Source organism: Amycolatopsis sp. NPDC003861 (assembly GCF_053605405.1).
This window is the reverse complement of record NZ_JBSGJD010000014.1, coordinates 1-54667: the sequence shown is the minus strand read 5'-3', so window position 1 is coordinate 54667 and position 54667 is coordinate 1. Positions and strand designations below refer to the sequence as shown.

59 protein-coding genes and 1 pseudogene (1 of these 60 cut by a window edge) are annotated in these 54667 nt (G+C 71.2%); 29 read left to right on the top strand and 31 right to left on the bottom strand.

The window, feature by feature from the left end; translation table 11 throughout:
- The 6 genes from ACWEVN_RS06315 to ACWEVN_RS06290 form a co-directional block, all read right to left on the bottom strand.
- Nucleotides 1-599, bottom strand: the 5' portion of a protein-coding gene (locus tag ACWEVN_RS06315; RefSeq protein ID WP_452050494.1) for an alpha/beta fold hydrolase. Its footprint begins 226 nt before the window's first position; 599 of the gene's 825 nt are visible here — the first part of the coding sequence; it begins with the start codon at nt 597-599; its stop codon lies off the left edge, out of view.
- A gap of 184 nt (nt 600-783) precedes the next feature.
- Complete coding sequence (locus ACWEVN_RS06310) at nt 784-1107, bottom strand: GNAT family N-acetyltransferase (protein WP_452050493.1); 324 nt, start codon at nt 1105-1107, stop codon at nt 784-786.
- 16 nt (nt 1108-1123) lie between these two features.
- Complete coding sequence (locus ACWEVN_RS06305; RefSeq protein ID WP_452050492.1) at nt 1124-2056, bottom strand: NADP-dependent oxidoreductase; 933 nt, start codon at nt 2054-2056, stop codon at nt 1124-1126.
- A gap of 38 nt (nt 2057-2094) precedes the next feature.
- Nucleotides 2095-2550 carry a nitroreductase family deazaflavin-dependent oxidoreductase gene (locus tag ACWEVN_RS06300; protein ID WP_452050491.1) on the bottom strand — a complete coding sequence of 152 codons (456 nt, stop codon included), beginning with the start codon at nt 2548-2550 and terminating at the stop codon, nt 2095-2097.
- Between the two features lie 13 nt (nt 2551-2563).
- A complete protein-coding gene (locus ACWEVN_RS06295) occupies nt 2564-2944 on the bottom strand; it encodes an ester cyclase (RefSeq protein WP_449684396.1) in 381 nt (126 codons plus the stop codon).
- Between the two features lie 34 nt (nt 2945-2978).
- Entirely contained in the window at nt 2979-3569 is a 591-nt protein-coding gene (locus ACWEVN_RS06290) for an NADPH-dependent FMN reductase (protein WP_449684395.1), read from the bottom strand.
- An 86-nt stretch (nt 3570-3655) separates the two neighbouring features.
- Between ACWEVN_RS06290 and ACWEVN_RS06285 the strand changes: the two genes are divergently transcribed.
- Nucleotides 3656-4165 (top strand): MarR family winged helix-turn-helix transcriptional regulator, encoded by a 510-nt coding sequence (locus ACWEVN_RS06285; protein ID WP_449678078.1) that lies wholly within the window; start codon nt 3656-3658, stop codon nt 4163-4165.
- A gap of 4 nt (nt 4166-4169) precedes the next feature.
- Here ACWEVN_RS06285 and ACWEVN_RS06280 read toward each other — a convergent pair whose 3' ends face one another.
- On the bottom strand, nt 4170-4880 hold the full coding sequence (locus tag ACWEVN_RS06280; RefSeq protein ID WP_452050490.1) for a CE1759 family FMN reductase: 711 nt from the start codon (nt 4878-4880) through the stop codon (nt 4170-4172).
- 3 nt (nt 4881-4883) lie between these two features.
- On the bottom strand, nt 4884-6071 hold the full coding sequence (locus ACWEVN_RS06275; RefSeq protein ID WP_452050489.1) for a CE1758 family FMN-dependent luciferase-like monooxygenase: 1188 nt from the start codon (nt 6069-6071) through the stop codon (nt 4884-4886).
- Nucleotides 6072-6646: 575 nt separating this feature from the next.
- On the opposite strand from ACWEVN_RS06275, the gene ACWEVN_RS06270 reads away from it, so the two are divergent.
- The 3 genes from ACWEVN_RS06270 (at nt 6647) to ACWEVN_RS06260 (ending at nt 9372) form a co-directional block, all read left to right on the top strand.
- On the top strand, nt 6647-7123 hold the full coding sequence (locus ACWEVN_RS06270) for a MarR family winged helix-turn-helix transcriptional regulator (RefSeq protein WP_449684392.1): 477 nt from the start codon (nt 6647-6649) through the stop codon (nt 7121-7123).
- Nucleotides 7124-7380: 257 nt separating this feature from the next.
- Nucleotides 7381-8313: an NADP-dependent oxidoreductase gene (locus ACWEVN_RS06265; protein ID WP_452050488.1), complete on the top strand. Its 933-nt coding sequence runs from the start codon at nt 7381-7383 to the stop codon at nt 8311-8313.
- Nucleotides 8314-8475: 162 nt separating this feature from the next.
- Nucleotides 8476-9372 carry an SDR family NAD(P)-dependent oxidoreductase gene (locus ACWEVN_RS06260; protein WP_452050487.1) on the top strand — a complete coding sequence of 299 codons (897 nt, stop codon included), beginning with the start codon at nt 8476-8478 and terminating at the stop codon, nt 9370-9372.
- A 271-nt stretch (nt 9373-9643) separates the two neighbouring features.
- On the opposite strand, the gene ACWEVN_RS06255 is transcribed toward ACWEVN_RS06260, so the two are convergent.
- Together ACWEVN_RS06255 and ACWEVN_RS06250 are read right to left on the bottom strand one after the other, a co-directional pair.
- Nucleotides 9644-9790, bottom strand: coding sequence for a hypothetical protein (locus ACWEVN_RS06255; protein ID WP_449684389.1), 147 nt, complete (start codon nt 9788-9790; stop codon nt 9644-9646).
- Between the two features lie 40 nt (nt 9791-9830).
- Nucleotides 9831-10220, bottom strand: coding sequence for a nuclear transport factor 2 family protein (locus ACWEVN_RS06250; RefSeq protein ID WP_452050486.1), 390 nt, complete (start codon nt 10218-10220; stop codon nt 9831-9833).
- A gap of 253 nt (nt 10221-10473) precedes the next feature.
- On the opposite strand from ACWEVN_RS06250, the gene ACWEVN_RS06245 reads away from it, so the two are divergent.
- The 6 genes from ACWEVN_RS06245 to ACWEVN_RS06220 all read left to right on the top strand — a co-directional run bounded on the left by ACWEVN_RS06245 (nt 10474) and on the right by ACWEVN_RS06220 (nt 14712).
- Entirely contained in the window at nt 10474-10836 is a 363-nt protein-coding gene (locus ACWEVN_RS06245; RefSeq protein WP_449684387.1) for a nuclear transport factor 2 family protein, read from the top strand.
- Nucleotides 10837-10886: 50 nt separating this feature from the next.
- Nucleotides 10887-11480: an NADPH-dependent F420 reductase gene (locus tag ACWEVN_RS06240; protein WP_452050485.1), complete on the top strand. Its 594-nt coding sequence runs from the start codon at nt 10887-10889 to the stop codon at nt 11478-11480.
- A 642-nt stretch (nt 11481-12122) separates the two neighbouring features.
- Nucleotides 12123-12497, top strand: coding sequence for a YciI family protein (locus ACWEVN_RS06235; RefSeq protein ID WP_452050484.1), 375 nt, complete (start codon nt 12123-12125; stop codon nt 12495-12497).
- Nucleotides 12494-13753, top strand: coding sequence for an RNA polymerase sigma factor (locus tag ACWEVN_RS06230; protein ID WP_452050483.1), 1260 nt, complete (start codon nt 12494-12496; stop codon nt 13751-13753). Before ACWEVN_RS06235 ends, ACWEVN_RS06230 begins: the two co-directional genes overlap by 4 nt.
- A gap of 52 nt (nt 13754-13805) precedes the next feature.
- Nucleotides 13806-14144: a hypothetical protein gene (locus tag ACWEVN_RS06225; protein ID WP_452050482.1), complete on the top strand. Its 339-nt coding sequence runs from the start codon at nt 13806-13808 to the stop codon at nt 14142-14144.
- Nucleotides 14131-14712 carry a carboxymuconolactone decarboxylase family protein gene (locus tag ACWEVN_RS06220; protein WP_452050481.1) on the top strand — a complete coding sequence of 194 codons (582 nt, stop codon included), beginning with the start codon at nt 14131-14133 and terminating at the stop codon, nt 14710-14712. The genes ACWEVN_RS06225 and ACWEVN_RS06220 overlap by 14 nt, the downstream gene beginning before the upstream one ends.
- 13 nt (nt 14713-14725) lie before the next feature.
- Here ACWEVN_RS06220 and ACWEVN_RS06215 read toward each other — a convergent pair whose 3' ends face one another.
- Together ACWEVN_RS06215 and ACWEVN_RS06210 are read right to left on the bottom strand one after the other, a co-directional pair.
- Entirely contained in the window at nt 14726-15571 is an 846-nt protein-coding gene (locus tag ACWEVN_RS06215; protein ID WP_449684382.1) for a hypothetical protein, read from the bottom strand.
- Nucleotides 15568-16415, bottom strand: a pseudogene (locus ACWEVN_RS06210) (AraC family transcriptional regulator). Before ACWEVN_RS06210 ends, ACWEVN_RS06215 begins: the two are co-directional and overlap by 4 nt.
- 87 nt (nt 16416-16502) lie before the next feature.
- Between ACWEVN_RS06210 and ACWEVN_RS06205 the strand changes: the two are divergent.
- Both ACWEVN_RS06205 and ACWEVN_RS06200 read left to right on the top strand, forming a co-directional pair.
- Nucleotides 16503-17408, top strand: a complete 906-nt coding sequence (locus tag ACWEVN_RS06205) for an MBL fold metallo-hydrolase (RefSeq protein ID WP_452050480.1) — start codon at nt 16503-16505, stop codon at nt 17406-17408.
- A gap of 90 nt (nt 17409-17498) precedes the next feature.
- Nucleotides 17499-18914: a M1 family metallopeptidase gene (locus tag ACWEVN_RS06200; RefSeq protein ID WP_452050479.1), complete on the top strand. Its 1416-nt coding sequence runs from the start codon at nt 17499-17501 to the stop codon at nt 18912-18914.
- 55 nt (nt 18915-18969) lie between these two features.
- On the opposite strand, the gene ACWEVN_RS06195 is transcribed toward ACWEVN_RS06200, so the two are convergent.
- Complete coding sequence (locus tag ACWEVN_RS06195; protein ID WP_452050478.1) at nt 18970-19863, bottom strand: TIGR03619 family F420-dependent LLM class oxidoreductase; 894 nt, start codon at nt 19861-19863, stop codon at nt 18970-18972.
- Nucleotides 19864-20114: 251 nt separating this feature from the next.
- Here ACWEVN_RS06195 and ACWEVN_RS06190 point away from each other — a divergent pair, with 251 nt between their 5' ends.
- The 9 genes from ACWEVN_RS06190 (at nt 20115) to ACWEVN_RS06150 (ending at nt 29232) form a co-directional block, all read left to right on the top strand.
- Nucleotides 20115-20489: an STAS domain-containing protein gene (locus ACWEVN_RS06190; protein WP_452050477.1), complete on the top strand. Its 375-nt coding sequence runs from the start codon at nt 20115-20117 to the stop codon at nt 20487-20489.
- A 425-nt stretch (nt 20490-20914) separates the two neighbouring features.
- The gene (locus ACWEVN_RS06185; RefSeq protein WP_449684376.1) at nt 20915-21514 is read left to right on the top strand and encodes a vWA domain-containing protein; all 600 of its coding nucleotides are present in this window, start codon (nt 20915-20917) and stop codon (nt 21512-21514) included.
- Nucleotides 21511-22491, top strand: coding sequence for a hypothetical protein (locus tag ACWEVN_RS06180; RefSeq protein WP_452050476.1), 981 nt, complete (start codon nt 21511-21513; stop codon nt 22489-22491). Before ACWEVN_RS06185 ends, ACWEVN_RS06180 begins: the two co-directional genes overlap by 4 nt.
- Nucleotides 22488-23129, top strand: a complete 642-nt coding sequence (locus ACWEVN_RS06175) for a hypothetical protein (protein WP_452050475.1) — start codon at nt 22488-22490, stop codon at nt 23127-23129. Before ACWEVN_RS06180 ends, ACWEVN_RS06175 begins: the two co-directional genes overlap by 4 nt.
- A gap of 174 nt (nt 23130-23303) precedes the next feature.
- Nucleotides 23304-23963: a lytic polysaccharide monooxygenase auxiliary activity family 9 protein gene (locus ACWEVN_RS06170; RefSeq protein ID WP_449684373.1), complete on the top strand. Its 660-nt coding sequence runs from the start codon at nt 23304-23306 to the stop codon at nt 23961-23963.
- A 167-nt stretch (nt 23964-24130) separates the two neighbouring features.
- A complete protein-coding gene (locus tag ACWEVN_RS06165; RefSeq protein ID WP_452050474.1) occupies nt 24131-25585 on the top strand; it encodes an RICIN domain-containing protein in 1455 nt (484 codons plus the stop codon).
- Between the two features lie 154 nt (nt 25586-25739).
- Complete coding sequence (locus ACWEVN_RS06160; RefSeq protein ID WP_452050473.1) at nt 25740-26786, top strand: glucose 1-dehydrogenase; 1047 nt, start codon at nt 25740-25742, stop codon at nt 26784-26786.
- Nucleotides 26787-26791: 5 nt separating this feature from the next.
- The gene (locus ACWEVN_RS06155; RefSeq protein ID WP_452050472.1) at nt 26792-28594 is read left to right on the top strand and encodes a glycoside hydrolase family 15 protein; all 1803 of its coding nucleotides are present in this window, start codon (nt 26792-26794) and stop codon (nt 28592-28594) included.
- A gap of 281 nt (nt 28595-28875) precedes the next feature.
- Nucleotides 28876-29232, top strand: a complete 357-nt coding sequence (locus ACWEVN_RS06150; protein ID WP_449684369.1) for a glyoxalase superfamily protein — start codon at nt 28876-28878, stop codon at nt 29230-29232.
- A gap of 3 nt (nt 29233-29235) precedes the next feature.
- Here the strand turns inward: ACWEVN_RS06150 and ACWEVN_RS06145 are convergent, their stop codons facing one another.
- Both ACWEVN_RS06145 and ACWEVN_RS06140 read right to left on the bottom strand, forming a co-directional pair.
- Nucleotides 29236-29424, bottom strand: a complete 189-nt coding sequence (locus ACWEVN_RS06145; RefSeq protein ID WP_452050471.1) for a hypothetical protein — start codon at nt 29422-29424, stop codon at nt 29236-29238.
- Between the two features lie 388 nt (nt 29425-29812).
- Nucleotides 29813-30376 (bottom strand): TetR/AcrR family transcriptional regulator, encoded by a 564-nt coding sequence (locus tag ACWEVN_RS06140; protein ID WP_449684366.1) that lies wholly within the window; start codon nt 30374-30376, stop codon nt 29813-29815.
- An 82-nt stretch (nt 30377-30458) separates the two neighbouring features.
- Here ACWEVN_RS06140 and ACWEVN_RS06135 point away from each other — a divergent pair, with 82 nt between their 5' ends.
- Entirely contained in the window at nt 30459-31913 is a 1455-nt protein-coding gene (locus ACWEVN_RS06135; protein ID WP_452050470.1) for an aldehyde dehydrogenase, read from the top strand.
- A 38-nt stretch (nt 31914-31951) separates the two neighbouring features.
- On the top strand, nt 31952-33283 hold the full coding sequence (locus tag ACWEVN_RS06130) for an MDR family MFS transporter (RefSeq protein WP_452050469.1): 1332 nt from the start codon (nt 31952-31954) through the stop codon (nt 33281-33283).
- Here ACWEVN_RS06130 and ACWEVN_RS06125 read toward each other — a convergent pair.
- A complete protein-coding gene (locus ACWEVN_RS06125) occupies nt 33241-33732 on the bottom strand; it encodes a carboxymuconolactone decarboxylase family protein (protein WP_452050468.1) in 492 nt (163 codons plus the stop codon). The genes ACWEVN_RS06130 and ACWEVN_RS06125 overlap by 43 nt on opposite strands.
- Before the next feature lie 163 nt (nt 33733-33895).
- On the opposite strand from ACWEVN_RS06125, the gene ACWEVN_RS06120 reads away from it, so the two are divergent.
- Nucleotides 33896-34501: a GNAT family N-acetyltransferase gene (locus ACWEVN_RS06120; protein WP_449684362.1), complete on the top strand. Its 606-nt coding sequence runs from the start codon at nt 33896-33898 to the stop codon at nt 34499-34501.
- Nucleotides 34502-35539: 1038 nt separating this feature from the next.
- Here the strand turns inward: ACWEVN_RS06120 and ACWEVN_RS06115 are convergent.
- The 3 genes from ACWEVN_RS06115 to ACWEVN_RS06105 form a co-directional block, all read right to left on the bottom strand.
- Nucleotides 35540-36193, bottom strand: coding sequence for a response regulator (locus ACWEVN_RS06115; protein ID WP_452050467.1), 654 nt, complete (start codon nt 36191-36193; stop codon nt 35540-35542).
- Nucleotides 36194-36325: 132 nt separating this feature from the next.
- Nucleotides 36326-36991 (bottom strand): polysaccharide deacetylase family protein, encoded by a 666-nt coding sequence (locus ACWEVN_RS06110; protein WP_452050466.1) that lies wholly within the window; start codon nt 36989-36991, stop codon nt 36326-36328.
- 2 nt (nt 36992-36993) lie between these two features.
- Nucleotides 36994-37659 (bottom strand): glycoside hydrolase family 11 protein, encoded by a 666-nt coding sequence (locus ACWEVN_RS06105; protein WP_310975922.1) that lies wholly within the window; start codon nt 37657-37659, stop codon nt 36994-36996.
- 207 nt (nt 37660-37866) lie between these two features.
- Here ACWEVN_RS06105 and ACWEVN_RS06100 point away from each other — a divergent pair, with 207 nt between their 5' ends.
- Nucleotides 37867-38193 (top strand): hypothetical protein, encoded by a 327-nt coding sequence (locus tag ACWEVN_RS06100; RefSeq protein ID WP_449684359.1) that lies wholly within the window; start codon nt 37867-37869, stop codon nt 38191-38193.
- Between the two features lie 41 nt (nt 38194-38234).
- Here ACWEVN_RS06100 and ACWEVN_RS06095 read toward each other — a convergent pair whose 3' ends face one another.
- Nucleotides 38235-40775 carry an ABC transporter permease gene (locus tag ACWEVN_RS06095; RefSeq protein ID WP_452050465.1) on the bottom strand — a complete coding sequence of 847 codons (2541 nt, stop codon included), beginning with the start codon at nt 40773-40775 and terminating at the stop codon, nt 38235-38237.
- On the bottom strand, nt 40769-41503 hold the full coding sequence (locus ACWEVN_RS06090; protein WP_452050464.1) for an ABC transporter ATP-binding protein: 735 nt from the start codon (nt 41501-41503) through the stop codon (nt 40769-40771). The genes ACWEVN_RS06095 and ACWEVN_RS06090 overlap by 7 nt, the downstream gene beginning before the upstream one ends.
- A 124-nt stretch (nt 41504-41627) precedes the next feature.
- Here ACWEVN_RS06090 and ACWEVN_RS06085 point away from each other — a divergent pair, with 124 nt between their 5' ends.
- The 3 genes from ACWEVN_RS06085 (at nt 41628) to ACWEVN_RS06075 (ending at nt 43740) form a co-directional block, all read left to right on the top strand.
- Complete coding sequence (locus ACWEVN_RS06085; RefSeq protein WP_452050463.1) at nt 41628-42827, top strand: sensor histidine kinase; 1200 nt, start codon at nt 41628-41630, stop codon at nt 42825-42827.
- Nucleotides 42815-43471, top strand: coding sequence for a response regulator transcription factor (locus ACWEVN_RS06080; protein ID WP_310975917.1), 657 nt, complete (start codon nt 42815-42817; stop codon nt 43469-43471). The genes ACWEVN_RS06085 and ACWEVN_RS06080 overlap by 13 nt, the downstream gene beginning before the upstream one ends.
- A gap of 71 nt (nt 43472-43542) precedes the next feature.
- A complete protein-coding gene (locus ACWEVN_RS06075; RefSeq protein ID WP_310975916.1) occupies nt 43543-43740 on the top strand; it encodes a hypothetical protein in 198 nt (65 codons plus the stop codon).
- Here ACWEVN_RS06075 and ACWEVN_RS06070 read toward each other — a convergent pair.
- From ACWEVN_RS06070 to ACWEVN_RS06030, 9 genes are all read right to left on the bottom strand, one after another.
- Nucleotides 43713-44756: an MFS transporter gene (locus tag ACWEVN_RS06070; RefSeq protein ID WP_452050502.1), complete on the bottom strand. Its 1044-nt coding sequence runs from the start codon at nt 44754-44756 to the stop codon at nt 43713-43715. The genes ACWEVN_RS06075 and ACWEVN_RS06070 overlap by 28 nt on opposite strands.
- A 172-nt stretch (nt 44757-44928) precedes the next feature.
- Nucleotides 44929-45291, bottom strand: a complete 363-nt coding sequence (locus tag ACWEVN_RS06065) for an HPF/RaiA family ribosome-associated protein (protein WP_452050462.1) — start codon at nt 45289-45291, stop codon at nt 44929-44931.
- A 71-nt stretch (nt 45292-45362) separates the two neighbouring features.
- Nucleotides 45363-45929: a TetR/AcrR family transcriptional regulator gene (locus ACWEVN_RS06060; RefSeq protein ID WP_452050461.1), complete on the bottom strand. Its 567-nt coding sequence runs from the start codon at nt 45927-45929 to the stop codon at nt 45363-45365.
- Nucleotides 45930-45988: 59 nt separating this feature from the next.
- Nucleotides 45989-47302, bottom strand: coding sequence for an ABC transporter substrate-binding protein (locus ACWEVN_RS06055; RefSeq protein ID WP_449684352.1), 1314 nt, complete (start codon nt 47300-47302; stop codon nt 45989-45991).
- Nucleotides 47289-48359 carry a branched-chain amino acid ABC transporter permease gene (locus ACWEVN_RS06050; protein ID WP_452050460.1) on the bottom strand — a complete coding sequence of 357 codons (1071 nt, stop codon included), beginning with the start codon at nt 48357-48359 and terminating at the stop codon, nt 47289-47291. Before ACWEVN_RS06050 ends, ACWEVN_RS06055 begins: the two co-directional genes overlap by 14 nt.
- Nucleotides 48356-49207, bottom strand: a complete 852-nt coding sequence (locus ACWEVN_RS06045; protein WP_452050459.1) for a branched-chain amino acid ABC transporter permease — start codon at nt 49205-49207, stop codon at nt 48356-48358. The genes ACWEVN_RS06050 and ACWEVN_RS06045 overlap by 4 nt, the downstream gene beginning before the upstream one ends.
- A gap of 29 nt (nt 49208-49236) precedes the next feature.
- Nucleotides 49237-49944 carry an ABC transporter ATP-binding protein gene (locus ACWEVN_RS06040; RefSeq protein WP_449684349.1) on the bottom strand — a complete coding sequence of 236 codons (708 nt, stop codon included), beginning with the start codon at nt 49942-49944 and terminating at the stop codon, nt 49237-49239.
- The gene (locus tag ACWEVN_RS06035) at nt 49937-50728 is read right to left on the bottom strand and encodes an ABC transporter ATP-binding protein (RefSeq protein ID WP_452050458.1); all 792 of its coding nucleotides are present in this window, start codon (nt 50726-50728) and stop codon (nt 49937-49939) included. Before ACWEVN_RS06035 ends, ACWEVN_RS06040 begins: the two co-directional genes overlap by 8 nt.
- A 225-nt stretch (nt 50729-50953) precedes the next feature.
- Entirely contained in the window at nt 50954-51934 is a 981-nt protein-coding gene (locus ACWEVN_RS06030) for an ABC transporter substrate-binding protein (protein WP_449684347.1), read from the bottom strand.
- Between the two features lie 297 nt (nt 51935-52231).
- Here ACWEVN_RS06030 and ACWEVN_RS06025 point away from each other — a divergent pair, with 297 nt between their 5' ends.
- Nucleotides 52232-53257, top strand: a complete 1026-nt coding sequence (locus tag ACWEVN_RS06025; protein ID WP_452050457.1) for a Shedu anti-phage system protein SduA domain-containing protein — start codon at nt 52232-52234, stop codon at nt 53255-53257.
- Here ACWEVN_RS06025 and ACWEVN_RS06020 read toward each other — a convergent pair.
- Nucleotides 53254-54498 carry an MFS transporter gene (locus ACWEVN_RS06020; RefSeq protein ID WP_452050456.1) on the bottom strand — a complete coding sequence of 415 codons (1245 nt, stop codon included), beginning with the start codon at nt 54496-54498 and terminating at the stop codon, nt 53254-53256. The genes ACWEVN_RS06025 and ACWEVN_RS06020 overlap by 4 nt on opposite strands.
- Between the last annotated feature and the right edge of the window lie 169 nt (nt 54499-54667).

The window sequence follows — 54667 nt, the reverse complement described above, 5'->3', positions numbered from 1 at the left end:
GCGACGATGCCGTCGTAGTGGGCCTTCGCGCCGCCCATCATGCCCTGGCGCCACCAGTTCTGGATCAGTGCTTCCGACGGCTCCACGCCCGGCCGGTTGAAGCCGTAGAACGGCCCGGACGGCAGCGCCCGGTAGAACTCCGAGCGGTTGGCCGCCAGCTGGGCCTGCAGGTCGTCGAAGACGCTCTTGGGCAGGCCGCCGGGGTTGGCGTCGGTCTGCACCATCAGCGGCGGGACGGCCGCGATCAGGACGGCCTTGGCCACGCGGGACTCGCCGTGGCGGGCGATGTAGTGCACGACCTCGCCACCGCCGGTCGAGTGGCCGACGTGGACGGCGTCGTGCAGGTCGAGGTGGGCGGTCACCGCGGCCAGGTCGTCGGCGTAGTGGTCCATGTCGTGCCCGTCGGCGACCTGCGTCGAGCGGCCGTGTCCGCGCCGGTCGTGGGCGATGACGCGGTAGTCGTGCTGCAGGAAGAACAGCAGCTGGGTGTCCCAGTCGTCGGCCGAGAGGGGCCAGCCGTGGCTGAACACGATCGGCTGGCCGGTGCCCCAGTCCTTGTAGAAGATCTCGACACCATCGGTGGTGGTGATGGTCGGCATCGGCGTGGTCTCCGTCCCTGAAGGTGAGGCATGGCCTCGTTGCGGTCACGGTGGCTCCCGGAATCTCCGCAAGCCGCCTTGTTCGACAGTGACCATCGTGGCCTTGCCGTCGGCCCCGTAGCGCCCGTCAAATGACGGATTCGTCGGGTCACCGACACTCCGTGACCGCGCGGCGGGGTTCGGCTCACTCCTCGTGTTTCTGCAGGACGGACCGGGGGTGAACGCCGATGCCGACCAGGTCGCGGTAGTCCGGATGGGCCGCGATCCAGCTCACGTAGAACGGGCACAGCGGCACCACCCGCAGTGCCCGGCCGCGCACGTCGTCGAGGGACTGGCGGGCCAGCTTGCTGCCCAGGCCACGGCCCTCGTAGGCGGGTGCCACCTCGGTGTGGACGAACACGATCCGCTGTCCTTCGAGGTAGTAGACGGCGAATCCCGCGAGTGCGCCGTCCACGGTGATCTCGTAGCGGTGCTGAGCGGGGTTGTCGCGCACGTCGATGTCGCTCATGGTTTCTCCTGCAGGGTCAGCTGGGGTCGGGGCGGAGGCGGACGACGCGTTTGCCGAAGCCGTGCCGGGTGGCGACGTCGAGGTAGGCGCGGCGGATCTCCTCGAGCGGGTACTCGGCCTCGATCGGCACGACGACCTTCCCGGACACGATCAGCTCCGCCAGCTCGGCCCAGATGCCGGGTGCCATGGCGTCCCCGTTGCCTCGGGCCTGCACACCGTAGCGTTGCACTGCCGCGTGGTCGGCGATCGTGTTGATCCGGTGCGGGGGCACGCCGAGCTCGATGGCGAGGTCGACGTACCCCCCGCCGAAGGTGTCGATGACCGCGTCGATCCCGTCGGGAGCCAGCTCCTGCAGCCGGGCACCCGGATCCGGTCCGTACGCGACAGGCTCGACGCCGAGGTCGTCCAGGCGCGGCGCGTTGCGCAGCGACGTGCCGCCGATGACGCGGGCACCGGTGAGCCGGGCCAGTTGCACGGTGAACACCCCGGCACCACCCGATGCCGAGGACACGAACACCGTCTCGCCCGCAGCCGGCTTGACCGCCGCGACGCCCGCCCACCCGGTGGCACCTGAGGCGGGAATGGTCGCGGCGGACGCGAAATCGATTCCGGCGGGAAGCCTGGCCGCGGTATTCGCGTCGACGACGGTGAAGTCGGCCATCGCGGCGCGAGGCGCGAACCCGATCACCGGGTCGCCGACGGCGAAGCCGGTGACGCCCGGGCCCAGCCCGGCGACCACGCCGGAGAAATCGTGCCCCTGGCCCATCGGGAACTCCGCCGGCCAGACCCGGGCGAACGCGCCCTCGCGGATGCCGACCTCGGCCGGGTTGAGCGAAGCCACCACAACCTGGACGAGAAGCTGCCCCTCGCCGGGGTCCGGGCGGGCGACATCGACGACGGACAGGACCTCCGGTCCGCCGTAACGGGTGAACTGCACTGCTCTGGGCACTATTTGCCTCCTGGCTGCCGGGTCGGTGGTCGGGCGGGTCAGCCGGGTTGCCCGGCCATCCGCTCCAGCACGAAGATCGGCATCTTCCGGTCCGTTTTCGTCTGGTACTCGACGTAGTCCGGCCAGACGACGATCGCCCGCTCCCACCACGCCTGGTACTCCTCGCCGTCGACTTCGCGGGCGAGGTAGTCGTGCTTGTGCGCGCCGTCCTGCAGCTCGACGTGCGGGTCGGCCTTCAGGTTGGCGTACCAGGCCGGGTTGGTCGGGGCGCCGCCGAGGGAGGCGACCACGGCGTAGGCGCCGTCGTGCTCGATCCGCATCAGCGGGGATTTGCGCAGCTTGCCGCTCTTGGCGCCGACGCTGGTGAGGATGATGATCGGGGCGCCGGCCGGGTTCTTGCCGGTGTCGCCGGCGCCGTCGTGCGCTTCGAAGGCCTCGACCTGCTCGCGGGCGAGGTCGAAGGTGGGGGGCGAGTACTCGCCTTTCAGAGGCATGGTTGCGTGCTCCTCAGGAGTCGAGTTGCCGTTGGGCGGTCATGGTGTCGACGACGAACCACATGTCCTCGATGCGGCCGTCGCGGATCCGGTAGAAGGCGGTTTCGTCGATTTCGAACGAGCGGCCGGTGGGGCGGATGCCGAGCCACTCGCCCACCGGTGTGCCGGTGTCGGTCAGCCGCACGGCCAGGCGGTCGTCGACGGCGATCACGTCCCGGACGGTCCAGACCAGGTCCGGGACCGCTTCGGTGGTGGTGTGGCGGATGTCGGCGATGAGCTGGTCGCGGTCGACCGGCAGGCCGTTGCGGGTGACCTGCTCGTGGAAGAGCTCACCGAGTTCGTCGAACCGCCGGTTGTTGAGCAGCTCGAGGTAGCGACGGTAGAGCTCACGCACGTTCTGGGGGGACACGGGAGTCGTCGGCGGCGGGTCAGGCGACCGCGACGGCGGCGGCCTCGCGCACCGACCGCATCGCGCCGGCCCAGCTCTCCAGCTGGTCGAACAGCACCTGGGCGAAGGTGGCGTTGATCTCGGCGGGCTTGAAGGCGCTGAAGTTCTCGAAGTCGGTGAACAGCGAGAAGCTGACCTGCTGCTGCACGTGCGCGACCTGCAGCTCGCTGAGCACGCCGCGCAGGTGCTCGATGGCCCGCGCGCCGCCCACGCCGCCGTAGCTGACGAACCCGGCCGCCTTGTTGTTCCATTCGTTGTAGAGGAAGTCGATCGCGTTCTTCAGCACGCCGGAGGTGGAGTGGTTGTACTCCGGGGTGACGAACACGTACGCGTCGTACTCGGCGACCTTGCCGGCCCACGCCTTGGTGTGGTCCTTGGAGTACAGGTCCGGGCCGGCCTTGGCCGAGGCCGGCTCGTCCAGGTGCGGCAGCGGGTAGTCGAGCAGGTCCAGCAGCTCGTACTCGGCGCCGGTGCGCCCGGCGGCCTGGGCCAGGACCCAGTCGGCGACGGCCTTGCCGTTGCGGCCGGGACGGGTGCTGCCAAGGATGACAGCGATCTTCAGAGCAGACATCGGTGATCCTTCGAGTTGATTACATGAACGTTCACGTATTTCTAGCAGCCTGGCTCCCGAAGATCCACCGGGCGTAGGCTCACCCGGTGACGGAGGAACCCGACTGGCTGACCGCGGACGAGGCGCGCACGTGGCGCGCGCTGCACGCGGCGCTGGTGCTGTTGCCCGTCGCGCTGGACGCTCAACTGCAGCGTGACGCGCAGCTGAGCTACCTGGAGTACTACGTGCTGGCGGGGCTGACGGAGGTGCCCTCGGGCCGGCGGCGCCTCACCGAACTGGCCGTCTTGACCAGCGCCGAGCTGTCCCGGATCTCACATCTGGTCGCGCGGCTGGAGAAGCGCGGCCTGGTCGAGCGCCACACCGATCCCGACGATGCCCGGTTCACCAACGCGGTGCTCACCGAGGCGGGCCGAGCGAAGATGGAGCAGGCCGCGCCGGGTCACGTGGCGACCGTCCGGAAGCTGGTCTTCGACGGACTCGGGCGGACCGGGCGGTCGGAGCTGCAGAACACCGCGACCCGGATCGTGGCCGCGCTCAGTGCCAGCGATCTGCCGCTGGCACCGTCCATCCGCAAGGCGCTGCGCGAGAGCACGTAACTCCTCACGGCCCGACGTCCACAAGGGAGCGGCCTCCGGCGGCCAGGCGCATCAGCCGGGTGTCGAAGTCGAGGTCGTCGGCGGTCTTCTCGGCGCGGGTCGCGTTGCCGTTGAAGTTGTGCTGGTAGCCCTTCCACGCCGCGTCGGCGATCGAGTCGGCGACCCGCGCCCGCACGAGTGCGGCGAACTCCACGGCCGCCCGTTCGATCCGCTTGGTCAGCGCCGGGTCCGCCCAGTCCTCCGGTGCGGCGAACAGCGACGTCGGCACCGGCATCGCCCGCAGGAAGGCGAAGAGGGGACGCAGCTGCTCGTCCACCACCATCGCGTGGCGGGCCGTTCCCGCGGTCGCGGTGAGGATGACCGGCTTGGCGACGATCAGGTCGTTGTCGAGCAGGTCCACGAAGGACTTGAACAGGCCGCTGATCCCGGCCTTGTAGACCGGGGTCGCGACGATCAGCCCGTCGGCGGTCCCGACCTGTTCGATCGCGTCCTGCACAGCCGCGACCGGGTCGGCGGAGACGATCGACCGTCCGATGTCGGCGGCCAGGGCCGCCAGGTCGACGAAGGATGCGGTGACCGGCCCGTCGCCGGTGCGCAGCCGGTCCAGCACCGCCGCGGTGGTGCGCTCGGCGAGCATCCGGGTGGTCGACGGGTCGCTGACGCCCGCGCTGATCACCACGACGCGGATCGGCGTGGCCGGAGTCTTCTCAGTCATGATTCACACCTCCTGGGGGAACGCCGCGGGGGTGGCCGCGTCGCTGTCCTGATAGGGCGACACACCGGAGAGGTTGTCGCCGCGGTTGGGGTTGGGACGGGGCTGGCGCGGTTCGGCGTCGCCGTACTTCGCCTTCACGAGGTTCTGGTGGGTCGGCGTATCCGGCACCCTGGGTGCTCGGCGGCTGTCGAACTCCTTGCGCAGGACGGGCAGTACCTCGGTGCCGAGCAGCTCCAGCTGGTCCATGAGCACGCCGTGCGGCAGGCCGAGGATGTCGAGTGCCCAGAGCTGGCGCTGGTAGTCGCCGAAGCTGTCGCGGAAGGTCAGAGTCTTGTCGATGATCTCCTGCGGGCTGCCGATGCTCAGCGGCGTGCCGGCGGCGAACTGCTCGAGGCTCGCGCCGCGGAAGGCCGGGAAGCTTTCGAAGTAGGGCCGGTACTGCGCCCACGCGTCCTGCGACTTCTTCGCCACGAACGCCTGGCCGCCCAGGCCGACGATCGCGTGGGCCGCCGGGCCGTGACCGTAGTGCTCGTAGCGGGTGCGGTAGAAGTCGACGAGCCGTTTGAAGTGCGCGTTGGGCGCCAGGATGTGGTTGGCGAAGAAGCCGTTGCCGTAGAAGGCGGCCTGCTCGGCGATCTCCGGTGTGCGGATCGAGCCGTGCCAGACGAACGGCGGCACGTCGTCCAGCGGGCGCGGTGTCGCGGTGAACCCCTGCAGCGGCGTCCGGAACTTGCCTTCCCAGTCCACGACGTCCTCGCGCCACAGCCGGTGCAGCAGGTTGTAGTTCTCCAGGGCCAGCTCGACGCCGTCGCGGATGTTCTGCCCGAACCAGGAGTAGACCGGAACGGTGTTGCCGCGTCCGAGCATGACGTCCATGCGGCCGCCGGCCAGGTGCTGCAGGTAGGCGTACTCCTCGGCGATCCGCACCGGGTCGTTGGTGGTGATCAGCGTGGTCGAGGTGGACAGCGTGAGCTTCTCGGTCCGCGCGGCGAGGTAGGACAGCAGCGCCACCGGCGAGGACGCCGCGAACGGCGGGTTGTGGTGCTCGCCGAAGGCGAAGACGTCGAAGCCCACCTGCTCGGCGAACAACGCCGACTCGATGACACCGGTGATGCGTTCGTGCTCACTGGGGGTGTAGCCGGTGTTCGGGTCCGGCTCGATGTCGGCCACACCCATGATCCCGAATTCCATGATGATCCGCCTCCCCTTCCGGCGTCGAACGCCAGGTAGTTGACCTGTCAGTTGCTGACGCGTCAACCATAACCACGAACGATTGACGCGTCAATATTGAAGCGTCAATAACTTGACGGCGTGGGCTACTACGCGCCGAAGCCGCCGTCGACGGGCAGGCTGACGCCGGTGACGAAGGCGCCCGGCAGGACACCCGGCCGCCGAGCGAAAACCGCGACCGCGACCGCCGGTGCGGACCGTCCGCAGGACCGGACGCGGCCCGTGCCCCGCGACCGTCGCCCCTCCGGTCATTTGACGGACACTGCCACCGAATGCATCCGCCACTGTGATCACCATGGTTCACCGACGGAACACCGCTGGTCCCCGATCGACTGACACAAGTCCGATCGGTTCACCCATTCCCCCATCGCCGGAAAGGTCCGAGCGTGGACTCCGCAAGAAGGCACAGCCCGCAAGCCCGAGCCTCGCCCGGGGTCAACCGCTCCGCAGCGCGTCTCGTGAGTAATTGACGCGTCAACCCCACGGAGCTATTGTTGACACGTCAGCAACTGACGGGTCAACTACGGGGTGAGGGCATGAGCGAGGCGAGCGCAAAGCGACGCCGGCCGTCGCGTGACGAGCTGCGGATCTGGCGGGACTTCATCGAAACCGCGGAACGGCTCAAGACGCGGATGGCGCGGCGGATGCAGCGCGAATCGATCTTGTCTCCCGCGGACTACCAGGTTCTCCTCGCCTTGCACGAGGCGCCGGGGCACCGGCTGCGGTCGGGGGCACTGGCCGACGTGTGCGACTGGGAGCGCAGCCGGCTGTCCCACCACCTGCGGCGGATGGAGAGTCGAGACCTCGTCACCCGCGAGGGCAGCGCGAAAGACCTGCGCGCGGCCGAGATCGTGCTGACCGAGACCGGGGCAACGGAGCTGCGCCGCGGAGCCGAGCCCCACCTGCAAGCGATCAGCGAGCTGTTCGTCGACGCACTCACCGCCGAGGAGCTCGCGGGCGTCGAGAAGCTCACGGCGGCGCTGCGCCGCCACTTGGAAACCACCGGCGACTGAGCCCGGAAAAGAGGCCGGGCCCAGCGCGCCGATCGCACTGAGACTCCGTCCGAGCGCGAGCAGCAACAGGACCAGCGCACCGCCCATCACCGGCGACGACGCAGGGCACAGAACTGCCAGTAATACATGAACGTTCATGCAATCGCTTGAGTAGACCACAGCAGCAAGTGAGCGGGCACAGTCGCCGAGAACGCCCTCTCGACCGGCACGGACCGCCCGTTTCGACCTGACCACGTTTCCCGAGCCAGGAGCAACCCATGCCACGAGCAGTGCAGTTCACCCGCTACGGCGGACCCGAAGTCCTGTCCGTCGTCGACCTCCCCCGCCCCGACCCCGCCGAAGGACAGCTCCTCGTCCAGGTCGTGGTGGCCTCGCTCAACCCGGCCGAAGTCGGCATCCGCGAAGGCGTGTACGCCCAGCGGTGGCCGGCGGAATTCCCGATGGGCCAGGGGCACGACTTCTCCGGCGTCGTCGCCGCGCCCGGCCCCGGCGTCACCGGCTTCGCCGTCGGCGACCCGGTGATCGGGTTCGCGCCCCGCGCCGCGATGGCCGACTACACCGTCATCGACGCCTCCGGTGCCGCGAAGATCCCCGCAGGTCTGGATTTCGCCCCCGCCGCCACCATCCCCGCATCGGGCGCCACCGGCTGGGGCAGTGTCGCGGCCATCAAACCGGCCGAGAGGGAGACCGTCTTCGTCTCCTCCGCTTCGGGCGGGTCCGGCATCTTCACCGCCCAGCTCGCCCGGCTCCACGGCGCGCGGGTCATCGGCGGCACCTCTCCCGCCCATGCCGGCCGGCTCCAGGAGCTCGGGGTCGAACCGGTCTTCTACGGGCCGCGTCTGCGTGACCAGCTCCAGGAGCTGGCCCCGAACGGCATCGACGCGGTCTTCGACACCTTCGGCGGCGGATACGTCGACCTCGCCATCGACCTCGGCGTGCCGCCGCACCGGATCAACACCATCGCCGACTACGCAGCGGCCGAACGCCACGGCGCGCAAGTCCGGGGCAACGCGGATGCGATGTCCCCGGAAATCTGGGAGAAGCTCCTGGACCTGGTCGTCAAGCAGCAGCTGGTCGTGCCGATCGAGGCCGAATACCCGCTCGAGGAGATCCGCCGCGCCTACCTCGACGTCGCCACCCGGCATGGCTTCGGCAAACGCGTCGTCCGCCTCCGCCCCGACCCGCGCTGATCCGCAGCCGATAACACCGGCGGCCCGCAGCTCGCTCAGCGTGCCGGACTCTCCGCCGCGGCCGCCGACGAAACACGCCCGCGACAACACACGGCGCGGCCGCCCCCGTGACGCACCACCCTTCGCCCACCGTTCGCACCTCTCACCAAAGGACTGATCACCATGGGAGCCTTCGGAACTCTCGACCGCAGCACCATCGTCCACTCCGCCCCCATCGACCACCTCGACCTGACCGGCAAGCGCCTCACCGTCATCGGTGGCACCAACGGCCTCGGCCAGGCGATCGCCCGCCAAGCCCTGGCCCGCGGCGCCGACGTCACCGTCGTCGGCCGTACCTTCCGAGACACCCCGCACGAGCGGCTGCGCTTCGCCCAGGCCGACCTGTCCGCCATGAAGGAAGCCATCCGGGTGGGCGAGGAGCTTCCCGTGGAGAGCGAGGACGTCGTCCTGTTCACCAACGGCATCACCGCCGCCAAGATCCGCGAGGAAACCGCGGACGGCATCGAGCGCGACATGGCCATCAGCTACCTCAGCCGCTACGCCCTGCTGCGCGGCCTCGGCTCGCGCATCGGCACCGCTCGCCCCGCCAACTCGCCCCGCGCGCGGGTGTTCATCATGGCCGGCCCCGGCGGCGACCAGGACGGAAACCCCGACGACCTCAACGCGCTGACCGCCTACAACCAGAACAGCGCGCACATGAACACCGTCGTGGCCAACGAGGCGCTGACCATTCACGGCGCCAACGCCACGACGGGATCGGCGTTCTTCGGCCTCAACCCCGGCCTGATCAAAACCGGCATCCGCGCCAACTACCTCGGCGAAGGCAGCGTCGCGCACAAGGCGACCGAGGCGCTCGTCGGACTGCTCGCCCAGTCCCCGCAGACCTACGCCGAACGCATCGTGCCACTGCTGTTCACCGACGACCTCGACGAGCGCACCGGCGTGATGTTCGACCGCAAGGCCCGCCCGATCCGGCCGTCGCTCACCATGACCCCGGACCGGGTCGACAAGTTCATGACCGCGTCCCGCGACTTGCTGGATCGTGCACTGGCGCGATGACGCCGCCGGCCTGCACCACGCTTCGCGGCCTGACCGGCATCACCCTCCCGCCGCGGCTGCCCCGGCTGACCAGCAAGCCTGGCAGCCGACGACCTCAGTCCGCCGCGCGCGCAGTCCCGCGGAGGACGAGACGCCGACTCGCCGGGGGATACACGACCAAACGCCGAAGGCATCCAAGATGGACGCCTTCGGCGTTTGGTCGCACCACCGGTACAGGGCTCGAACGGCTCGAACCAGGCCCAGTTCGTTGCCTCCCCAGTCGCCGGTGTTCTCACACAGTCAGGCGCGGTGTGGTCATCGGGTTTCCGTTGGCGGTGCCCTCGGCAGGCACCTCCTCCTGCACAGTAGGCCAGTGAGCGGTGATCTTCCCGTCCTCGTCGAGCCGCAAGATGCAGGCGGCGATCAGCGGCACCGGCATGAAGCCGGTAACCCGCGCATGGACGAAGACCTCGTTCCCTTCACCGAAGTTTCTCCACGACCGGTACGACGTCGTGTGCGAGAGGTTCCGGCGATGACCGCACGAGGACCGGCGCGGCAGCCTCGTCCTGGGTGACATCCCAATGTTCGGCGGCCTTGCCATCCTCGAAGCGGAAAGTGTCCACGATGACCTTCGTGGTGTTGCCCTGCCCCGTCACCTTGGACGCCACGCTGACCCAGTCACCGGAGGCGACCACCTTGTGCACGTCGAAGTGCAAGTCCGGCAGCAACGTGATCGCCTTCTTGATCCCGGCCACATGGCTCCAGATGGACGGCCGGCGAGCGTTGGCCTGCACCGCAGGGAGGGCCGGCCCCCTGAAGAATCTGGGCCAGAAGCTGGATGATCGGTCGATCGGCACGACGCCCAGCACTACACCTCCGACCGCGGAGGTCGTTCGCGCCCGAAACCTTCACAGCGGACGGGCTGGAAGGCCACGGCGTGCACACCGGTGTGGCCGACAGATCGACAGCTACCCCCGCGCGGCGCCGGCACCGCGCCCCTGTCCGTTCCTTCCGGTACTTCGTGACCGTCACGACGCCAGTCATCCAACGGGCGCCGCCCGCAGCGCCTGCACCCGACGATGGTCTCCATCAACTTCGGATCGCACACCACTGGAGCCGACCATGTCCAACAAGGACGTCCTGCGCACCGCCATGCACGAACTCTTCGAGCAGAAAGACCTGACAGCTCTGGACCGATACTGGGCGGAACCGTACGTCCAGCACAGTCCCCACCTCCCCAACGGCCTCGACGCCCTGCGCACCGCCGTGCCGTCGCTCGTCGGCTTCAGCTGGAACCCAGAAAGAATCTTTGAAGACGGCGACTACGTCATCGCCCACAGCAAGGTCAGCGGCTGGCTGCCTGAAGGCGACGCCGCGATCGTCGACATCTTCCGCTTCGACAACGGCCGCATCGTCGAGCACTGGGACGTCGTCCAGCCCTACCTCACCGCCGAACGGACGCTCAGCGGAAACAAGATGGTCTGAGCCCCCACGACTGAACCATCAGCCCATCCACACACGACAGGGGAACAACCATGCGAATCGGCATCATCGGAGCCGGCGCGATCGGCACCGCGTTCGCCCGGCGCCTCGTCGCAGCCGGCCACGAGGCGCTGCTGAGCAACAGCCGCGGCCCTGAAACACTCGCAGAACTCGTGGCCGATCTCGGGCCCGGCGCTATCGCCGCCACGAGGGACGAGGCCGCGCAGGCCGAGATCGTGGTGCTCGCCGTGCCCCACCCGCAGGCAGCCAAGGCGCTCGCCGGACTGCCCGACTGGAACGGCCGAGTGCTCGTCGACGCCACCAACGACTTCTCGGCACGCCCGGCACTCGGACAGCCGACGTCGAGCGAGCAGATCGCCGCGCTGGCCCCCAGTGCACACGTGATCAAAACCCTCAACCACCTCGGCGCGGCTGTCCTCGGAGCCGAGCCCCAGACCGCCGGCGGAAATCGCGTGCTGTTCGTCTCGGGAGACGACGCAGCCGCCAAGAAGACGTTGAGCGCCGTGCTCACCAACCTCGGCTACGCGCCGATCGATCTTGGCCGCCTCGCCGAAGGCGGAAAGCTGCACCAACTCGGCGGGCCGCTCGTCAGCATCGACCTCGTCCGGCTGGGGGCGAATCGATGAACGGACTCGTCTTGACCGCACCACCAGCGGTACCAGCCTCGAGGAGATGGCGTCCGATGGTCCGCCTGCGACGCGGCTCATACGGTCATTTTCTGACGACAGGCGCGGTCGTTCGGCCCGCGCCTGATGAGGCCGCTGTCGGCGACTGACGTAACTCGTCACTGTGGGGTTCCGGCTGCAGGGCGCCGCAAAATCTCGATGTTGCTCGGCCGGCACCAACCCGGGGCGCGAAGACCGCACAGCCGTTCGAGACGAACGTGGACAGTCTTTCTCACCAATTTCGCTGGGGCACAGCTGGGGCAAAGCCCCTCCCAGAACCGCGCTGAGCCGCACCGAAGTGCGCTCACTGCCCCAATCGACCTGCGGTTTCGCCAAAACCGCAGGTCAGGGGGCCTTGCGCACCTCATTGGCAGTGAGGGGGTCAGGGGTTTGAGTCCCCCTAGCTCCACTCTCTCGAAACCGCCCGCCACGATCAGCCGATCCTGGCGGGCGGTATTTCGTTGCACCCGGCGAAAGTTCGGCTACCGGGCAAACTACTGGGCCGTCCCCCTGTGGCCGACAATCTCCGAAGGTGCTGTCGAGTTCCGGGCGAGCCGTTCGTCATCCTCTTCGAGGCACCCGACGCACCGGCCTGGAGGACACGTGCAATACATGCTGCTGATCTACAACTGCGACCGGCCCGAACCCGGCGATCCCGCCTTCCCCGACGCCCTGGCCCGGGTCAACGCCTTCGCCGAGGAATGCCGGCGGCGGGGGGCGTTCGTCTCCGGGCACCCGCTCCAAGGCGAGCACACCGCCACCACCGTCAGCGTCCGCGACGGCAAGACGCTGATCACCGATGGGCCGTTCCCCGAGACCCACGAACACCTCGGTGGCACCTACGTCCTCGACTGCCGCGACCTCGACGAAGCCCTCGAGCTGGCCGCGCTCTGCCCGATGGCCGCCGATGGGACGATCGAAGTGCGGCCGATCGCCGGGGTTCCGGATCTCGACCACCGTCCGTCGACCGGCGCATGACGGCCGCGGCCGTCCTGTCGACGACCTTCCGCGAGCACCGCACGGTGATGCTCGCCGCCCTGGTTCGTGTGCTGGGTGACTTCGAACTCGCCGAAGACGCGCTGCAGGACGCGTGCGCGCTCGCCCTGCGCCGCTGGGACGACCAGCCGCCCGGCGATCCGGTGGCCTGGCTGCTGACCGCGGCCCGCAACAGGGCGATCGACCGTCTCCGGCGGGCCCGCACCGGCCGGGACAAGCTCGCCCGGCTCGCACCACCGCCGGAGGCGGCGACCGTGGACTTCGACGAACAGCGCCTGCTCGGCGTCGGCGACGAGCGGCTCAGCCTGCTCTTCACCTGCTGCCACCCGGCCTTGGCCGAGGAAGCGCGGGTCGCCCTGACGCTGCAGGCCGTGGCCGGCCTGACCGCCGGGCAGATCGCCCGGGCCTTCCTGGTCGCCGAGCCGGCCCTGGCCCAGCGGCTCGTGCGGGCCAAGCGCAAGATCCGCGACGCGGGCATCAGCCTCGACGTCCCCGCCGACCACCTGCTGCCCGAGCGGCTCTCCGGCGTCCTCGCGGTGATCTACCTGATCTTCACCCGCGGCTACACCGCCGGCGGCGACCAGCCCGAATACCGCGAACTGCAGCAGGAGGCGATCCGCCTCGCCAAGCTCGTCGCCACCCTGATGCCCGACGAACCGGAAGCCCTCGCCCTGGTCGCGCTGCTGCTGGCCCACCACGCGCGCTCGGCCGCCCGGTACACGCCGGCCGGGGACCTCGTCCTGCTCGAAGACCAGGACCGGTCCCGCTGGGACCGTGCCGAGATCGCCGAAGCCGTGCGGCTGCTGGACCGGGCCCTGCGGTTCGGGACGTCCGGGCCCTACCTGCTGCAGGCGACCGTCGCGGTCCTGCACGCCCAGGCGCCGACGGCCGAAGAAACGAACTGGCCCGCGATCGCCGCGGTGTACGAGCAGCTGCTCGCCGCGACGCCGTCGCCGGTGGTCGCGCTCAACCACGCCGTCGCGGTCGCGATGGCCACCACCCCGGCCGAGGGGCTGGCCCTGATCGACCGGATCGACGGCCTCGACGGCTACCACCTGCGGCACGCCGCCCGCGCCGATCTCCTGCGCCGCCTCGGCCGGACCGGCGACGCGGTCGCGGCGTACCGGCGCGCTCACGAACTCGCCACCAACCCCGCCGACCAGCGGTACCTCGCCGGCCGCGTCCGAGCGCTCGAAAAGTCTGCCGATCGGCGCAACGGGATGCCGCGCGGGAATTGAAGCCGATACCGTCCACACCGGACCCGATCCCAGGAGCAGCGGAGAGGCCACGATGAGCACAGAACCCGACAAATCACACCGCCGTCGCGCGGAAACGCTGCGCACGGCGATGGGCGGCGACACCGGGATCACCGAGGCAGCGCTACGCACTGCCGTCGCGGGCCGCGCGGCGGGTGGGCCGCCCGTCGCCGAACCGTACGACGAGCTGGCGCGGCAGATCGGGGCCGCCTCCTACCGGGTCACCGACGCCGAGGTCGAGGCCGTGCGGCAAGCGAGCGGTAGTGACAAGGCCGCGTTCGAGATCGTCCTGTCCGCCTGCGTCGGCGCGGGCCTGGCCCGGTGGGACGCCGCCGCGCGGGTGATCGCGGAGGCGACCGATGCGCCTGCCTGAAGTCGAACGCGGCGACGGTCTCCGCAGCAGGCTGCTGATCCGGGTCATCTCGCTGGCGCTGGGCGCGCGTCTTCCGGACGCGGCCCGGGTTGCCTTCTACCACAAGGGTTTCGTCGGGACGGCGCTCGGCGCGTGGACGCAAGCGGCGATGCGCGGGCCGAGCGGGTGGTCCGTCGCGGAGCGGGAGCTGATGGCCGCGATGGTCGCCAAGTGGAACTCGTGCCCCTTCTGCGTCGGGGCGCACCGGGCCATCGCCGTGCACGGGATGGACACGGCGGTGGCCGACGCGGCCCTCGCCGACTACCACACCGCGCCGATCTCGGACCCGTTGCGCGCCACGCTCGGCGTGCTGGAAACCATGACACTGCACCCCGAAGACCTGGAGAGCGGGCACATCCGGGCGGCGCTGGCCGCGGGAGTGACGCGGCGGCAGCTCGAAGACGCGGCCGCGGTCGCAGCCGTGTTCAACATCGTCACCCGCTACGCCAACGCGCTGGGCTTCGCCATCCCGACCGACGCCGAGTTCGGCAAAGCCGCGGGCATGATGCTCAAGCGCGGCTACGCCTGACCTGAACCCGCGCTCACGCCGCGGACGTGCTGGGCTCCGTCCGGTGGCCGGCCGCGTAGTGGGCGGTGCCGATCGCTCCGGCGACCGCGAGGACGAACCCCGCCACGGCCGCGGCGGTGAAGCCCTCGCGGACGCGGTCGTTCAGCAGCGCCACGCCGATGAGCGAGGACACCGCCGTGTTGGTGGTGAACATGATGGCGGTGACCGCGGTCGCCCGGCCGCGTTGCAGGGCCATCGCGAACGCCACCGCCGCGACGAGCCCGTTGGCGATCATCGCCCACAGCGCCGGCTCGAGGACGAGGTGCCAGACCGGCCCGGACGCGTCGAGCGTGCGCGCCGCGATCCCGACGGTGCTGAACCCCAGCCCGGCGCAGAACCCCAGCACGATCGGCGCCCAGCGGCCGTTTCCGCGCTGGGCGGTGAACGCGATCGCCGCGATGACCACCGCCACGCCCACCAGCAGCAGCTTCCACCCGGGCGGCAGGAGGCGCGCGGGGCCCGGGTCCGCGGACAGGCCGAGCAGCACCAGGCCGGTCGCCCCCACGCCCAGCGCGGCCCACCCGGCGCCGGCCAGCCGGACGCCGAGGATCGCGGAGATCGTCGCGGTCACGCCGACGCTGAACGCGAGTACCGACTGGACCAGGAACAGCGGCAGGCGGTGCAGGGCCGCGGCGGCGAAGACGAACCCGAGCAGATCGACGCCCACCCCGAGGAAGTAGAGCGGCTGCCGGCGCAGCGCGACCAGATCCTGGGGCGAGCCGCCGAAGGCCCCGGCCCGCCGGACGCCGGCCGACTCCAGGATGGAACCGCTGCCCGAGGCGACGGCGGCCAGCACGGCGAGGACGTATCCGAGGATCACCGCCCGAGTGTGCCAGTCCGGCCGTCGTCCCGGAATCCGCCCGGCGCGGTGCCGAACTGGCGCTTGAACGCGTGCGAGAAAGCGAACGGCGAGGCGTAACCGACCTTCGCGGCGATCGACGGCAAGGCCAGGTCGGTGTCCTGCAGCAGCCGTGCCGCGGTGGTGAGCCGCCACCAGGTCAGGTACGCCATCGGCGGCCGGCCGGTCAGCGCGGTGAAGCGGCGGGCCAGGGTGGCCCGGGACAGGCCGACCCGGGCGGCCAGGTCTTCGACCCGCCACGGCGCTTCGGGGTGCTCGTGCAGCGCTTCCAGCGCGGCCGCGACTTCCGGGTCCCGCAGCGCCTGCGGCCAGCCCGGGTCCGGGTGGTCGGCCAGCCGGGCGCGGATCAGGTAGACCAGCAGCACGTCCAGCAGGCCGGAGAGGACCGTCGCCGAGCCCGGCCGCCGCTCGCTCACCTCGACCCCGAGCAGGTCGATCGCCGCGCGCAGTTCGGGGTGGCGCCCGACCTCGGCGGGCAGGTGCACGACCTCCGGCAGGCTCGCGAGCAAGGGGTGCTGCCGCGCGTGGGACAGCCGGTACTTGCCGCACAGGAACTCGGTGCGCCCGGCCGGCTCGGCCACCGCCGTCTCGAACGGCACCGCGCCGGCAGGACCGCGTCGCCGGGACCGAGCGCCACCGGCTCCCCGTCGTCCGGGACCAGCCAGCCGCTGCCGCGCAGCAGCACGTGGAAACCCGCACCTTCGTACGGCGCGAAGCGGTAGCACCAGTCCGGACCGGCCTGCAGCCGGTTCGACGTGGGCCGGCCGACCCGCACCGCGGCGATCGCGTCACTGAGCACGTCCACACGGACAGCGTAGCCCTGAGACGATCGAGCATCGAAACAAGCCGATGACGCATGGAAACGCTCGCTCGGCCGTCCTAGCGTGGCGTCATGCACATCGGTGAAGTGGAAGTCGTCAAGGTCGTCGAGTGGCAGGGCGAGATCGCCCCGGTGCAGACGATCATCCCCGGCAGCCCGCCGAAGCTCTGGACCGGCAACGCCGGCTGGCTCGCCCCCGACCACTGGAACCCGGAAACCGGCGGCTACCGCGGTGCCGTGCAGACCTGGGTGCTCCGCAGCGAAGGCCGGGTGATCCTGGTCGACACCGGGGTCGGCAACGACCGGGACCGGCCGCAGATCCCGCTGTTCGACCACCTCGCGACGCCGTTCCTCGAGCGGCTGGCCGCGGCCGGCGTCCGGCCCGAGGACGTCGACGTCGTCGTCAACACCCACATCCACTACGACCACGTCGGCTGGAACACCGAACTGCGCAACGGCGACTGGGTGCCCACCTTTCCCCGCGCCACCTACCTGATCCCCCGCGTCGACCAGGGGTACTTCGACCCGGGCAACGCCCATCGCCGTCCCGCCCCGCGCACTCCGCACGAGCAGCTTCGCCGCGAAGGCAGCCTGCTCGTCTACGCCGACAGCGTCGCCCCCGTGCTCGGCCGGGCCGAACTGTGGGAAGACCACCACCGCCTCGACCGCAACCTCACCCTCGAAGCCGCCCCGGGCCACACCCCCGGCGCGTCGGTGCTGCGGGTGTCCTCCGGCGCGGGCCGGGCGGTGTTCGTCGGCGACCTCCTGCACAGCCCCGCCCAGATCGTGGCCCCGGAGCACAGCAGCTGCTTCTGCGAAGACCCGCGGCAGGCCGCCACCACCCGGCGAGCGATCCTCGAACGCGCGGCGGACACCGGCGAGCTCGTCGTCCCCGCTCACTTCGGAGGATCGGGCGCGGCCGAGGTCCGCCGCGACGGCAGCCGGTTCGCGGTGCACCGGTGGGCCACGGAGGACTGAAGCAGGTCAGCGTCCGGCGCGTTGCGTTCGGTTGATCCGGGTGCCGGGTCGGACCTACGCTTCAGCGTCGATGATTGCCGAGGAGGATCGATGCGAGGCGTCTGCCGCGGCCGTGGTCTGTTGTTGCTCGTCTCCTGCGTCCTGTCCGCCGGGTTGGTGGCCGCGACGAGCCCGGCGGCCGAGGCGGCGCCGGTGTTCTCCCCCGGTGCGCCGGGCGCCGGCGACCCGTACTTCCCCGACATGGGCAACGGCGGCTACGACGTCGGCCACTACGACATCCGGCTCGCGTACGACCCCGGCACCCAGGCGATCGACGCGACCACCACGATCTTCGCCACGGCCACCCAGCACCTCTCCCGTTTCGACCTGGACTTCCAGGGGCCGCTGACGATCAGCAGGCTCTCGGTGAACGGCCGGAACGCCGCCTTCACCCGCAGCGGTGCCCAGGAGCTGGTGATCACCCCGCCGTCCGGGCTGCGGAAGGGCACCCCGTTCGTCGTCTCGGTGTCCTACGCCGGCGTGCCGCAGAAGATCGACGACCCCGCGCTGGGCCTGTCCGGCTGGGTCGCCACCAAGGACGGTGCGGTCGCGCTCAACCAACCGATCGGTGCGGCGACCTACTACCCGGTCAACGACACCACCGACGACAAGGCGACCTACACCCAGACCATCACCGTGCCGGCCGGGCTCACCGTGCTGGCCAACGGCGAACCCGGGCCCACCACCACCCGCGATCACCGGACCACCTTCCGCTGGACCATGAACCGGCCGATGGCCAGCGAGCTGAGCATGCTCGCGATCGGCGATTACAACGTCACCCGCGGCGTGGCGGCCGGCGGCCTGCCGAACCTCACCGCGATCGGCCGGTCGATCGACACGAAACCCGGTCAGGGCAAGGTGTTCAACCAGACCACCGCGCAGATCGTCCAGTGGGAGTCGTCGGTGTACGGCACCTACCCGTTCGACTCGACCGGCGGCATCCTCGCCGACGTCGGCGTCGGCTACGCCCTCGAGACGCAGAGCCGGCCGGTCTACGACCACAAGACCAGCGACGTCGACGGCGACCTGCTCGCCCACGAACTCGGCCACCAGTGGTTCGGCGACAGCCTCACCCCGGTGCACTGGTCGGACATCTGGCTCAACGAAGGCTTCGCGACCTACTCGGAGTGGCTCTACCAGGAGAAGTTCAACGGCGTCCCGGTGCAGCAGACGTTCGAGAAGACGTACGCGGACGAAGAGGACTGGAGCGGCCAGGTCGCCGACCCGGGCCGCGACCACATCTTCGACGACCTGGTCTACAACCGCGGCGCGATGACCCTGCACGCGTTGCGCACGAAGATCGGTGACCGCGCCTTCTTCCGGGTGCTCAAGGAGTGGCCGTCGGCGAACCGGTACACCAACGTCTCGACGCGGCAGTTCATCCGGTTCGTCGAGCGGCTGACCGGCCGCGACCTCGGCTCGTTCTTCCGGACCTGGCTCTACCAGCCCGGCAAGCCGTCCCTCTGAGCCGGTGTCGGCACCGCGGGTGCCGGACCCGCGGTGCCGCCGACGTGGACGGGGCTCAGCCCTTGGCGGTCAGCTCCAGCAGCCGGCCGGTCAGGTCCAGGTGTTCCTCGACGCTGCTGGTCAGGTAGGTGAGGTCCACGAACGTGTGGTCCGGCGCCACCAGTTCGACGATCTTGGTGACCGACTCGGCGATCGCCTCCGCTTCGGTGCCCGGGGCCGCGTTCACCCGCAGCGCCACGCCCAGCGCCTGCGGGTCGCGGCCGGCGCGCTCGGCGTCCGCGCGCAACTTGGCCAGGGTCGAGGTGATCACGTCCGCGGGGAACTGCTCGGGCACCGACCAGACCGGCAGCCAGCCGTCGGCCCGCTCGGCCACGCGGCGCAGCGACTTCTCGCCGAAGCCGGCCAGGTGCACCGGCGGCTTGCGCACCGGCTTCAGCGCGACGTTCGACTCCGCGATCTTGTAGCCGACGCCCTCGTGCGTCACGGTGTCCTTGGACCACCACGTTTCCAGGAGGTCGAGCAGGTCGTCGAGCCGCTTGCCGCGTTCGGACATCGGCACGCCGACCGCCGCGTACTCGTCCGGGGACCAGCCGATGCCCAGGCCGGGGAGCAGCCGCCCGTTGCTCGCGACGTCGATGCTGGTCAGCAGCCTGGCGAAGTTGGCGGGCTGGTACTGGGTCGCGTTGATGGTGCTCGACCCGAGCACCGCGGTCTCGGTCACGGCCGCGGCGATGGCCAGCGCGGTGAACGGGTCCTGCGCGGTGTGGAACTCCTCGGGCATGGTGTCGTAGCCCGGATACGGCACGACCGGGTCGACCGGCGACAGCAGCCGGTCGCCGACCCACAACCCGGCCGCGCCGGCCCGTTCCGCCTCGCGCGCGTACCGCGCGATCCCGCCCGGCGTGGCCGCCGCCTTGCCGAACACCGGAAGGCTGAAACCAAGTGGCATTGCTTCTCCCCTGGAGAGTGACTGGACTTCGTTCGGTCCTCCTGCCACTACTACTCGCATCCAGTTGCGCGTTCAAGCAGTTCCCGGTTCCTGCCGCCGGTGCCCGGATGGCCTATGCTGAGGGCAGCGGTCGAGCCGACGGCCGGCACGAGACTCCCCCTGCGCTCGGGGCATCAGTTGTCGCGCGGTTTTCCGTTCCGCGATTTCACTTCAGCGTTGTACCTAGGGTGTGGCCGACGAAAGAGGCCACCATGACCACCTGCCACCACACGCTGCCCACGGTTTCCGGCACGGTCGAACCGCCGGTCGCTTTCCGCCTCACCGCCCACCGGCCCGCACCGGGCACCGCGGTCGTCGAAGCGGCCGGGGACCTGGACCTCGCCACGGCCCCGCGGCTGCGCGACCTGATCGCCACCACGGTCTCGAGCACGCCGACCCACCTGGTGATCGACCTGTGCGGCGTGCAGTTCCTCAGCGCCACGGGCTTGGCCGCCGTCGAGCACGGCTACCTGCTCGCCACCGGCCGGGGCATCGCCTGCACCGTGCGCGTCGACCCGGCGGGCCGGGTGCTGCGCGTGCTCCGCCTGCTGCCGTGGCGGTTCGCCGAGGCGGTCGAAGCGGCCTGACGCGGTCGGCGCCGGGAAAGCGCGACCGAGTCCAGCAGTGTTCTCGCGTACCCGGTGACGGCCGCCTCGATTCCCTTGCTGCCGGGGGAAGTGCAGTCCACCACCAAGACCACATTGGACTTCCGGGCGACGAACACGACCAGGCTCCCGTGCGTGCTGATCCGGGCCTCGTCCGCCGACTCCGTCCACCGGTGTGTCCGCACCGAGCGCCAACCCCGCGGACGGCCTGGCGGCGGCGAGCACGTCGTCGGCCACCGGAAGACGCTGCGGGCCGTGACCGCGCAGAGCACCACCCGACGACGTGGCGTGTAACGGTGGCCGGTCCGTCCGACGACTCCCCGCGGTAAGCGGTCCTCTCAGGGGGGGTGGCTGTCCCGGGGTGCGCTCCGGGCCGGACGAGCGGGGAGTGCGGATTGCACCGGATCATGCCGATCTACCTGGTGGTGAACACTTCGCCGTCGATGGCCGGGCGCCTGGTCGAGATCGAGCACGTGCTCACCGCGATGACCGACGAACTGCTGGAGTCGCCGCTCCTGGGCGACCGGGTCCGGGTCTGCCTGGTGGCCTTCGCCGAAAACGCCCGGTGCGTCCTGCCGCTTTCGGACCTGACCGAGGTGACCGGCCTCCCCGCCCTGTCGCCGGGCCGGGAAACCCGGTTCGGCCCCGCTTTCCAGCTGCTCACCCGGCTGACCGACGCGGACGCGGCCGCCCACCTGGCCGCCGGGGTGTCGTTCCACCGGCCGCTGGTGCTGCTGGTGACCGACGGCGTCCCCGCGGACCGCGGCTGGCGGGAGGCGCTGAACGAGTTCTACCGGCACGCCCACCCCCGCGTCATCCTCATCACCGTGGGCGTGGAGCGGTCGCAGGCGCAGCACATCCTCGACGCGATGCAGGTTTCCGGGATGCGCCTGCTGAGCGACTCCCCGGACCAGCCGCTGGCCAAGCAGATCCTGGCCGATCTGCTGTCCTACACCGACCAGCTCGTGACGTCCCGGGCGATCCGGCACCGGGACGACTCGGCGTGAGCGCCGAAGCCTGGCCGCCGGTACCGCCCCGCATCGCGGAAGCCGAGGTCGCGGTCGGCGAGCAGCTGGCGCGCGGCGGGGCGTCGGCCGTCTTCTCGATCGCCGGCCCGCGGAAGACGTTGCTGTACAAGAAGTACACCGAACCGCGGGACGCCGCGGAGCTCGACGGGCTGGTCGGGACGCACGCCGGCTGGGACGCGAAAACGCTCGGCCACGTCCGGCGCACGCTGGCCTGGCCGGTCGCCACCGTCGGCGAAGGCGACCAGGCCGTCGGGGCGCTGGTCGTGCGGGCCGCGGCCGAGTTCCAGTTCACCCTGCCTTCGGGCCGAACGCGGGTCCGCGACTTCAACTTCCTGTTGTACGAAAAGCGGTCCGAGAAGCTCGGCGTGCCGCGAGCCACCGACCGCGAGAAGGTCGATCTGCTGCGCGCCCTGCTGGACGTCCTGTCCTGGCTGGACGACCACGGCTTCGTGCACGAGGACCTCGCGTCGCACAACCTCCTGTGGAAGCTCGACCCCGCCGAGGTGTTCGTCCTCGACTGCGACTCGCTGCGGCCGCTCGCCGGCGAAAGCTCCGCGCCGCTCTACACCACGGTCGACTGGACCGACCGCCGCGTGCTCACCGAGGAGGTCGCGCGCCCGGACCGGGCGTCGACGTCCTACGTCCTCGGCCTGCTGGTGCCGCGGGTGCTGGTCTCGCCCCACTGGTACCCGGGTGACGCGCTGCCGCCTGAACGGCTGCCCGCCGCGCTCACCGAGCTGGTCGTCCGGGCGTCCGGACCGGCCGGGTCCCGGCCGTCGCTGACGGAATGGGGCCGGGGCCTGGACAAGGCGTCGGCGCAGACCACCGGCACCGTGGTGGAACCGGCGCCGGTCGGCGACCCGGCCGCCGTGCGGACGGCGGACCGGTGGATCTTCGCCGGCGGGCTGCTGCTCGGGGCGCTGCTCGCGATCTTCGTCCTGGTGAGGTTCGTGTGAGCACGTCGAAACTGGCCGGAGTTTCGGAGTGGGCGGCGCAGGCCGCGCAGATCACCACCGGCGTGGCGGGCCTGTCCTACGCCTTCGGCTGGCTCCTGATGGCCCGCTTCTACGGCGTGCTCGGCGTCGACCCGGAAGACGTCGGGATCACCTTCACCTGGCTGGTCGCCCGCGCGTTCCTGGTCGGCCTGGTCGCCCTGGCGGCGTTCCTGGCCGTCCGGTGGTTGCAGAACCGGGCGACGTCGGCGCAGTCGACGTGGATCCGGCTGTCCTTCGGCACCGGCGTGCGGTCACTGGCGGAGGTGCGGCTTCCGCTGCCCGGGCGTTACCTGCTCCGCGGCCTGGCCGGTGCGCTGGCCGGGTTCGCGGTGGTCTTCCTGGTGGTGCTGCCGTTCCGGCTGGGCGACCGGTTCGCGGCCGACGCGCTGGCCGGCCGCCCGGTGGCTTTCGGCGTCCTCGGCACGACGGTGATCCGGGCGCCGGAAGTCCGGCTTTCGTCGGCCGACCCCGCGAATCCGGCGCCGGCACCGGGATGTGTGCTGCGGCTGGGCGGGAACGCGGGCACGTCGCTCTTCATCGCCGGTGGGCGGGTGATCCGCGTGTCCGACCAGAACGTCACCGTCTCGTCGTCCTGCTGAACCCGAAAGTTTCGGCGGGAATTCCGTTCTTTTCGAAACCGGGTGCGGTGGGGAATAACCCCAATTCCGGTCCGGCTATTGGTTGACGTTTGTCCGGATCGAGAATAAGCTGCTGCCACCCTGGGAGCGCTCCCACATGAACCGCACGTTCTTCCGAGAATGGAGGCTCATTCCATGCGCAGGCGCACCTTCTTCGGGGCCGGCACCGGACGGCGGGGGCTCATCGCCCTCGTCACCGCCGGGCTGGCCTGCCTGTTCGTCGGGGTTCCCACCGCCTCGGCGCACGGGACCATCGTCGGCCCCGCCACCCGGGCCTACCAGTGCTGGAAGGATTGGGGCAGCCAGCACACGAACCCCGCCATGCAGCAGCAGGACCCGATGTGCTGGGCGGCTTTCCAGGCCAACGCCGACACCATGTGGAACTGGATGAGCGCGTTGCGGGACGGGCTGCACGGCAACTTCCAGGGCGCGACGCCCGACGGGCAGCTGTGCAGCAACGGCCTGTCTCGCAACAACTCCCTGAACACCCCCGGCCAGTGGCGGACCACCACCATCGGCAGCACCTTCTCGATGCACCTCTACGACCAGGCCAGCCACGGCGCCGACTTCATCCGGGTCTACGTCAGCAAGAACGGCTACGACCCGGTCACCCAGCGCCTCGGCTGGGGCAACCTGGACCAGGTGACGCAGACCGGCCGCTACGCCCCGGCGAAGGACATCACCTTCAACGTCCAGACCTCCGGCTACCGCGGGCACCACGTGATCTTCACGATCTGGCAGGCTTCCCACCAGGACCAGACGTACATGTGGTGCAGTGACGTGAACTTCGGCTGACCGCATTCCGTGCCGCATCGAACAGCCCTGGCGCTGCTCGATGCGGCACGGCCGTGTTCTTTCCTGACCGATTCCGATCGTTTTCCTTCGAAACCCTGGCCGGTTCCCCGGGCGAGGTGTTACCCAATGTCTCGAAGCTGCGCAGGGATCCGGGAAGGAACGAACCGATGAAACCGACCCACTCCGTGCTCCGCAGGACGCTTTCCAAGGCGGTGCGGTTCCTGGCGCTGACCGCACTGGCCGGCGGACTGCTGGCCGCCGTCCCGCCGCAGGCCCAGGCGGCCACCTCCGGGTTCAAGGGCGTCAACTGGGCCGACACGCGGGACAACTTCGTCAACGGCGTGCTGTACGTCTCCGGGCTCGGCGCCGCCGACACGTACTCCTCGGCCGCCGCCACCGCGAACCAGGTCGTCGGCCAGCTGTACTCGATCACCGGGGCCGACACGGTCCGGATGCCGATCAACGAACCGACGGTCTCCGGCTACTGGGGCACCTACACCGGGGCGATCGACACGGCGCTCACCAAGGGCAAGGTGATCCTCGCCTACTGGGCCTACACCGGCGGCAAACCCACCGACACCGGCCGGTTCCAGCAGATGTGGGACACGGTCGTCGCCAAGTACGGCAGCAACCCGAACGCCTACTTCGAGGTCATCAACGAGCCGTACGCCTACAGCGCTTCCGCGCTCAACGACTTCTACACCGCCTGGCTGGCCAGGTACCCCGGCATGCCGCGCGGCCGGGTCATCCTCGACGGCACCGGGTACGCCCAGAACGTGCCCGCGGTCGGCGGCGACCGGCGGCTCGACGGGACGCTGCTGGCGGCCCACGACTATTCGTTCTTCGCCGGCTACGAAAGCGAAACCGAGTGGGCGGACCACCTCGGCGGCTCGATCGGCGCGTACGCGGACCGGACCGTCGTCACCGAGTGGGGCGGCCCGATGTCGCCCGGAAGCAAGAACGGCGTGCAGTACGACACGCTCGACTACAGCATCCCGAGCGGCTCGTTCTTCGCCGACTACATCCGGGGCGTGAGCGGCAAGATGCGCAGCCTCGGCGTCGGCAGCGTGTACTGGCCGGGCCTGCGCGACGGCGACTGGTACAGCATGACGACCAAGACCGGCACCGGGCCGGGGATCAAGCTGTCGCTGTCCAACCCGAGCGGGCTGACCCGGCTGCGGTACGCGTGGGGCCTGGGCGACGGCGGCGGCACGTACGTCCGGATCGTCAACGCGGCCACCGGCCTGTCCGTCGACGGCCTGGGCCGCACGGCCGGTGGCTCCCCCGCCGGCCAGGCGAGCGCCGACCCCGGCCGCGCCGACCAGCAGTGGGTCATCGAGAACGCCGGCAACCGCGTGCGGATCAAGAACCGCGCCACCGGCCTCTACCTCGACGGCGCGGGTCGCACCGCCAACGGCGCCGCGGCGGCCCAGTATGCCGGGAGCGGCAGCGGCAACCAGCTGTGGTCGGTGGTGACCGACGCGAACAACGTCCGCATCCGCAACAGCAGCACCGGCCTGTACCTCGACGGCATGGGCCGCGCCGGCAGCGGCGCCGACGTCGGCCAGTACGGCGACAGCGGCAGCGCCAACCAGCGGTGGCGCATCGTCGCCGCCGGCTGAAAGCGTCACCCGGACGGGGCCGGTTTCCGGTCCCGTCCGGACTTTGTGCACCGCAACGTCGCATTTGCCCGCTGATTGCTGCCCGCACGCATGTTTTGCGGAACGCAACGGTGTCAACCCGTGATCGAGCACGCCGTCGCGGGAAGGAACGAAGATGCGAGCGCTGACCGTTGTGCCGGAACAGAAGGGCTCCCTGCGGGTCGCCACGGTGCCCGACCCGCAACCGGCGCACGGCGAGCTGCTGGTCCGCGGCCTCGCGCTCGGCGTGTGCGGCACGGACAAGGAGATCGCCCGCGGCGAGTACGGCTGGGCACCACCCGGCCGGGACCGCCTGGTGCTGGGGCACGAATCACTCGGGCAGGTGATCACCGCCACCGGTGACTTCGCCGAGGGCGACCTCGTCGTCGGCGTCGTCCGGCGGCCCGACCCGGTGCCGTGCGGCGCGTGCGCGGCCGGCGAGTTCGACATGTGCCGCAACGGCCGCTACACCGAGCGCGGCATCAAGGAGATCGACGGCTACGGCAGCGAACTGTGGACCGTCGAGGCGGACTACGCGGTGCGCCTCGATCCCCGCCTGCGGGACGTCGGCATGCTGATGGAACCCACGACGGTGGTCGCGAAGGCGTGGGAGCAGATCCAGCGCGTCGGGGAACGCGCGTGGTTCGAACCGAAGCGGGTGCTGGTGACCGGCGCGGGCCCGATCGGGTTGCTCGGCGCGCTGCTGGGCGTCCAGCGCGGCCTCGACGTCCACCTCCTCGACCGCGTCACCGACGGCCCCAAGCCCCGCCTGGCCGAGGCGCTCGGCGCGACCTACCACCACGAGCCGATCGAGAAGGTGCTGGCGTCCCTGGAGCCGGACATCGTCCTCGAAGCCACCGGCGCCGGCTCGCTGGTGTTCGACGCGATGGCGGGCACCGGTTCCTACGGCATCGTCTGCCTCACCGGCGTCTCCTCCACCGGGCGCAGCCTGACCGTGGACGCCGGGACGATCAACCGCGAGCTCGTTCTCGAGAACGACGTCGTCATCGGCTCGGTCAACGCCAACCTCCGCCACTACCGGGCCGCCGCCGACGCACTCGGCCGCGCGGACCCGGACTGGCTGGGCGGGCTCGTCACCCGGCGGGTGCCCTTGAGCCAGGCGGCCGACGCCTTCGAAGCGGGCGACGACGACGTCAAGGTCGTCCTCGACCTCGAGCGCTGATCGCCGTGGCCCCGATCGAGGACTACGCCCTCCTGGGCGACCTGCACACGGCCGCGCTGCTCTCGCGCGACGGCGCGATCGACTGGCTGTGCCTGCCGCGCTTCGACTCCCCGGCCTGTTTCGCCGCCCTGCTGGGCGACGAGCACGCCGGCACCTGGCGGCTCGCCCCGGCGGGCGGCGGGCCCGCGACCCGGCGTTCGTACCGCGGCGGCTCGCTGATCATGGTGACCGAATGGGACACCGCCGACGGCACCGTCCGCGTCCTGGACTTCATGCCGCCGCGCGGGGAAGCCGCCGACGTCGTCCGGATCGTCGAAGGCGTGTCCGGCCGGGTGCCGATGCGCATGCTGCTGCGGCTGCGGCTCGACTACGGTTCCGTCACCCCGTGGGTCCGGCAGGAGAACGGCGAGTTCGTCGCGGTCGCCGGCCCGGACGCGATCCGGGTCCGCACGCCGGTGCCGCTGCACGGCGAGGACCTGGCCACGCACGCCGAGTTCACCGTCGCCGCCGGTGAGCGCGTCCCGTTCGTCCTCACCCACAACGCCTCCTACCGGCCGCGGCCGCGGTTCGCCGACGCCGAGGCCGCGCTCGCCGACACCGAACGCTTCTGGGCGGACTGGATCGGCCGCTGCCGGTACCGGGGACAGTGGCCGGACGCGGTCCGGCGCGCGCTGATCACCCTGAAGGCCCTGACCTACGCCCCGACCGGCGGCATTCTCGCCGCCGCGACGACGTCACTGCCGGAACAGCTCGGCGGGCCGCGCAACTGGGACTACCGCTACTGCTGGCTGCGCGATTCGACGTTCACCCTACAGGCCCTGATCGGCACCGGCTACCACGACGAGGCTCGCGCCTGGCGGGAATGGCTCGTCCGCGCGGTGGCCGGCGACCCGGCCGACCTGCAGATCATGTACGGCCTCGACGGCACCCGCCGGCTCCCGGAGTCCACTTTGGACTGGCTGGCCGGCTACGAAGGCTCGGCGCCGGTCCGGGTCGGCAACGCCGCGGCGGACCAGTTCCAGCTCGACGTCTGGGGCGAGGTCCTCGACGGGCTGCACCTGGTCCGCGAGGCCGGGCTCCCGACGTTCCACCCGGCCTGGGACCTGCAGCGCGGCCTGCTCGACTTCCTCGAAGGGCACTGGGACCAGCCGGACAACAGCCTCTGGGAGGTCCGCGGCGACCGGCGGCACTTCGTCCACTCCAAGGTGCTGGCCTGGGCCGGCGTCGACCGCGCGGTGCACACGGTGCGGGCGCACGGTCTCGACGGCCCGGTCGAGGACTGGCGGGCGCTGCGGGAGAAGATCCACCAGGACGTCTGCGCGCACGGGTACGACCCCGACCGCAACACGTTCACCCAGTTCTACGGCTCGCGCGGGCTGGACGCGGCACTGCTGCTCATCCCGCGCGTCGGCTTCCTGCCGGCGGAGGACCCGCGGGTCCGCGGGACGGTGGACGCGGTCCGCGCCGAGCTCGCCCACGACGGCTTCGTCCGGCGCTACGACGCCGACGCGGACGGCGGGGTGGACGGGCTGCCGGGCGGCGAAGGCAGCTTCCTGGCCTGCAGCTTCTGGCTCGCCGACGCCCTGCACGCAACCGGCCGCCCCGACGAGGCCCGCTCGCTGTTCGAGCAGCTTTTGGGGCTGCGCAACGACGTCGGACTGCTCTCGGAGGAGTACGACACGGATTTGGGACGTCAGGTGGGCAACACGCCGCAGGCGTTCAGCATGGTCGGACTGGTCAACACGGCCCGGCAGCTCTCGGGGTCGCAGACCGGGACGAACGCTCCGGGCGAGGACCAGCGCTCCTAGGCGTGCAGTCGGCGCACCACTGCCGGCCTGCAACGCCGCATCGTCATGCGCCGAGCCGATGTGCTCGATGTCCCGCGACCCGCGACGCGAGGTGTGCACGATCTGCACCGCCCTGGCCCCCGACGCCGTCTTCACCGTGCGCACATACGCCACGAGAGACAGCCTGGAACCGGCCGCTCAGTGCGCAGATTTTCACCCCTCACACGACGAAACCGCAGCTCAACAGCCAGCACCCTACCCAAGATCTGCGATCTTGAGCCAAAGTCGGGTAAGGTGTCCGAATGATCATGCGGGTGGCGGTTCCCGTGCTGCCGTGCCGAGATGTGCAGGCAGCGCGGTCGTACTTCACGGACGTGCTCGGATTCGACACCATATTCACCTGGGAGACCCCACCCAGCTACGCGGCCGTGGTCCGCAACTCCGCCGAGTTCCACCTGTCCGCCGAAAGCAGCGTCGACCCGGCCAAGGTGACGGTTGTCGTCGACGACGTCGATTCCTGCCACGACGAGCTGCGCGCCCGCGGCGCCGACATCGTCGAGCCACTGGCTGACCGGCCCTACGGGATGCGCGACTTCAACGTACGGACACCCGATGGGCACTTGTTGGTCTTCAGCCAGCCGCTTACCGAGTCCGAGTGACCATCAGCGGACCAGCCGGAAGAATGACCGGACCTCGTCGATGAACAACGCCGGCTGCTCGAACGCCGCGAAGTGGCCGCCCTTGCCGGGCTCGTTCCAGGACCGGATGTTCGGGAACCGGCGCTCCGCCCACCGCCGAGACGGGCGCTGCAGCTCCTTGAGGAAGACCGAACAGCCGGTGGGTACGGGCACCGGCGCCCGGCCGACCCGGAGATCTCATCCCGGGTAATAGCCCGATGCAGGTCGCCACCGGAGTCGGTCCACGACCAGCTGCCCTGGGCACCGAACCGCCGGTAGCCGAGCCGGGCCATCAGCTCGCACCACGCGTCGGACATCCGCTCGATCCCCCACCCCGGCGCGGCCGGCTTGTCGCTGAAGCCGTAACCGGGAAGCGATGGGCAGGCCCCTAGAACCGGCCGCTCAGTGCGCAGATTTTCGCCGTTCACACGACGAAACCGCAGCTCAACAGCCAGCACCCCACCCAAGATCAGCGATCTCGAGCCGAGTCAGGTGAGGGGACGAACTCGACGTCGATCTGCACCGGGTGGCGTTTCGCAGCGCGGAGACGCCGGCAGCCGGCTCATGCCGAGGCGTTCGAGACCGAGGGGCCGCCGAAGGCGCGGAGGAACGTGTCGACGATGACGTCCGCGGCCAGGCGGTTGTCCAGGGCCGAAAGATCCTTTGTGGACAGACGCAGCAGGGCCCCCAGAACGCTGCCGGGCCAGCCGGCCGGCAGCCCCGCCCGCAGGAAGTGCTCTCCGGCGGCCCGCTCGAGGAACCGGTCCACCTCCTCGATCGCGCGCTGCCGCCGCGCCCAGATCTCCGGGTCCGAGCGCATCCGGCTCACCTCGGTCGGCCAGGTGCGGTTGACCTCGACGATCCCCCGGACGTACCGGTGCAGCGCCTCCGCCACCGGCGCCTCCCCGAACCGGGCCGCCTCGATCGCCGCTTCGATCGCGTCCAGGCGGACCTGGTAGACCGCGGACAGGAGCTCCTCCCGGCTCGTGAACCGGCGGTAGACGGTCCGGCGGTCGACGCCGGCCTCCGCCGCGATCGCCGCGATGCTCGTGGCCGGGTCTTCGGCGAGCATGCGAGCGCCCGTGGTCAGCAGCAGTTCGAGATTTCGTGCGGCGTCTGCTCTCACTCGCCCACCCTAGCATTAACTGTCACACCAGCGAGGCATTTAAGTGCTACAGTGATGTGACAGATCGACTTAGGGAGCAGCAGTGGTCACCTACCAGGACCTCTTCATCGGCGGCACGTGGACCGCCCCGAGCAGCACCGAGCTGCTGGACATCCGTTCGCCGCACGACAACTCCGTCCTCGGCCGCGCCGCGCAGGCGCTGCCCGCGGACGTCGACCGCGCCGTCGCGGCCGCCCGGAAGGCCTTCGACGAAGGCCCGTGGCCGCGCACCTCGCCCGCGGAGCGGATCGCCGTCGTCCGCAAGCTGGCCGCCCTGCGCGAGAAGCGCGCCGACGAGATCGCGGCGCTCATCTCCGCGGAGAACGGCTCGGCGCTCTGGTTCACCAAGGCCGGCCAGCCCGGCCTGACCCGGCAGGCCAACGCCTACCTGAAGGCGGCCGAGGAGTTCGGCTGGGAAGAGACCCTGGAGCCGTCGGATCCCGCCGCGCCGTTCCGGTCGGTCGTGCGCCGGGAAGCGATCGGCGTGGTCGCCGCGATCATCCCGTGGAACTCGCCGTTCTCCTCGGCGTCCGCCAAGATCATCCCGGCCCTGCTCGCCGGCAACACCGTCGTGCTGAAGGTCTCGCCGGAGAACACGCTGAGCATGAACCTGCTCGCGGAACTGCTCGCCGAGGCCGGCCTGCCCGAGGGCGTCATCAGCGTCCTGCCCGCCGACCGCGAGACCAGCGAATACCTGGTCAAGCACCCGGACGTCGACAAGATCGCCTTCACTGGGTCGACCCGCGCCGGGCGCCGCATCGCGTCGCTGGCCGGGGAGCAGCTCAAGCGGGTCAGCCTCGAGCTGGGCGGCAAATCGGCCATGGTCATCCTGCCCGACGCCGACCTCGGCGCGGCGATCCAGGGCGTCAAGTTCGGCTCCCTGCTCAACAACGCCGAATCCTGCATCGCGCAGACGCGCATCCTCGCGCCGCGCAACCGCTACGAGGAGGTCGTCGCCGGGCTGAAGGACTTGGTCGAGTCGCTCGGTGTCGGCGACCCGGCCGACGACGGGACGTTCATCGGCCCGATGATCCGCCGTGACCAGCAGCAGCGCGTCCTGGACTACATCCGCCTCGGCGTCTCGGAAGGCGCGCGGCTGGTCACCGGCGGCCCGGACGTCCCGGCGGGGCTGGAAACGGGCAACTACGTCACGCCGACGCTGTTCGCCGACGTCGACAACTCGATGCGCATCGCGCAGGAGGAGATCTTCGGGCCGGTCCTGGTCGTGATCGCCTACGACGACGAGGACGACGCCGTCCGCATCGCCAACGACTCCGAGTACGGCCTGTCCGGCGGGGTGTGGTCGGCGGACCCGGCGCACGCGCTCGCCGTCGCCCGCCGGGTGCGGACCGGCACGGTGACGATCAACGGCGCGCCGATCGGCTTCGACGGCCCGTTCGGCGGGTTCAAGGCCAGCGGCCTCGGCCGCGAGTACGGCGCTGTCGGGCTCGGCACCTACACCGAATACAAGACGATCACCGTTCCGGCCGCGAAATGACGCTCGACACCCCCGTCAGACCCGCGGTGCGGCCGGCGATGACGGCGCTGCTCCTCGCCGTCCTGCTGGCCGCGCTCGACCAGACCATCGTCGCCACCGCCCTGCCCCGGATCGCCCGCGACCTCGGCGGGTTCCGGGACGTCGCCTGGATCACCGCGTCCTACCTGCTCGCTTCGACCGCCGCGACGCCGCTGTGGGGCAAGCTCGGCGACCTGCTGGGGCGCAAGCGCCTCTACCTCGTGGCCACCACGGCGTTCCTGATCGCGTCCGCGCTCTGCGGGCTGGCGCAGGACCTGCCCCAGCTGATCGCCGCCCGCGCCCTGCAGGGGCTGGCCGGCGGCGGCATGATCGTCCTGACGTTCGCTCTGGTCGGAGACATCGCGGCGCCCGCCGAGCGCGGGCGCCACCAGGGCCGGTTCGGCTCGGTGTACGGCGTCGCCAGCATCGCCGGACCGCTGCTCGGCGGCCTGTTCACCGACCACCTGTCGTGGCGGTGGGCGTTCCTGATCAACGTCCCGTTCGGGCTGGTGGCCGTGGTGCTCGCGGCGCGGGCGCTGCCCACGACGACCCGGCGGGCGCCCGTCCGCATCGACTACGCCGGGGCGGTGCTGCTGGCCGGGGCGGCCACGGCGCTGGTCCTGATCACCTCCTCCGGCCCACGGTGGGGCTGGACGTCCCCGGGCACGCTGGCCCTCGCGGGCGGGGCGATCGTCCTCATCGGACTGGTGGTCCCGGTCGAGCGCCGCGCGGCGGCCCCGGTGCTGCCGGTCTTCCCCTCGCGCACGGTCGTCGTGGCCGCGGCCGTCGGGTTCATCGCCAACGTGGCGATGTTCAGCGTCCTGGTCTACCTGCCGACGTACCTGCAGGTCGTGGCCGGCGTCTCGGCGACGCTGTCCGGGGTGCACCTGCTGCCGCTGGTGCTCGGGCTGGTCGTTAGCCAGTCGCTGGCCGGGCGGTGGGTCGCCGCGCCGGGCCGCGTGCGGGGCGTCCTGGTGACCGGCATGGCGCTGAACGTCGCCGGGCTGCTGTTGCTGAGCACCCTGGCGCCGGGGACGACGCAGCCGGCACTGATCGCGTACTTCGCCATCACCGGCGTCGGGATCGGCATGGTCCCGATGGTGGCGCTGACGGCGGCGCAGAACGCGGTCCCGGCCGCCGACATCGGGGCGGCGAGCGCAGTGGTCACCTTCGCCCGGTCGATCGGGGCGGCGTTCGGGGTGGCCGTCTTCGGCAGCCTGCTCGGCGAGGACGTGGCCGGGCACATCGGGGGCGCGTTCCTCGCGCTCACGCCGGTGGTCGTGCTCGGCACCGTCCTCGCCGCGCTGGTTCAGCCCTTTTCGGCGAAAGCGGCGAACAGCCCGGGCTCGTAGGAGCCGCCCTTCTGGTGCACGATCACGGCCAGCCGGTTGGCGGCGTTGATCAGGGCGACCAGCGCGATCAGGGCGGCGACCTGCTCGTCGTCGTAGTGCTCGCGCACCCGGGCCCAGGTCTCGTCGGACACGCCTTCGGCGGCGTCGGCGAGCCGGGTGCCCTCCTCGGCCAGCGCGAGCGCGGCCCGCTCGGCCTCGGTGAAGACCGTCGACTCCCGCCAGGCGGCGACGAGCGCGAGCCGGACCGCCGACTCCCCGGCCGCGGCGGCCTCCTTGGCGTGCATGTCGAGGCACCAGCCGCAGCCGTTGATCTGGCTGGCCCGCAGGCTGACCAGCTCCCGGGTGAGCTTCGGCAGCGGCGAGCGGTCGATGACCTGGCCGAGGCTCGCGAACCGCTTGCCCAGCCGGGCGCCGGTCTCGGTGGAAAACAGGTCGAGGCGGGTGTCCATGGCTTCGTCCTCACTGTGTCGTCGGGCGGAACGACCTCAAGACACCGGCGGGGCGGAGCTTGTGACACCCCGTCCACGCGGTGGAACGGCGCGTCCAGGTTTGTCCGGCTCGACGACATGACCACGCTGTGCTGCTGGTGACCGGGCTGTACCATCACTGCCGATGAGCTGGGCGGGGTGGAAGGTGCGGTTGCGGGAGGTCCGCCCGGCGGATCACCGCACCCTGATCGGCTTCGACCGCGGCTCCGACCGCCAGATCGGCGGCTACCGCCACTGGGCGACCCACCGCGACTCGACGGGCGACGACTTCCACTTCGCGATCGAGACCCTGCACAACCGCACGCTGGTCGGCTCGATCTGGATCCAGGCCGACCCGGCCACCGGCCACTTCAGCTACGGAATCGGCATCGGCCCGCAGTACCGCCGCTGCGGGTACGCCGCCGACGCGGTCACGGTGCTGCTGGCGTACATGTTCGAGCTGCGCCGCTACCGCAAGTGCGAGGTCAGCATCAACGGCAGCAATTTCGCCTCCCTGGCGCTGCACGGAGAGCTGGGCTTCCGCGAGGAGGGCCGCCCCCGCGACACGGAGCTGCGCCGCGGCGAGGTCCGCTACCCAGTTTTGATGGGGCTGACGGCGGCAGGGTTTGCGGAGCACCAGCCGGCATTCCTGGCGGCACGCGGCCCGGTCCGCCCCTGGCGCGGACGGCACTGGCGGACGCCCCGCCGCGGACGCCACTGGCGAGCCGAGCACCTACGCCCGGCCCGCTGAGGTCGAGCGGACACCCAGGCACGCGGACACGCGGCTCCGGCTCGGCTCGGCCGCGCGACCGGCCGGCAGGGCTCCCCGGCCGCCCGCGCAAGGCGGCGGCTGTCGGTTCGCCGCAGGGGTAGCCGGCGATCGCCCGCCACCCAGCCGGGCAACCGGCGATCGCCGGGGCAGACCTCCCGCCCGGCGGCGCGACCGGCGATCGCCAGACAGGGCTCCCCGCCCGCCCGCGCAAGGCGGCGGCCGTCGGTTCCCCGCGCAGGCAGCCGGGACCCACCCCGCCGGCGCGAGCCGCTCCGCCTCCTCCGGGGACAGCGGACGCGGCTCCGCGCTACACGCCGCCAGCAGCAGCACCGCCGCCAGTGCCGCCAGGCGCTTCCCTGCTTGACCCCGGCGTGCTCGGCCGGCAGCGCGATCGGCGGTACCGGGTAGCCGTCGAGTTCGACCGGCCCCCGGCAGGCCGCGCGCGAGGCCGGCGGCAAAGCCGAGCGCACCCCGCCGCCTGCCCGGGACTCGCCGGGCACGCCATCGTACTCGCGATCCCGTCCGTCGCGGTCGAGGTCAAGACGTTGTCCTGCAAGCAGTTCCGCTCCCCGGCGCCCGGTCCGAAGCCGCGTGGGCGACGTCGACGCCGTTGCCGGACAGCGCGTTGCCGACCAACCGGTTGCCCGACGGCGCCAGATCTTCGGCGGACGCGACGGCCATCCCGCGCCCGGATTGCCGGTGACGAGATGGCGGGCCGGCAGGTTCCGGGTGCCGCCGGCGACCGGCCGTCACCAGGCCGGTGAAATGTCCGAGTCGACCGACGCCTTGCCTGGCGGATCCACCCGGATCTCCACCGCCGGATGGTCCCGCTCCACCCGGGTCCCGCCCTAACTTCCTTTCCGTCGGAAACACCCGGAAAGGAAAGCCATGAACGAAGTGCTCGGCTTCATGTTCCTCCGCTTCGCCGTCATCGGCGGTGGAATCCTGCTGCTCGTCCTGCTGCTCGGCGTGATCGCGATCATCCTGAAGAAACTGGGCCGGTGAGCCGGGTTGCCGCTAAGCCGGGAAACCGCGGCCCAGGCCGTGCTGGACCGCGTACCGCAGGGCTTCGATCCGGTTGCGCACGCCGATCTTCGCGAACGCGTTGTTGATGTGCGTCTTCACCGTTGCCTCGGCGATGACGAGCTCGGCCGCGATCTGGCCGTTGCTCAAGCCCGCCGCGATCAGGCCGAGGACCTCGGCCTCGCGCGCGGTCAGCCCGTCCGGCAGCCGGTCCTTCTCCGCGCCCCGGCCCGACAACGCGGACGCCACGCGGCCGGACACGCCCGCGCCGAAGGTCAGCTGGCCGGCGACCACCGCCCGGAGTGCGGCCCCGATCTCGTTGCGGCCCGCGTCCTTCGTCAGGTAGCCGCGCGCCCCCGCGGCCAGGGCGCCGGCGATCGATCCGTCGTCCGCGTACGTCGTCAGGACCAGGACGGCGACCTCGGGGTGGTCGCGGACGATCCGCTCGGTCGCTTCGACGCCGCTCATGACCGGCATCGTGAGGTCCATCAGGACCGCGTCGATCCGGTCGAGCCGCCGCAGGAGGGTGAGTGCTTCGGCGCCGTCGGCCGCCGCGCCGGCCACCTCGACGTCGTCGAGCAGGCCCATGAGCGCGACCAGGCCTTCGCGGACGGCCTGCTGGTCGTCCACCACGACCACCCTGATCACCCGCGGCTCCCCCATGATCACCCTCCCGGCACCGGGAGGCAGGCTACCACCGGACGGCCGCCGGGGAATCCACTGTGGAGGTTCGGAGGACGGCGCGGCGGGGTGCAAGCGCCGCGCCGCCCTCCGCACGCCTCAGGCCGGGGCGACCGCCCGCCCCGTCTGCGGCGAGATCATCCCCGCGCACAGCCCGCGGCTCGCCAGCGTGCGGGCGATCTGCGGGATGGCGGAGAGGGTGTTGGCCGGCCATTCGTGCATCAGGATGACCTGGCCGTTCGTGAGCCGGGCGTTGGCCGCGACGATCGCGCTGACGCTCGCGTTGTTCCAGTCGCCCGAGTCGACGTCCCAGATGACCTGGCGGAGCCCGTACTTGGCCGCCACCGACTGGACCGTCGCGTTCGTTTCCCCGTACGGCGGGCGGAACAGCCGGGGCGTACCGCCGCCGCCGGCCGAAATCGCCTGCTGGGTGCGGGAAATCTCGGAGTCCACCTGCGCCTGGCTCTGCTGGGTCAGGTGCGGGTGCGTGTAACTGTGGTTGCCGACCCACATGCCCGCGCTCGTCTGGGCGCGGACCTGCGCCGGGTAGGCGGCCGCGTACTGGCCCTCGTTGAACATCGTCGCCCGCAAGCCGTTCTGGCGCAACGCGTTCAGGATGGCCGGGGTGTGGGCGTTCGACGGCCCGTCGTCGAACGTCAGGCCCACGTACCCGCTGCACGCGGCCGCCTGAGCCGCCGGCGTGACGGCGATGGTGCCCGTCACGGCGAGGGCCGCCGTGGCCAGGATGGTGATCGACCGGCGCATGGTCAGCCCACCGTGATGTTAGAGTTGCCGCTGCTCTGGTAGCCCTCCGTCGCCAGGATCATGTAGTAGTTGAAGCTGCCCAGCCGCATGCCGGCCCGGCCCCACGCGTCGAAGTGGTTGCCGGTGGTGATGCTGCCGCCGGTCCGCCGCTGCTGGCGCACGCTCCAGTACTGGTTGAACGTCTTGTTGCCTTCGACGGACGGCGCGTTGTAGCGGGTCGTCTGGTAGATGTCGTACGTGCCGCCGTCGCTGGTGACGGTGCCCTTGTACGTCCCGGTCGGCCGCCAGCTGCCCCAGTTGTCGACGATGTAGTACTCGACGAGCGGGTTGGACGTCCAGCCGTAGAGGGCCAGGTAGCTGTTGCCGGAGGGGTTGAAGCTGCCGGAGTAGTTCACCGTCCGGCGGCTGCCGTTGCTCCAGCCCTTGCCGGCGACGAAGTTGTTGACGTTGCTCCAGTTGGTCCGGTAGTTGCCGCCGGAGGAGAGCGTCATGGAGACCGAGCCGCCGCCGGCGGTCCAGAACGAGTAGTAGTACCCGTTGTCGGTGCCCGTCCGGTTGGACGTGATGACCGTGTCGGCCCAGGCGGTTCCGGGCAGGAATGCGGCGATCAGCGCAAGGACGGCGCCGCCGGCGAACACCCTGCTGCGGCCGCGTTTCTTGGTGAGCATGCTTCCTCCTCGTCGAGGCTGGCAGGCGAGCCAGGATGGGAAAAGCATGCGAGCGGTCCCGCTGGTCGGGCAATAACTTTCGGAAAGTTTCGATGATCGCGCAGGGCACACCGCCGCGTCAACCCCTAGGAATTCTAGGGGATTTCCCGCTTCCGGAAAGCGCTAGCGTGGGCACCGCACCGTTCTCGATCACCACGGGGGATTCACATGAAACGAATTGCGGCCGCGGTCGCGCTCGGAATCGTCGCGACGGCACTGCCGGTCACGGCGGGCACGGCGTCCGCGACGGAGTCGGTCACCTGCGGCAACTACTGGACGCCGGGCGCGTCCGGCCCGTCCGCACGCGATTACCACTGGGGCAACTGCGGTTCCGCCGCCACGAAGATCGAGGTGTGGGGGCTGGCCTACGGCGGCGGCGTCCGCGCCAAGCAGGGCGAGAAGTGCGTGGCCGCAGGCACTTCGGTGCTGCTCGGGCAGACGACCCAGTATCTGGTGACTTCCTTCGAAGGCGTGGACACCCACACGGCCTGCTGACACCGGGCGGGGTGAGCCGGCCCCGGCTCACCCCGCTCCCCCTATTCGCGGACGCCGATCGCGTCGATCGGCCGGGCCCGCAGCGCCACCGACGTCGCCACCCCGATCGCCACCATCCCGAGCGCGGCCGCACCGGCGACGATTCCGAAGTAGACGGTCAGCGGACCGGCCGGGACCGGGTTGCCCCGCAACCCGAAGTTGAGCAGCGCCAACGGGACCAGGGCCACCAGCGTGCCCAGCACGATCGCGATGCCGACCGTGGCCAGTGCTTCGAGCCGCATCATCCGGGTCACCTGGCGGCGGGTCGTGCCGACCAGCCGCAGCAGCGCGAACTCCCGGCCGCGCTGCGCGGTCGTCAGGACCAGCGTGTTGGCCACCGAAATCGCGAGGTACCCGACGATGACGCCGGCCGCGACCAGGTTCAGGTAGAACTGCGCCTGCCGCTCGCCGCCTTCCGGCGCGGTGCTGACGGACGCCGGAGCCACCACCAAACCCGGATAGGGCAACGCACTCAGCGCCGAAGCCACCGCTCCCGCGTCGGCGCCGGGCTGCCGCCGGATCAGCACCGAATCGTCCAGCCGGCCGCCGATGTGCTCGCGGGCCAGCGCGACCGGCAGCACGAAGTCGCCGAAGGCCAGGTCGTGCGTGTAGGTGGCGACCAGCCGCAGCTTCGCCGGGACGCCGTCGCCGAAGTAGAACTCGACCTCGTCGCCGAGCTTCTTCTCCAGCCAGTCCGCTTCCGCCCGGCTCAGCGCCACGGTGTCCCCGGTCAGGTCGGCGAGCCGTCCGGCGTCGACGCCCAGCTCGAGCGCGGCCCCGGCCCGGTCGCCCGCCAGGCCCTGCGCGGGGGTCCGCTGGACCTCCACGCTGTCGCCGACCGGCGTCGCGGTGATCACCGACGTGCGGACCACCGGCGTCGCCGCCGCGACCCCCGGCACCCGGCCGGCCGCCGCGGCCACCTCGGGCGAGAGCCCGCCCGGTGCGGTGAGGACGTAGTCGGCGGTCGTCGACCGTGCCGACTCCTGCTGGGCCGCCGCCGTGGTCGCGGTCGGCCCGTAGAAGGTGGCGAGCGCGAACGCCACGGCCAGCATCAGCGGGGTCACCGCCGCGGCGACGCGCCGGGCGTTGGCGTGGGCGTTCGCCCCGGCGAGGTAGCCGCTGATCCGCCAGACCCGCGCGAGCACCGGGGCCAGGAACCGGGTGACCAGCCCGGTCACCTGCGGGCCGACCACGGCCAGCCCGATGACGACGACGAGGGTGGACATGGTCGAGATCGCGGCGGCGATGTCGCCGCGCAGGAACAGCGGGACGAGCGCGCCGCCGACGCCGGCCAGCACCAGGGCCCAGCCGGTGAGCAGCCGGCCGCGGCCCAGCTCACGGCGGTCCACCGCGGCCTCGCCCAGCGCCTCGACGGGCCGGATCGACGACGGCCGCCGCGAGGCCGCCCAGGCCGCCAGCCGGGCCGCGCCCAGGCCGAGCAGGACCGCCGCCGCCGGCGGGAGCGGGCTGAGCGCCAGCCCGAAGTCGGCCGGGATCACGCCGATCGCGGCGAACGCGTCCCGCAGGCCACCGGCGACCGCCAGGCCCAGCAGGCTGCCCAGGACGCCGGCGACGAGCGCGATCAGCGTCGTCTCGGTGCCGATGAGCTTGCGGATCTGCCGCGGGGTGGCCGCGACCGCACGCAGCAGCGCGAACTCCCGGCGGCGCTGGTTGATGGTCAGGGCGAGGGTGCTCGCCACCACGAACACCGCGACCAGCAGCGCGAACCCGCCGAACGAGCCGGCGATGGCCAGCAGCAGCACCCGGGTCTGGCTGACGTCGAGGAACTCGATGCTGCTGCGCTCGACGCCGGTGGTCACCTCGGCGCCGCCGGCGACCGCCCGCACCCGCTCGGCGAGCGTCTCCGGCGCCACGCCGGGGTCGGCGAGGACGCCGATCGCGTGCACCTGGCCGGGGCGGCCGGCCAGCTCGGCGGCCCGGCCGGGGGTGAAGAACAGGGCGGCTTGGCGCGCGGTGCCGTCGACGACGCCGCTCACCTTGAACGGCACCGGCCCGGACCGGGTGGTGATCCGCACCTGGCCGCCGACGCCGACGTCGGCCCGGCGGGCGAGGCCGGCGTCCAGCACGACCTCGTCCGCGGTGGCGGGCGCGGTGCCGCCGCGCAGGGTGAACGGTGCCAGCACGGCCGCGTCCCAGTTGTGGCCCAGCGACTCGCGGTCGGCGAGCACCCGGCCGTCGCGGGTGACGACCTGCGCCGGGAAGCTCTGCTCGGCCACGGCCGCGCGCACCCCGGGGACGGCGGCGATCCGCCCGGCCAGCGCCGCCGGGACCGGCGGCTGCTCGCCGACCTGGTCGGAGGACAGGGCGTCGGCGCCGGGCGGGCGCACGGACTGGGCTCCGCCGACGACAACGGCCGCGGCGGCGTAGCGCTGGGTGGGGACGCCGGCGCGCAGACCGGATTCCATGAGGATGCCGCAGGCGGCGACCAGGGCGGTGCCGCAGAGGATGGCGATGAAGGCGCCGGCGAACCCGCCGAGGCGGCTCCGGATCGTCTGCCAGGCGAGGTCCAGCACGCTCACCACTCCCCGAGGTGCGTCATCCGCTCCGCGACCCGCTCGGGGGTGGGGTGCGGGAGGTGGCCGGCCAGCTTGCCGTCGGCCAGAAAGAGCACGCCGTGCGCGGCGGAGGCCGCGACCGGGTCGTGGGTGACCATCAGCACGGTCTGGCCCATCTGCTCGACGATCGCGCGGAGCAGGTCCAGGACCTGCCGCCCGGTGCGGGTGTCGAGGGCGCCGGTCGGCTCGTCGGCCAGCACGACCTCGGGCCGGGTGACCAGGGCCCGCGCGATCGCGACGCGCTGCTGCTGCCCGCCGGACAGCTCGGCCGGGCGGTGCTCCAGCCGGTTCGCGATCCCGACGCCGTCGACGACCTGCCGCAGCCACTGCGGGTCCGGCTTGGTGCCGGCCAGCCGCAGCGGCAGGGTGATGTTCTGGAGCACGTTCAGCGACGGCAGCAGGTTGTAGGCCTGGAAGACGAACCCGATCCGGGTGCGCCGCAGCTCGGTCAGCTGGCGTTCCTTGAGCCGGCCGATTTCGGTGCCGCCGAGCAGCACGCGCCCCGACGTCGGCCGGTCGAGGCCGGCCGCGCAGTGCAGGAAGGTGCTCTTGCCCGAGCCCGACGGGCCCATCACGGCGGTGAATGTCCCCCGGGCCACTTCCGCCGACACGCCGTCGAGCGCGGTGACGGCGCCGTCACCGGAGCCGTACACCTTCCGGACCCCGGTCAGTTCCAGCGCATTCCCTGTGGTCATTGCGATCCCCTTCGTTCTCTCCCCAGGAAAACTAGGGCGGCGCGGACGGCGGATCGATCCTGTGGGGAGGTGGATGCGGGGTAGCGCCAGCACTACCCCGCGGGTGGGGTGGGACACTGTGGCCGTGACGACCCGCTTGCGCGAGTGCTGGTCGGCGGTTCGTTACCTCGTGGTCGGCGCCGGCACTTCGCTGCTGTCGATGTTCGCCCTCACCGGGCTGTTCGCCGTGGTCCTGCTGTGCCCGTTCGGCGTCGGGATCCCGTCACTGGCCCCGATGATCCGGCTGTCCCGGTGGCCGGTCGGGGTGGATCGCCGCCAGGCCGCGCGCCAACTCGGCGAGCCGATCCCCGAGCCGTACCGCGACGGCTCCCCGCTGAAGGACCCGGCGACCCGCCGCGACCTCGCGTGGCTCGCCCTCCACGCGGCGACCGGGACGATCCTGGGGGTGCTGTCGTTCGGCCTGCCGGTGAGCGCACTCCAGCAGGTCGTCTTCGCCGTCGTCTGGCCGTGGGTGCCCGGCGGCATCGAAGGCCAGCTCGGCCTGGTGGTGAACTCGTGGCCCATGGCGGGGCTGAGCGTGCTCAGCGCGGTCGCGATGGTGGCGTTGTTCCTGCTGATGCCGCGCGTCGCCCGGTGGAAGGCGGGGCTCGCGCAGCGGCTGCTGCGGCCCGCGCCCGGCGTCGTGCTGGCGGACCGGGTCGCCGAGCTGACCGCGACCCGCGCGGCGGCGCTGGAAGCCCACGGCGCCGAGCTGCGGCGCATCGAGCGTGACCTGCACGACGGCACGCAGGCCCGGATCGCGGCGGTCGTGCTGCAGCTGGGCATCGCCGGGCAGCTCTACGCCCGGGATCCGGCGACCGCGCGTGACCTGCTGGTCAAGGCCCAGGACACCGCGACCGACGCGCTGGCCGAGCTGCGCACGGTCGTCCGCAGCATCTATCCGCCGCTGCTGAGCGAACGCGGCCTGGCCGGGGCGGTGCGGGCGCTCGCCGAGCGCTGCCCGGTGCCGGCCGCGGTCGACGTCGAGTACGAGGCGGGCCGCCCGGCCGCGGTCGAGGCCGCGGCGTACTTCGTCGTCGCCGAGGCGCTGGCCAACGTCACCAAGCACGCCGATGCGTCCAAAGTGGACATCGCGCTCGGCGGCACGGCGTCGTTGCTGTACCTGGAGATCCGCGACGACGGCCGCGGCGGCGCGGTCGAGTCGGACGGCAGCGGGCTGGCCGGCATCCGGCGCCGCGCCGAAGCCTTCGACGGAACCCTCACCCTGACCAGCCCACCCGGTGGGCCGACCGTGCTGCGAGTGGAGCTGCCATGCGGGTCGTGATCGCGGAGGACGACGCGCTGCTGCGCGAAGGCCTCGCCCTGTTGCTGAAGACGGCGGGCATCGAAGTGGCGGCGGCGGTCGACAACGCCGAGGACTTCCTGGCCTTCGTCGAGGGCGACCGGCCCGACGCGGTCGTGATGGACGTCCGCATGCCCCCGACCCACCGCGACGAAGGCCTGCGCGCGGCCGTCCGGGCCCGCGAGATCCACCCGGCGCTGCCGGTGCTGGTGCTGTCGGCCCACGTGGAGACGAGCTACGCGGTCGAGCTCCTGGCCGACGGCGTCGGCGGGGTGGGCTACCTGCTGAAGGAGCGCGTCGGCAAGGTCGAGCGGTTCCTGGACGCGCTCGAGCGGGTGGCGAAGGGCGGCACGGCGATGGACCCGGAGGTGATCGCCCAACTGATGGCCCGCCGGCGCGCGGCGGACCCCCTGGCGGCGTTGACCGCGCGAGAGCGTGAAGTGCTGGCGCTGATGGCCGAGGGCTACAACAACGGCACCATCGCGGAGCTGCTGGTGGTCAGCGACGGCGCGGTGCTGAAGCACATCCGGAACATCTTCGCGAAGCTGGGCCTGCCGTCCGACGAGGGCGCGGGGCACCGCCGGGTGCTGGCGGTGCTGGCGTACCTCGGCCGGGATGCGGGGTAGCGCAGGCACTACCCCGCATCCGGGTGCGCACGGCATTTCCGCCGGCGCGGCCGATCTTTAGCGTTCACGGCATGAACAACGACAACGTTTCGACGCGTCCCTCGACCCCGGTCCTGCTGTGGCTGGTGCTGGTGATCAGTGCCACGGTCAACGCCGGCGGCCTGCTCGTGGGGCTGGATCTGCTACCTCGGACGATCGCCGGCGGCATCGCGGTCGCGGCGATCGCGGGCCTGGTCACCCACTACGTCCGGCGGCGCAGGCAGGCGTAGGTCGCGAGCGCCGCCGCCACCAGCGCCGCCGCGGGCCAGAAGGGGTTCGCCACCGCCCCGGCCAGCACAGGGCCGGCCGTGGCCCCGACGTTGAGCGCAGCGGTCGCGTAGGACCCCTTCATCGTCGGAGCGCCCTCCGCCAGCCGCAGGATCCGGGCGATCACCGTGCCCCCGACCGCGAACGACAACGCACCTTGCGTGAACGCGAGCGTGACGAGCACCGCCGGGACCTGCCCGGCCAGGGCCGCCGCGAGCCACCCGGCGAGCAGCAGCGGCCCACCGGCCGACACCACCCGGCCGGACCACCGGTCGGCGAGCCGCCCGGCCGCGGTGATCCCGGCGAAGCACCCCACACCGAACGCACCGAGCACCACCTGCACCGGAGCGACACCCGCGGCCACCGGCGCCAAGTACGTGAAGACCCCGAACGTGGCCGCGTTCACCAGCGCCGCGACGGCGAGCACCCCGGCCAGCGGTCGCAACTCCGCCAGCTCGGCCCGCAACCCGACCGGCCGCTCGCCCGCCGCGGTGTCCGGGATCCACCACACCGCCGCGAACGCGGGCAGGCACAGCGCAGCCACCGCCCAGAACGCCGACCGCCAGCCGAACGCCGCATCCAGCAGCGCTCCACCGGGCACTCCGGCGACGCACGCCACCGTCGTGCCGCTCAGCAGGACGGCGAGCGCGCGGCCGGGGCGCGCGAACCCGGTCGCCGCGGTCAGGGCCACGGCGAGGAATCCCGCGTTCGCCACCGCGGCCAGCACCCGCGTCGCGAGCAGGACGGCGAACGACGTCGTCAGCCCGCCCACGACGTGGGTCAGCGCGAAGAGCGCCAGGAAGCCCAGCAACGCCGTCCGCCGCCGCCAGGACCGGGACAGGGCCGCCATCAGCGGCGCGCCGGCGACCATCCCGGCGGCGAAGGCGGAGGTCAGGTACCCCGCCTGCGCCGCCGGGACGGCGAAGGCGGCGGCGATGCCGGGCACCAGCCCGGCCAGCATGAATTCGGACGTGCCCATGGCGAACACGGCCAGGGCGAGGAGGTACAGGGGCACGGAAGCTCCAGGAGATCACGAGATCGGCAGGACGATTTCGTGGTCACCCGGCAACCCGGGAACGGGGAGTTATCGGGCCGCCGGGAAGACCGGCAGCCCGGTCCTGGACGCTTCGGGGCTCGACACGGCTTCGAGACTAGCCGATCACGGGGTCTTCCGGCGCGGGCATGTGCCGGATGCTGTCACTGCCCTTGTGGTCGTGGGCGCGTTCGTACCGGGACTCCAACGCGCGCACCAGCTTGTGCGTCGCCCCGGCGTAGGCGTCGTCCACGGTGGCCGCGTGATGGGTGACCGCCACCGGCTGCTTGCCGCTGGGCCGGGCCTCGATCACGCACTTCTTGTCCTCCGTCTCGGCACCCCCGTCTTCGCTGAGGTGCACCTCCACCCGGGTCAGCCACCCGCCGAACCGGGACAGGCCCTGTTCCAGGTCGGTGGTCACGTAGGCGGCCAGCCGTTCGCCACCGTGGACGTTGTGGTCGGTGTTGACCTGGATCTGCACGAGCACCCTCCTCGGCGAGACAGCGATGATCCCGATCAATACCACGGCGGCGGCGAAGTCAAACCGGTCCACTATGGACGGAGGCTGCGCAGCATCAGGTCCGCGAAGTGCTTCCCCACCTGCTCCCCCGACAGCTCGCCCTCCGGGTGGTACCACATCCCCAGCCGGTGAATGGCGCCGAAGTGGTAGTTGATCACCAGATCGGCGGGGACGTCCGCGCGGAAGACCCCGGACTGCTGCCCCTCGGCGACCAGGTCGCGGACTCGCTCGTGGTACGTCCGCCGCTCCGCCCGCACCTGGACCTGCTTGGACTTCTCCAGCAGCGGGAAGGACTGGAAGAACACCGTCGCCGCGTCGAGGTCGGCGATGCTCGTGACCACGACGTCGGCGACGATCGCGTGCAGCCGCTCGGGCAGCGGCAGGTCCGACTCGGCGATCGTCACCATCCGCCGCGTCTGCATCCGCAGCATCGCCGCGTAGATCTCGAAGAGCAGGTCGTCCTTGGACTCGAAGTAGTGGTACAGCCCGCCCTTGGTGACGCCGGCTTCCTCGACGATCTCGCGGACCGTCGTCGCCTCGAAGCCCTTCTCGGCGAACAGCCGCACCGCCGCCCGCACGACCTTCTCCCTGACACTCATGTCGCCACCCTATGTGAGCGGACGGGCCGGCCCGTGGCGCCCACGAGCCGGCCCGGACGTCACTTGCTCACCAGGTTGACCTGCTCGGGAGTGGCCCGCTCACCGGAGTACGGCGAGATCGCGCCCGTCCCCCGGTCGGTGACGGCCGGTGGCTGGAGCACCGTCGTCGTGGTGTCCGGGTTGATCTTGAACACGTACGCGCCCGTGTAGCCGGCGTGCGAGTCCTTCGAGAACCCGAACGGGGTCAGTCCCGGCCCCTTCAGCGCGCCGGAGCTCATCGCGTCGACGACCTTCTGCCGCGTCGGGTCCGGCCCGGCCGCCTTCAGCGCCTGCCCGAACGTGTAGGCCTGCACCATCCCGAACAGCACCGTGTTGGTGAACGGCTCCTTCGCGATGTACTTGTCGTGGATGCCCTTGAAGTAGGCGACCCAGGGGTCCGAGGTCTGGGCGACGTCGGGCAGGTACCCGGTGCCGATCAGACCGGCCAGCAGCTGCCCGCTCGAGACGCTGGCGCCGCCGCGCTTGGCGAAGTCCTGCAACAGCCCGGAAAGCGTCGCCGGGTCCGCGCCGATGCTGCTGACCACGAACTGCGGCTTGTACCCGATCTTCGCCGCGGCCAGGATCGACAGCGCGGTGAACGCCGGGATGCACGCGCAGACCACGACCTCGGCCCCGGCCGCCTTGAGCGCCGACAGCTGCGGCGTGACGTCGGTGTTCGCGCTGTCGTAACCCTGCTTGGCGACGACCTGGTCCTTGACGAACTGGTCGAGCCCGGCCTGGGTGTCGCGGCCGACGTCGTCGTTCTGCGTGAAGTAGCCGACCTTCTTGCCCGCGAAGGTGTCCTTGACGTACTTGCCCTGGATCTTGCCTTCCCGGGTGTAGTCCACCTGGTACCCGAAGGTCATCGGCGCCTTCTGCGGGTTGTCCCAGGCGAGCGCGCCCGAGGACACCAGCAGGTCCGGGACGCCTTCGGAGTTCAGGTACTCGACGACCTTCGAGTGCGTCGGCGTCCCCAGGCCCCCGACGATCGCGAAGACCTTGTCCTGCAGCACGAGCTTCTTGACGACCTCGACGGTCTTCGTCGGGTTGTAGCCGTCGTCCTCGACCTTGTAGTCGATCTTGCGGCCGTTGATCCCGCCGGCGTCGTTGATCGCCTGGTAGACCGCGCGGGCCCCGACGGAGATCTTGCTGTACCCGGGCGCGGCCGGGCCGGTGAGCGGCTGGTGCGTGCCGATGACAACGGCGTCCTTCGTCACGCCGACCGCCGAATCGGCGGCCTGCTGCCCGCCGCCGTCGCTCTCCCCCGCGCCGCCGCACGCGGTCAGCGTCAGGGCGAGGGCGAGGAACCCCGCGCCGTACCTAGTGGTTCTCATGGTTCTCCTTCTTTTCGGCGGGTCGACGGAGAAGCCCGCGGAGCTTCTGGAAACCGCCCTGGATGCCACGCGGGAAGGCGAGCACGACGACGATGAGGATCACGCCGTACACCGCGAGCGGGAGGTTGTTGGCCACGTCGGTGTTCAGGTGCAGGACGTCGGCGAGGTCCTCGGACCAGGCCTGGAAGTACACGAGCGCGACCGCGCCCCACAGCGCGCCCCACAGGGACCCGAGCCCGCCCAGCACCACCGCGGCCAGCAGGCTCAGCGACAGCGCGGGCGTGAACGAGCCGGGCGCGGCGGTGCCCAGCAGGAACGCCTGCAGGCCACCGGCGAGCCCACCGCACACCGCGCTGATCAGGAAGGCGAGGATCTTCGTGCGCCCGACGGCGATCCCGCTCAGCGCGGCGGCGACCTCGTCGTCCCGGACCGCGCGGAAGTCCCGGCCGAGCCGGCCGCGGACGACGTTCACCACCAGGACCAGCGCGAGCAGCACGCTGAGCCAGACGATCCAGGTCTGCCAGCGCAGTTCCGGGACACCGATCCCGGCCGGTCTGCTGTGGACGGTGAAGTTCAGCCCGTTGCTGCCGCCCAGGAAGTCGGGGAACTTCCGGGTCAGCGCGGGCAGGCCGACGGCCAGCGCCAGGGTCGCCCCGGCGAGGTACGGGCCGCGCAGCCGGGCCGCCGCCGCCCCGGCCAGCAGCCCGGCGAGCCCGCCGGCGGCCGCGGCCAGCAGCAGGTCGGCCCACAGCGGGAACGACGGCACGTGCTTCACCAGCAGCGCCACCGTGTAGGCGCCGATGAACATGAACGCGCCGTGCCCCAGCGACACCTGGCCGGTCAGGCCGGTCAGCAGGGTCAGCCCGGCCACCGCGACCAGGTAGTACCCGATGGTCGCGAGGCGCAGGTTGGTGAACTCGTCGGTGACCAGGGTCAGCAGCACCACCACCGCGAACGCGCCCAGCGCGGCGAGGGCGTGGACGAGCAGCGGCGGCATCGTCCGGCGTTGCTTCGCCGGGGCCACCAGGACCTCGGGTGGTTCGGTGCGCACGCTCATACCCGCCTCACCTTGGCCCGGCCGAACAGCCCGCTGGGCCGCAGCGTCAGCACGACCACCAGGATGGCGAGCGCGGCGATCGTCACCATCTCCGGTCCGAAGTAGCCGGACACATAGGACAGTCCGACGCCGAGGACGAACCCGCCGGCGATGGTGCCCAAGGGGTTGTCGAGGCCGCCGAGCACGGCCGCGGTGAGCGCGTAGACGAAGACGCCGTCCAGCACGTTCGGGAAGAGGAACGGCGGGGTGGCGAGCAGCCCGGCCAGGGAGCCGACGGCCGCGGCCAGTCCCCAGCCGGCGGTGAGCATCAGCCCGACCCGGACGCCGAGGGTGCGCGCCACTTCGGGGGCGAACGCGGCCGCCCGCATCCGCAGGCCCAGCGGCGTGTACTTGAACACCACCAGCACCAGCGCGGCGATGGCGACGACGGTCAGCACCACGAACAGGTCGTTGGCGGAGAACCGGCCGCGGAAGTCGAAGGCGTACGGGAACGCCAGCGGCTCGTTGGACCAGATCATGCCCGCGACCGCCTGCAGCACCAGCAGCAGCCCGAGGGTGACGATGATCGAGCTGAGCTCGGAGCGGTGCCGCAGCGGCCGGATGAGCAGCCGTTCGGTGGCGACGCCCAGCAGCGTCCCGGCGACGATCGCGACGGCGAACCCGAGCCAGTAGCTGCCGGTCGCCTTCGTCACCGAATAGGCGAGGTAGGTGGAGATCAGGGCGAGGGCGGGTTGCGCGAAGTTCACCACCCGGGTGGCCCGGTAGATGATGACCAGGGCGAGCCCGAGCGCCGCGTACACCGCGCCGGCCGAGATCCCGCCGAGGGTCAGGTCGAAGAAGTCCTGCATACCGGACCGTTCACCTCCAATTAGGACGGTCAGAAACCCAGGTAGGCGTGGCGGAGGCCGTCGTCGGCCAGCAGTTCCGCCGCGGTGTCGACGGCCACGACCCGGCCGAGCGCGAGGACGTACCCCCGGTCGGCGATGGACAGGGCGGAGTGCGCGTTCTGCTCGACGAGCACGACGGTGAGCCCGGTGGAGGCCCGCAGGTCGCGCAGGATGCCCATGATCCGGGCGGTGATGAGCGGCGCGAGGCCGAGCGAAGGTTCGTCGAGCAGCAGCAGCGACGGCCGGCTCATCAGGGCCCGGCCGATGGCGAGCATCTGCCGTTCGCCGCCGGAGAGCGTCGAGGCGGGTTTCGCCGAACGTTCCTCCAGGGCCGGGAAAAGCTCGTACATCTCCCGGCGGGCGGCGGCCCGGTCGGCGCGGTCCCGCCGCCACAGCGCGCCCAGCCGGAGGTTCTCGTCGACGGTCAGCTCGGTGATGACGCCGCCGCCTTCGGGCACGTGCGCCACGCCGCCGCGGGCGATCCGGTCCGGTGCCAGCCCGGTGAGGTCCTTCTTGTCCCAGGCGATCCGGCCGCTGCGGGCGGGGTGCAGGCCGCTGATGGTGCGCAGCAGGGTGGTCTTCCCGGCCCCGTTCGCGCCGAGCACGGCGGTGATCCCGCCGCGTTCGACGGTGATGCCGACGCCGTCGAGCGCGCGGACCGCGCCGTAGGCCACGGACAGCTCTTCGATCTCAAGCACCGGACGCCTCCTCGGCGGGGTCGCCGAGGTAGGCCTCGGCCACGCGGGGGTCGGCCTGGATCCGCGCCGGCGGGCCGGTCGCGATCACCTCGCCGAAGTTCAGCACCACCACCTGGTCGCAGACCTGCATGACCAGGTCCATGTGGTGTTCCACCAGCACCACCGCCATGTTCCGCCGCAGCGAGAGGATCAACGTCGAGAGCTCGACGAGCTCGGCGGACGACAGCCCGCTCGCGGGCTCGTCGAGCAGCAGCAGGTCGGGCTCGGCCACCAGGGCCCGCGCGAGCGCCACCCGTTTCCGCACGCCGTAGGGCAGCACGCCGGGCAGCCGGCCGGCGAGGTCGGCGATCCCGAGTTCGCCCAGGGTCTCCCGGGCCCGCCCGGCCAGCTCGGCTTCGTCGCGGGCCGAGCGGCCGGCGCCGACGAGGGCGGGGAACGCGCCGGTGCGGGCGTGGCGGCCCGCGCCGGCCATCACGTTCTCCAGGACCGTCAGGCCGGGGAAGAGCCCGAGGCCTTGGAGCGTCCGGACGATCCCGAGCCGCGCGAGGTGCTCCGGGCGGTGCCGGACGAGCGGGCGCCCCCGCCACAGCACCCGGCCCGCCTGGGGCCGGACGAAGCCGCAGACGACGTTGAACAGCGTCGTCTTGCCCGCGCCGTTGGGCCCGATGACCCCGACGACGGTGCCGGCGTCGACGCTGAGGTGGACGTCGTGCAGGGCGGTGAGACCGCCGAACCGCACGGTGAGGCCGTCGACCACGAGCAGGTCTTCGCCGGGAAGCGCCATCGATGACTCTCCTATCCCACCATGTGGACAACGTCGTACCGCGCGGTCGGTATGAAGAGACTGGGCTGCAGCGGCGGTCGTGTCAAGGTGCGAATCACCGAAACCGGACGGGCGCCCGGTGGTCTGAAAATTTCGGGATAGCGGCCGTTGCGGAAACCCTCGGCCACATACAAAAGAGGGCGGATGCGCGATGCGCACCCGCCCTCTTCGCGACCGGTCGCCGGCTCAGCCGGTGCCGGTCTGCGGGGCGATCATCGAAGAGGCGTCGAGCTTCGTCTGGACCACGCCCAGCTGCTGCAGCAGGTCCGGCACCCGCTGGATGCGGCGGGCGTCCAGGCTCGACCCGAAGGCGGGCATCACCATCAGGCTGGCGATGTCCTGGTCGACCTTGGCGTTGCGGACGACCAGCGGTTCGATCCGGGCCCGGTCGACGGCGGCGCGGGTCGCGTTGAGCATCGCGCGCTGGAACGCCCGCATCGTCTTCGGGTGGTCCTGGACCCACTTGGCGGTGGCGCCGTAGCCGGTGAGCGGGAAGTTCTGGGTGCTGCCGCTGGCGGCGTCGATGACCGGGAACGCACCCGCGGTCCGGGCGGCCTGGGTGAGGAACGGTTCCGGCTGGTAGGCCGCGTCGACCTTCCCCTGCGCCAGCGCGCCGCTCATCTCCGACAGCGGCATCGGCACCCACTGCACCTTGCCGGGGTCGACGCCGTGGTCGCGCATCACCGACCGGGTCAGCACGTCCGAGGCGGCGTTCTTCGAACTGATGGCGATCCGCTTGCCCTGGAGGTCGGTCACCGTCTTGACCGGCGAGTTCGGCACGGTGACGACCTCGTTGCTGCGCGGGCTCGCCGACGTCCCGTCGGTCACCAGCTTCACGTCGGCGGCGCCGCTGCTCTTGGCCAAGAAGAACAGGGTGTAGGTGGACAGCGCGAGGTCGTCCTGGCCGCTCGTCATCCGGCTGAGCGTCTCCTGCCCGCTGGCGCCGACGTCGGTCTGCACCTCGAGGCCCTCGGCCTTGAAGTACCCGCCCTCCTGGGCCAGCCAGAGCGGCGCGAGGTCGACGGTGGTGAGGATCGCGACCCGGATCGACGGCTTTTCGACGTCACCGGCGGCGGAGGAGCTCTTGAGCTGGCTGCACCCGGTCAGCAGGACGGCGAAGGCCAGGGCGAGCACGGCGAGCCGGCGTGTCGAGGCGCGATGAAGCATGCCACTCCTCGGAGAGAATTATGGGGACCACGGAATACGGCTCGTTCGGCCGTGATCAGCCGGACTGTAGATGACGATTTCCCGGGCCGCAAATACGTTGCCGAGAAATATGCCCCGCCAGGTTCACGCGAAAGAGTGACAGGAAGGCGAACGGGTAACCTACTGACAGGACGGTCAGGAGGGCCGGAAAGAAACCGCCGTCACGCGGCCGGGTTTCGTGATCTTGCCACCGCAGGTAGTGACCTCGGGTTGCGCTGATCGTCGTAACGCCACCGAGTGGCGGCGCGACTGCCTGGCGTGACCTCCTCACCCGGCGAACCGGATCCCGCCGACGAGTTGATCAGGCGGATCGAAGAATCGACACCCCCCGGCTACCGGCACGTCGAATCCACGGTCGTCCACCGGGGCGAAAACGTCTACAAAACCGCGACGCTCTATTATGTACCGGAACAAAGCGGCGACGGGCAGCTGATCCTGGTGGTCAATTCCTGGACACCGCGCCCCGATTTCTCCGGGTTCGACCTGCGGCCGGGCGCGAGCGGGTGGACGTGCGAGGACGCCGACATCGCCGAACTGCACCGGTTCCTCTCGGGCCGTTTCGAGCCCGCCGAGCCGGACGCCCCGCTCGCGGCCGTCATCCGGAAGGTCCAGACGGGCGAAGCGGACGCGGGCCAATTGGCCCAATTGGCGGAAGCGCTGGCGGACGCCCCGAACGGGGCCGGAATCCTGGCCGCGCACGGCGCCGGGCAGGTGCTGCTCGACGGCATCCAGGCCGCGAAGCAGCGGGACGTCATCACGGCGCTTTCCGAAGTCGTCCGGGATCCGGCGGCCAAGGAGAACGAATTCCAGAAGATCCTCGAGGAAAGCTGGTGGATGTTCGGCGGAAAGTTCGTCGACAAGGCGAAGCGACGGCACCTGACGGTGATGACCCAGCTGGACGTCCCCCTGATCCGCGCCGACGGCGCACTCCACGTGGTCGAACTGAAACGGGCCTGCATCCCGGATCTGGTCATCCCCCACCGGAACTACTTCGTCGTCGGCCCCGAGGTGAACAAGGCGGTCGGCCAGAGCATCAACTACCTGCGCGAATTCGACGAAGAACGCACCACGATCAAGGAGAAGCTCGGCATCGAATGCCGCCGCGCGTTCGCCACGGTGGTCATCGGCGACCCGCAGCACGTGCCGGACCCCAAGGCCCGCGAGCACGTCCCCGACACACTCCGGACGTACAACGCCCACCTCGGGCGCGTCGAGGTGATCACCTACGCCGACCTCATCCAGGGCGCGGAGAAGGCGCTGGAACTGGCACCGTCGCCGGGCTAACCGTTCGCAACGGCCTCGGCGGCGGTCGAGAAGCGGCGCAGGCCGGGCGTCACCGCGCCGACGAGCACCACCGCCAGCACGCATAGCAACCCACCGCTGACCAGCGCAAAGGTACCCGAAACGGCACTGGCAACGAGCCCACCGCGCAGGTTGCCGACATCCGGACCGGCCTGGCCGACGATCTGCTCGGCGGCCGCAACCCGGCCGAGCAGCGCGTCCGGCGTGGCCAGCTGGACGAGCGCACTGCGCGAAACCACCGACACCGTGTCGGCCGCCCCGGCGAGGACGAGGCAGGCGAGCCCGAGCCACCGGTCCGGCGCCAGCCCGAACCCGGTCAGCGCGGCACCCCAGAGGGCGGACCCGGCGAGCATCACCCGGCCGGGCCGGGGCAGCCGCGTGAAGGTCCCGGAGAAGACGGAAGCCACAACCCCGCCGACCGCGACGGCCGACAGGAACAGGCCGAGCGTCCGCGGATCGCCGGCGAAGCGTTCGGCGTTGACGAGCGGGAACAGGCTGATCGGCATGGACAGGACGGTGGCGGCGAGATCGGTGAGCAGCGCCCCGCGCACCACGGGCGTCCGCACGAGGAAGGCAAGCCCATCGACCACCCCCCGAAGCCCCGGCCGCGAAGGCTCGCCATCGGGCCACATCGCGGGGAGGCCGAAGACGCCGTAGAAGGCGAGGCCGAAGGTGAGAGCGTCGACGACGTAGCAGCCACCGACGCCGACCCACCCGAGAACGAGCCCGCCGAGCGCGGGGCCGAGCAGCATGGCGCTTTGAAAGGCAATCCGGTCCAGAGCCAGCCCGGCGGCCAGCTGTCCGGGTGGAAGCAGCCGCGGGACGAAGGTCCGAGCGGCCGGCCCACCACAGGCGACAAAACACGATTGGCCGGCGACCAGCGCCAACGCGACAACCGGCACATCCCCGAGAAACCCTTGCACGGCAAGGAAGACGGAGCAGACGGCTTGACCGGTGGTGGCAACAAGGGCAACCTTCCGCCGATCAACCCGGTCCACCAGCGACCCACTGAAAAGGCCGAAGACGACAATGGGCAGGGCTTGAGCAAGCCCGACAACCCCGGTCCACAGGGTGCTCCGAGTCTGTTCCCAGACCTGGAACATGACGGCAACGAGGGTCATCTGCGAGCCAAAGCCGGAGAAGACCCGGCCGAGCCAAAGCCGCCGAAAGGGCGGCGAGGCACGGAGCGGAGCAAGGTCGACAAAGGCGCGGGCCAGGGACACGGAAGCGATTGTAACAGCGCTTATACATAACGGGTGAGCAGCAGGAAGCTTGTCATCGGAGGAGCTGGGTGGTCATCCCGTCGCCTGAGGCCGTGAAATCACTTTGAGCCGGGCCCGCAACCCACAGCGCGGGGCTGGATCAGGGCGCAGGCTTGCGGGCCCGGCTCAA

Coding starts and splice junctions, on each gene's coding strand:
- ACWEVN_RS06310 (WP_452050493.1), bottom strand. CDS start 1,107: ATGAGCGACATCGACGTGCGCGACAACCCCGCTCAGCACCGCTACGAG.
- ACWEVN_RS06300 (WP_452050491.1), bottom strand. CDS start 2,550: ATGCCTCTGAAAGGCGAGTACTCGCCCCCCACCTTCGACCTCGCCCGC.
- ACWEVN_RS06290 (WP_449684395.1), bottom strand. CDS start 3,569: ATGTCTGCTCTGAAGATCGCTGTCATCCTTGGCAGCACCCGTCCCGGC.
- ACWEVN_RS06280 (WP_452050490.1), bottom strand. CDS start 4,880: ATGACTGAGAAGACTCCGGCCACGCCGATCCGCGTCGTGGTGATCAGC.
- ACWEVN_RS06275 (WP_452050489.1), bottom strand. CDS start 6,071: ATGGAATTCGGGATCATGGGTGTGGCCGACATCGAGCCGGACCCGAAC.
- ACWEVN_RS06270 (WP_449684392.1), top strand. CDS start 6,647: ATGAGCGAGGCGAGCGCAAAGCGACGCCGGCCGTCGCGTGACGAGCTG.
- ACWEVN_RS06265 (WP_452050488.1), top strand. CDS start 7,381: ATGCCACGAGCAGTGCAGTTCACCCGCTACGGCGGACCCGAAGTCCTG.
- ACWEVN_RS06260 (WP_452050487.1), top strand. CDS start 8,476: ATGGGAGCCTTCGGAACTCTCGACCGCAGCACCATCGTCCACTCCGCC.
- ACWEVN_RS06255 (WP_449684389.1), bottom strand. CDS start 9,790: ATGCCGGTGCCGCTGATCGCCGCCTGCATCTTGCGGCTCGACGAGGAC.
- ACWEVN_RS06245 (WP_449684387.1), top strand. CDS start 10,474: ATGTCCAACAAGGACGTCCTGCGCACCGCCATGCACGAACTCTTCGAG.
- ACWEVN_RS06240 (WP_452050485.1), top strand. CDS start 10,887: ATGCGAATCGGCATCATCGGAGCCGGCGCGATCGGCACCGCGTTCGCC.
- ACWEVN_RS06230 (WP_452050483.1), top strand. CDS start 12,494: ATGACGGCCGCGGCCGTCCTGTCGACGACCTTCCGCGAGCACCGCACG.
- ACWEVN_RS06225 (WP_452050482.1), top strand. CDS start 13,806: ATGAGCACAGAACCCGACAAATCACACCGCCGTCGCGCGGAAACGCTG.
- ACWEVN_RS06220 (WP_452050481.1), top strand. CDS start 14,131: ATGCGCCTGCCTGAAGTCGAACGCGGCGACGGTCTCCGCAGCAGGCTG.
- ACWEVN_RS06205 (WP_452050480.1), top strand. CDS start 16,503: ATGCACATCGGTGAAGTGGAAGTCGTCAAGGTCGTCGAGTGGCAGGGC.
- ACWEVN_RS06200 (WP_452050479.1), top strand. CDS start 17,499: ATGCGAGGCGTCTGCCGCGGCCGTGGTCTGTTGTTGCTCGTCTCCTGC.
- ACWEVN_RS06195 (WP_452050478.1), bottom strand. CDS start 19,863: ATGCCACTTGGTTTCAGCCTTCCGGTGTTCGGCAAGGCGGCGGCCACG.
- ACWEVN_RS06190 (WP_452050477.1), top strand. CDS start 20,115: ATGACCACCTGCCACCACACGCTGCCCACGGTTTCCGGCACGGTCGAA.
- ACWEVN_RS06185 (WP_449684376.1), top strand. CDS start 20,915: ATGCCGATCTACCTGGTGGTGAACACTTCGCCGTCGATGGCCGGGCGC.
- ACWEVN_RS06170 (WP_449684373.1), top strand. CDS start 23,304: ATGCGCAGGCGCACCTTCTTCGGGGCCGGCACCGGACGGCGGGGGCTC.
- ACWEVN_RS06165 (WP_452050474.1), top strand. CDS start 24,131: ATGAAACCGACCCACTCCGTGCTCCGCAGGACGCTTTCCAAGGCGGTG.
- ACWEVN_RS06160 (WP_452050473.1), top strand. CDS start 25,740: ATGCGAGCGCTGACCGTTGTGCCGGAACAGAAGGGCTCCCTGCGGGTC.
- ACWEVN_RS06150 (WP_449684369.1), top strand. CDS start 28,876: ATGATCATGCGGGTGGCGGTTCCCGTGCTGCCGTGCCGAGATGTGCAG.
- ACWEVN_RS06130 (WP_452050469.1), top strand. CDS start 31,952: ATGACGGCGCTGCTCCTCGCCGTCCTGCTGGCCGCGCTCGACCAGACC.
- ACWEVN_RS06125 (WP_452050468.1), bottom strand. CDS start 33,732: ATGGACACCCGCCTCGACCTGTTTTCCACCGAGACCGGCGCCCGGCTG.
- ACWEVN_RS06120 (WP_449684362.1), top strand. CDS start 33,896: ATGAGCTGGGCGGGGTGGAAGGTGCGGTTGCGGGAGGTCCGCCCGGCG.
- ACWEVN_RS06110 (WP_452050466.1), bottom strand. CDS start 36,991: ATGCGCCGGTCGATCACCATCCTGGCCACGGCGGCCCTCGCCGTGACG.
- ACWEVN_RS06105 (WP_310975922.1), bottom strand. CDS start 37,659: ATGCTCACCAAGAAACGCGGCCGCAGCAGGGTGTTCGCCGGCGGCGCC.
- ACWEVN_RS06100 (WP_449684359.1), top strand. CDS start 37,867: ATGAAACGAATTGCGGCCGCGGTCGCGCTCGGAATCGTCGCGACGGCA.
- ACWEVN_RS06090 (WP_452050464.1), bottom strand. CDS start 41,503: ATGACCACAGGGAATGCGCTGGAACTGACCGGGGTCCGGAAGGTGTAC.
- ACWEVN_RS06080 (WP_310975917.1), top strand. CDS start 42,815: ATGCGGGTCGTGATCGCGGAGGACGACGCGCTGCTGCGCGAAGGCCTC.
- ACWEVN_RS06075 (WP_310975916.1), top strand. CDS start 43,543: ATGAACAACGACAACGTTTCGACGCGTCCCTCGACCCCGGTCCTGCTG.
- ACWEVN_RS06070 (WP_452050502.1), bottom strand. CDS start 44,756: ATGGGCACGTCCGAATTCATGCTGGCCGGGCTGGTGCCCGGCATCGCC.
- ACWEVN_RS06060 (WP_452050461.1), bottom strand. CDS start 45,929: ATGAGTGTCAGGGAGAAGGTCGTGCGGGCGGCGGTGCGGCTGTTCGCC.
- ACWEVN_RS06055 (WP_449684352.1), bottom strand. CDS start 47,302: ATGAGAACCACTAGGTACGGCGCGGGGTTCCTCGCCCTCGCCCTGACG.
- ACWEVN_RS06050 (WP_452050460.1), bottom strand. CDS start 48,359: ATGAGCGTGCGCACCGAACCACCCGAGGTCCTGGTGGCCCCGGCGAAG.
- ACWEVN_RS06045 (WP_452050459.1), bottom strand. CDS start 49,207: ATGCAGGACTTCTTCGACCTGACCCTCGGCGGGATCTCGGCCGGCGCG.
- ACWEVN_RS06035 (WP_452050458.1), bottom strand. CDS start 50,728: ATGGCGCTTCCCGGCGAAGACCTGCTCGTGGTCGACGGCCTCACCGTG.
- ACWEVN_RS06030 (WP_449684347.1), bottom strand. CDS start 51,934: ATGCTTCATCGCGCCTCGACACGCCGGCTCGCCGTGCTCGCCCTGGCC.